The organism is Cupriavidus basilensis (genome assembly GCF_000832305.1).
GTDB lineage: Bacteria > Pseudomonadota > Gammaproteobacteria > Burkholderiales > Burkholderiaceae > Cupriavidus > Cupriavidus basilensis_F.
The window spans coordinates 1-57,671 of record NZ_CP010537.1; the positions used below are offsets into that span (position 1 = coordinate 1).

The 57,671-nt window shown below is 66.6% G+C and carries 47 protein-coding genes and 1 pseudogene; 28 read left to right on the top strand and 20 right to left on the bottom strand.

The genetic code is table 11. From position 1 onward, the window contains the following. Positions 1-1,408: 1,408 nt before the first annotated feature. Positions 1,409-2,503 carry a replication protein RepA gene (locus tag RR42_RS20850; RefSeq protein WP_043352635.1) on the top strand — a complete coding sequence of 365 codons (1,095 nt, stop codon included), beginning with the start codon at positions 1,409-1,411 and terminating at the stop codon, positions 2,501-2,503. Between the two features lie 220 nt (positions 2,504-2,723). Here RR42_RS20850 and RR42_RS20855 read toward each other — a convergent pair whose 3' ends face one another. Further along, positions 2,724-2,927 (bottom strand): cold-shock protein, encoded by a 204-nt coding sequence (locus RR42_RS20855; RefSeq protein ID WP_043352637.1) that lies wholly within the window; start codon positions 2,925-2,927, stop codon positions 2,724-2,726. A gap of 365 nt (positions 2,928-3,292) precedes the next feature. Between RR42_RS20855 and RR42_RS20860 the strand changes: the two genes are divergently transcribed. Further along, positions 3,293-3,952 carry an AAA family ATPase gene (locus tag RR42_RS20860; RefSeq protein WP_043357505.1) on the top strand — a complete coding sequence of 220 codons (660 nt, stop codon included), beginning with the start codon at positions 3,293-3,295 and terminating at the stop codon, positions 3,950-3,952. A 2-nt stretch (positions 3,953-3,954) separates the two neighbouring features. Continuing rightward, a complete protein-coding gene (locus RR42_RS20865) occupies positions 3,955-4,968 on the top strand; it encodes a ParB/RepB/Spo0J family partition protein (RefSeq protein ID WP_043352638.1) in 1,014 nt (337 codons plus the stop codon). A gap of 61 nt (positions 4,969-5,029) precedes the next feature. Here the strand turns inward: RR42_RS20865 and RR42_RS20870 are convergent, their stop codons facing one another. Then, positions 5,030-6,730, bottom strand: coding sequence for a phage integrase family protein (locus tag RR42_RS20870; protein WP_052494829.1), 1,701 nt, complete (start codon positions 6,728-6,730; stop codon positions 5,030-5,032). 499 nt (positions 6,731-7,229) lie between these two features. On the opposite strand from RR42_RS20870, the gene RR42_RS20875 reads away from it, so the two are divergent. From RR42_RS20875 to RR42_RS20935, 13 genes are all read left to right on the top strand, one after another. Beyond that, on the top strand, positions 7,230-8,090 hold the full coding sequence (locus RR42_RS20875) for a helix-turn-helix transcriptional regulator (protein WP_043352640.1): 861 nt from the start codon (positions 7,230-7,232) through the stop codon (positions 8,088-8,090). 337 nt (positions 8,091-8,427) lie between these two features. Then, positions 8,428-8,877, top strand: a complete 450-nt coding sequence (locus RR42_RS20880) for a response regulator transcription factor (RefSeq protein WP_043352642.1) — start codon at positions 8,428-8,430, stop codon at positions 8,875-8,877. A gap of 99 nt (positions 8,878-8,976) precedes the next feature. Then, on the top strand, positions 8,977-9,288 hold the full coding sequence (locus RR42_RS20885) for a hypothetical protein (protein ID WP_052494830.1): 312 nt from the start codon (positions 8,977-8,979) through the stop codon (positions 9,286-9,288). Positions 9,289-9,931: 643 nt separating this feature from the next. After that, on the top strand, positions 9,932-10,600 hold the full coding sequence (locus RR42_RS20890; RefSeq protein ID WP_043357511.1) for a phosphatase PAP2 family protein: 669 nt from the start codon (positions 9,932-9,934) through the stop codon (positions 10,598-10,600). 126 nt (positions 10,601-10,726) lie between these two features. Then, positions 10,727-12,136, top strand: a complete 1,410-nt coding sequence (locus RR42_RS20895; protein ID WP_043352645.1) for an undecaprenyl-phosphate glucose phosphotransferase — start codon at positions 10,727-10,729, stop codon at positions 12,134-12,136. Between the two features lie 127 nt (positions 12,137-12,263). Then, entirely contained in the window at positions 12,264-12,515 is a 252-nt protein-coding gene (locus RR42_RS20900) for an acyl carrier protein (RefSeq protein WP_043352647.1), read from the top strand. Further along, entirely contained in the window at positions 12,512-13,711 is a 1,200-nt protein-coding gene (locus tag RR42_RS20905; RefSeq protein WP_043352649.1) for an acyl-CoA dehydrogenase family protein, read from the top strand. The genes RR42_RS20900 and RR42_RS20905 overlap by 4 nt, the downstream gene beginning before the upstream one ends. Positions 13,712-13,721: 10 nt before the next feature. Further along, the gene (locus tag RR42_RS20910; RefSeq protein ID WP_043352650.1) at positions 13,722-14,726 is read left to right on the top strand and encodes an amino acid--[acyl-carrier-protein] ligase; all 1,005 of its coding nucleotides are present in this window, start codon (positions 13,722-13,724) and stop codon (positions 14,724-14,726) included. A 32-nt stretch (positions 14,727-14,758) separates the two neighbouring features. Then, a complete protein-coding gene (locus RR42_RS20915) occupies positions 14,759-15,718 on the top strand; it encodes a DUF1839 family protein (RefSeq protein ID WP_236702141.1) in 960 nt (319 codons plus the stop codon). A 54-nt stretch (positions 15,719-15,772) separates the two neighbouring features. Beyond that, positions 15,773-18,355, top strand: a complete 2,583-nt coding sequence (locus RR42_RS20920) for a glycosyl hydrolase 2 galactose-binding domain-containing protein (protein WP_330218536.1) — start codon at positions 15,773-15,775, stop codon at positions 18,353-18,355. A 278-nt stretch (positions 18,356-18,633) separates the two neighbouring features. Further along, on the top strand, positions 18,634-19,356 hold the full coding sequence (locus RR42_RS20925; RefSeq protein ID WP_043352657.1) for a Crp/Fnr family transcriptional regulator: 723 nt from the start codon (positions 18,634-18,636) through the stop codon (positions 19,354-19,356). Positions 19,357-19,397: 41 nt separating this feature from the next. Continuing rightward, on the top strand, positions 19,398-21,806 hold the full coding sequence (locus RR42_RS20930) for a polysaccharide biosynthesis tyrosine autokinase (RefSeq protein ID WP_043352659.1): 2,409 nt from the start codon (positions 19,398-19,400) through the stop codon (positions 21,804-21,806). 315 nt (positions 21,807-22,121) lie between these two features. Next, positions 22,122-23,990 carry an alpha/beta fold hydrolase gene (locus RR42_RS20935; protein ID WP_043352662.1) on the top strand — a complete coding sequence of 623 codons (1,869 nt, stop codon included), beginning with the start codon at positions 22,122-22,124 and terminating at the stop codon, positions 23,988-23,990. Positions 23,991-24,077: 87 nt separating this feature from the next. On the opposite strand, the gene RR42_RS20940 is transcribed toward RR42_RS20935, so the two are convergent. From RR42_RS20940 to RR42_RS20955, 4 genes are all read right to left on the bottom strand, one after another. After that, positions 24,078-26,321: a polysaccharide biosynthesis tyrosine autokinase gene (locus RR42_RS20940; protein ID WP_043352664.1), complete on the bottom strand. Its 2,244-nt coding sequence runs from the start codon at positions 26,319-26,321 to the stop codon at positions 24,078-24,080. Next, positions 26,318-26,782, bottom strand: a complete 465-nt coding sequence (locus RR42_RS20945) for a low molecular weight protein arginine phosphatase (RefSeq protein WP_043352665.1) — start codon at positions 26,780-26,782, stop codon at positions 26,318-26,320. Before RR42_RS20945 ends, RR42_RS20940 begins: the two co-directional genes overlap by 4 nt. An 11-nt stretch (positions 26,783-26,793) precedes the next feature. Continuing rightward, positions 26,794-27,888, bottom strand: coding sequence for a polysaccharide biosynthesis/export family protein (locus tag RR42_RS20950; RefSeq protein WP_043357513.1), 1,095 nt, complete (start codon positions 27,886-27,888; stop codon positions 26,794-26,796). Between the two features lie 359 nt (positions 27,889-28,247). Continuing rightward, positions 28,248-29,189, bottom strand: coding sequence for a response regulator transcription factor (locus RR42_RS20955; RefSeq protein WP_043352667.1), 942 nt, complete (start codon positions 29,187-29,189; stop codon positions 28,248-28,250). Positions 29,190-30,078: 889 nt separating this feature from the next. Between RR42_RS20955 and RR42_RS20960 the strand changes: the two genes are divergently transcribed. The 7 genes from RR42_RS20960 (at position 30,079) to RR42_RS20990 (ending at position 38,300) form a co-directional block, all read left to right on the top strand. Next, a complete protein-coding gene (locus RR42_RS20960; protein ID WP_052494833.1) occupies positions 30,079-30,939 on the top strand; it encodes a class I SAM-dependent methyltransferase in 861 nt (286 codons plus the stop codon). Then, on the top strand, positions 30,936-32,123 hold the full coding sequence (locus tag RR42_RS20965) for a glycosyltransferase (RefSeq protein WP_043352668.1): 1,188 nt from the start codon (positions 30,936-30,938) through the stop codon (positions 32,121-32,123). The genes RR42_RS20960 and RR42_RS20965 overlap by 4 nt, the downstream gene beginning before the upstream one ends. Before the next feature lie 63 nt (positions 32,124-32,186). After that, positions 32,187-33,467: a hypothetical protein gene (locus RR42_RS20970; protein WP_043352671.1), complete on the top strand. Its 1,281-nt coding sequence runs from the start codon at positions 32,187-32,189 to the stop codon at positions 33,465-33,467. Further along, the gene (locus RR42_RS20975) at positions 33,464-34,507 is read left to right on the top strand and encodes a glycosyltransferase family 2 protein (RefSeq protein ID WP_052494834.1); all 1,044 of its coding nucleotides are present in this window, start codon (positions 33,464-33,466) and stop codon (positions 34,505-34,507) included. Before RR42_RS20970 ends, RR42_RS20975 begins: the two co-directional genes overlap by 4 nt. Beyond that, positions 34,504-35,676: a glycosyltransferase family 4 protein gene (locus RR42_RS20980; protein ID WP_043352673.1), complete on the top strand. Its 1,173-nt coding sequence runs from the start codon at positions 34,504-34,506 to the stop codon at positions 35,674-35,676. The genes RR42_RS20975 and RR42_RS20980 overlap by 4 nt, the downstream gene beginning before the upstream one ends. Further along, positions 35,670-37,010: a hypothetical protein gene (locus RR42_RS20985; RefSeq protein WP_043352675.1), complete on the top strand. Its 1,341-nt coding sequence runs from the start codon at positions 35,670-35,672 to the stop codon at positions 37,008-37,010. The genes RR42_RS20980 and RR42_RS20985 overlap by 7 nt, the downstream gene beginning before the upstream one ends. A gap of 144 nt (positions 37,011-37,154) precedes the next feature. Beyond that, positions 37,155-38,300, top strand: coding sequence for a glycosyltransferase (locus RR42_RS20990; RefSeq protein WP_082055270.1), 1,146 nt, complete (start codon positions 37,155-37,157; stop codon positions 38,298-38,300). A 37-nt stretch (positions 38,301-38,337) separates the two neighbouring features. Here RR42_RS20990 and RR42_RS20995 read toward each other — a convergent pair whose 3' ends face one another. The 9 genes and pseudogenes from RR42_RS20995 to RR42_RS21040 all read right to left on the bottom strand — a co-directional run bounded on the left by RR42_RS20995 (position 38,338) and on the right by RR42_RS21040 (position 46,667). Beyond that, positions 38,338-39,600: a glycosyltransferase WbuB gene (locus RR42_RS20995; RefSeq protein ID WP_043352679.1), complete on the bottom strand. Its 1,263-nt coding sequence runs from the start codon at positions 39,598-39,600 to the stop codon at positions 38,338-38,340. A gap of 120 nt (positions 39,601-39,720) precedes the next feature. After that, a complete protein-coding gene (locus RR42_RS21000; RefSeq protein WP_043352681.1) occupies positions 39,721-40,803 on the bottom strand; it encodes a glycosyltransferase in 1,083 nt (360 codons plus the stop codon). Between the two features lies 1 nt (position 40,804). Continuing rightward, complete coding sequence (locus RR42_RS21005; protein WP_052494835.1) at positions 40,805-41,851, bottom strand: GDP-L-fucose synthase family protein; 1,047 nt, start codon at positions 41,849-41,851, stop codon at positions 40,805-40,807. Further along, a complete protein-coding gene (gene gmd, locus RR42_RS21010; RefSeq protein WP_173430723.1) occupies positions 41,844-43,064 on the bottom strand; it encodes a GDP-mannose 4,6-dehydratase in 1,221 nt (406 codons plus the stop codon). Before gmd ends, RR42_RS21005 begins: the two co-directional genes overlap by 8 nt. Beyond that, on the bottom strand, positions 43,051-44,475 hold the full coding sequence (locus tag RR42_RS21015) for a mannose-1-phosphate guanylyltransferase/mannose-6-phosphate isomerase (protein WP_043352683.1): 1,425 nt from the start codon (positions 44,473-44,475) through the stop codon (positions 43,051-43,053). The genes gmd and RR42_RS21015 overlap by 14 nt, the downstream gene beginning before the upstream one ends. A 230-nt stretch (positions 44,476-44,705) precedes the next feature. Then, positions 44,706-45,038, bottom strand: a complete 333-nt coding sequence (locus tag RR42_RS21020; RefSeq protein WP_043352686.1) for a YXWGXW repeat-containing protein — start codon at positions 45,036-45,038, stop codon at positions 44,706-44,708. Positions 45,039-45,550: 512 nt separating this feature from the next. Then, positions 45,551-45,661 (bottom strand): annotated as a pseudogene (locus RR42_RS41165) (ABC transporter permease); the annotation flags it as partial. Positions 45,662-45,691: 30 nt separating this feature from the next. Then, positions 45,692-46,447: a GntR family transcriptional regulator gene (locus RR42_RS21035; protein WP_330218537.1), complete on the bottom strand. Its 756-nt coding sequence runs from the start codon at positions 46,445-46,447 to the stop codon at positions 45,692-45,694. A gap of 28 nt (positions 46,448-46,475) precedes the next feature. Continuing rightward, entirely contained in the window at positions 46,476-46,667 is a 192-nt protein-coding gene (locus RR42_RS21040; RefSeq protein ID WP_043352692.1) for an AtzG-like protein, read from the bottom strand. 455 nt (positions 46,668-47,122) lie between these two features. Between RR42_RS21040 and RR42_RS41505 the strand changes: the two genes are divergently transcribed. Together RR42_RS41505 and cynS are read left to right on the top strand one after the other, a co-directional pair. Next, positions 47,123-47,248: a hypothetical protein gene (locus RR42_RS41505; protein WP_269083428.1), complete on the top strand. Its 126-nt coding sequence runs from the start codon at positions 47,123-47,125 to the stop codon at positions 47,246-47,248. 71 nt (positions 47,249-47,319) lie between these two features. Continuing rightward, positions 47,320-47,763: a cyanase gene (cynS, locus tag RR42_RS21045; protein ID WP_043352693.1), complete on the top strand. Its 444-nt coding sequence runs from the start codon at positions 47,320-47,322 to the stop codon at positions 47,761-47,763. Between the two features lie 467 nt (positions 47,764-48,230). On the opposite strand, the gene RR42_RS21055 is transcribed toward cynS, so the two are convergent. Next, positions 48,231-48,836 (bottom strand): response regulator, encoded by a 606-nt coding sequence (locus RR42_RS21055; protein ID WP_043352697.1) that lies wholly within the window; start codon positions 48,834-48,836, stop codon positions 48,231-48,233. A gap of 381 nt (positions 48,837-49,217) precedes the next feature. Here RR42_RS21055 and RR42_RS21060 point away from each other — a divergent pair, with 381 nt between their 5' ends. Together RR42_RS21060 and RR42_RS21065 are read left to right on the top strand one after the other, a co-directional pair. After that, positions 49,218-51,272: an ATP-binding protein gene (locus RR42_RS21060; RefSeq protein ID WP_236702142.1), complete on the top strand. Its 2,055-nt coding sequence runs from the start codon at positions 49,218-49,220 to the stop codon at positions 51,270-51,272. After that, the gene (locus tag RR42_RS21065) at positions 51,269-52,942 is read left to right on the top strand and encodes an EAL domain-containing protein (protein WP_052494836.1); all 1,674 of its coding nucleotides are present in this window, start codon (positions 51,269-51,271) and stop codon (positions 52,940-52,942) included. The genes RR42_RS21060 and RR42_RS21065 overlap by 4 nt, the downstream gene beginning before the upstream one ends. A gap of 526 nt (positions 52,943-53,468) precedes the next feature. On the opposite strand, the gene RR42_RS21070 is transcribed toward RR42_RS21065, so the two are convergent. Next, a complete protein-coding gene (locus RR42_RS21070) occupies positions 53,469-53,651 on the bottom strand; it encodes a hypothetical protein (RefSeq protein ID WP_043352698.1) in 183 nt (60 codons plus the stop codon). Positions 53,652-54,060: 409 nt separating this feature from the next. On the opposite strand from RR42_RS21070, the gene RR42_RS21075 reads away from it, so the two are divergent. Further along, positions 54,061-54,768: a phosphoribosyltransferase gene (locus RR42_RS21075; protein WP_043352700.1), complete on the top strand. Its 708-nt coding sequence runs from the start codon at positions 54,061-54,063 to the stop codon at positions 54,766-54,768. Between the two features lie 40 nt (positions 54,769-54,808). Here RR42_RS21075 and RR42_RS21080 read toward each other — a convergent pair whose 3' ends face one another. The 3 genes from RR42_RS21080 to RR42_RS21090 are packed head-to-tail and all read right to left on the bottom strand — an operon-like array spanning position 54,809 to position 57,650. Then, on the bottom strand, positions 54,809-55,321 hold the full coding sequence (locus RR42_RS21080) for a 3-isopropylmalate dehydratase (RefSeq protein ID WP_043352702.1): 513 nt from the start codon (positions 55,319-55,321) through the stop codon (positions 54,809-54,811). Further along, positions 55,318-56,625, bottom strand: a complete 1,308-nt coding sequence (locus RR42_RS21085; RefSeq protein ID WP_043352703.1) for a 3-isopropylmalate dehydratase large subunit — start codon at positions 56,623-56,625, stop codon at positions 55,318-55,320. Before RR42_RS21085 ends, RR42_RS21080 begins: the two co-directional genes overlap by 4 nt. After that, positions 56,622-57,650 carry a tripartite tricarboxylate transporter substrate binding protein gene (locus RR42_RS21090; protein WP_043352706.1) on the bottom strand — a complete coding sequence of 343 codons (1,029 nt, stop codon included), beginning with the start codon at positions 57,648-57,650 and terminating at the stop codon, positions 56,622-56,624. Before RR42_RS21090 ends, RR42_RS21085 begins: the two co-directional genes overlap by 4 nt. Positions 57,651-57,671 lie beyond the last annotated feature (21 nt).

Here is a 57,671-nt window from a genome sequence, read left to right on the forward strand (position 1 = left end):
CCTCGGGACCGCGATTTCCTAGCCCGTGTCCGCCTCTCCTGAAGCCAGGCGGTGACCCAGGCACGCAGAAATGGGTACGCAAGGCATGAAATTCCACCGCGCGCCGGCATCCGAGCACCGAGAGCATCTCCGCGGGCATCGCGCAAGGGGCTGACTGACGCAATATCGCAACGCAGAAACGGGTACGCCCCGTTTTTTTTCTTCCCGCTGCCCCAACAGCTCAAACGCCTGAAATTGCGCAGAAACGGGTACGCCCAAAGGCCCATGCCGAGTTTCCCAGCGCTCGGCAGGCGCCTTCATGCGGTCCCTCGACCGCATTCCACTTCTCCTCCCCTCCAAAAATCCTTGTCCAAGGACGACTTGGCTCCTTTTCCGCAGAAACGGGTACGCACAGCACCCTTTCCAGTCGCGTTGTGGCCGCAGAAACGGGTACGCACAACTGACCGGTGCCTGCGGCATACGACCGCGCCGGCGCCAGTCTCATCGGGGACATGCGCAGAAACGGGTACGCCCGCAAAGATCCTTTTACTCATTCACTCTTTTTGAGTGCAAGCACTCGCTTTCTGTACAAGGCTTGTGTATAATAGAAAGAAGGGAGTTTTGCGCTCGACAAAACCGGATCCGATTACGCAGAAACGGGTACGCACCTTGAAAAACGAGGTCGCAGAAATGGGTACGCTTTTGGCGCCGCGCGACTCGAAACGAGGGTTCGCAGAATTGGGTACGCCGCAGAAACGGGTACGCTTCAAGTCAGCGAGCCCTGAAAAGCGGGTTTTCAAATGCCGTAGCGCAGAATTGGGTACGTAAACGGAACGACAGGGGTGCTCACGACGCAGAATTGGGTACGCAAAGCGGTGAGGGCGGTCTTGGTAAACTGGGATGCGTACCCAATTCTGCGGGGATAACTACTCCGGAATGCCGGTTTACGCGGTATACGTGACGAAAAGCGCTCTGCGCCCGCAGAAACAGGTACGGTTTTGGCGCCTCCGGCTGTGGAAAAGCCTGTGGGAACAGGGACTTATCCACGCAGAAACCGGTTCGGGCTTTGCGCTGAAACGGGTTCGGTATACCGCAGAATCTGGTACAGCACTTCGCAGAATCGAGTACGGTTTCACGCAGAATCGGGTTCGCCCGGGGTGTTTTTCCTCATAAGAATCAAGGATCTGGGTCTCCCGTATACGGTTTACAAGTAGTTAACCCATACTCTTAACGTTTACCGGTAGCTGATGGCTGGCCTTCCGTGGACAACCCTTCGGGATTGCCCACCGTAGTCCACCATGCAACCAGCCATGAGACCCAGCACACCCAAAACACGCGGCATTGCAGGAAATTCATCTACCGAACCCGTTTCTGCGTGACAAGGCGGATTGCTTCGCGTAAAAAGTCGTGTATTCCGAAGCACGCCAATATGCCCATTAAACGCAACCAGACCATCCTTGGGTCCCGCGGTCCAGCAGATATGGACAGTGAGCCGTCCCGCATCATCGTTCCCGGCGACGAGAACAGTCTGGTTCCGTCCGAGAAATTCCAGCGCCTGTTCGACGAAGCCCAGGCCATGGAGCGCGAAGATGCATGGCAAAGCGGCGAAGTCGGCTTCTTGAGCCGTGCCAGTGTGCAGGTCACCTTGCCTTACCGGGCGCCAAAGGGCGCTCCGCCCGTGTGGACGCGCACCAGTGGAAACATTTCACTGATGATCCAGCCTGGATACTTCACCCAGCAGCGTTCAGAAAAAGCCAGCAACGGACGCCAGAAACTGGTGTCCGAAACGGTCTCGCTTGGCTATCCCTATGGCTCCTATCCGCGCCTGATGCTTGCCTGGATCGGCAAGGAGATCATGGCCAAGAAAAAGCGCGGCGAGTTTACCGGGACGGTCGAGGACCGCCGCATCTCGCTGGGCAATTCGCTGTCCGAGTTCATGTACAACCTGGGCATTCCGATGGCCACGGGTGGCAAGCGTGGCACCATGACCCTTGTGCGGCAGCAGATGATCCGCCTGTTCTCCGCCACCATTGCGATTGTCCAGAACAAGTCCACGCCGAGCCAGAATCAAAACCCGAACCACGAGCCGCTTTCGATCGATCGCGTCGGCTATCTGCTGGCAGACCAACTGTCGACCTGGTGGGATCCCATGCAGCCGGGGCAGGGCTCGATGTTCGAGAGCTTCGTGGTGCTGTCCGAGCCTTTTTTCAATGAGCTGGTTAACCGGCCTGTTCCGGTTGACATGCGCGCGCTGAAGGCACTCAAGCAGTCGCCGTTTGCGCTGGACGTATACTCTTGGCTGACCTATCGCTTCTTCACGATCCAGCGGCGTACCGAGATTCCCTGGGAAGCCTTGCAGATGCAGTTTGGCACTGAAACTGAAAGTGAGCGGAAATTCCGCGCGCTGTTCCGTAAGGCGCTCAAGGATGTGCTGGTTGTCTATCCTGGCGCCAAGGTGGATGCGGATTCGTCCAAGGCGCTGATCCTGCAGCCTTCCCGTACGAGCGTTCGCAAGCTCGCCTGAGCCTGGGTGCATGCATTGCCGAACCCGCCTGCCCAATGAGCTGGCGGGTTTTTCGTTGGGCCCCCGAGATATTGCGTGAAGGTGCCTGGATGCCGAGCGAGCATCGTCGGCCCTGCAAGAAGCACAAAAGGCAAGCGTTATACGCTTGCCTTTTGCTTTGCCTACCGCGTCAAGCCCGAGAGCCAGGCGCAGTCTGCGATTTCGGGCTTGATTCGTGAGATCAGGCCGGCTTGATGGCGGATGCCTGCAAGCCCTTCGGGCCCTGCTTTACTTCAAACGTGACGCGCTGACCATCCTTGAGCGTCTTGAAGCCCGAACCCTGGATTTCGGAGAAGTGCGCGAACAGATCCGCACCGCCGTCGTCCGGGGTAATGAAGCCAAAGCCCTTGGTCTCATTGAACCATTTGACCGTACCGGTTGTCATGTGAATTTCCTTTCGAAGCAAGTTCTTGTACGCAACGCAAACAACGCTAACAACCGTTCAAGCACGCTAAGTTCTCGTAGTTACCGAACGGACGCCGACGAGGTGACACGACTTGACTCGACTGTTGCGGGCATCATAACCAGTTTGTCTAGTTGTGTCATGTGCGTCGAAAGACGCACTGCCGCTACTTTAGGCGTATTCCGTGCCGCATTTCAAGTGGAAATCTTTCATTTCCATAACGCGAAATATTTTCGCCAATATTATATTTAAAATATAAATTCAAAAAACAGTTGAGCCAGCACGTCACTTTGACTAAAGTTGCGGCTAGCGATAATCGCGCTTTCAGCGCTGAAAGAGAGGTCGTAGTGCCAGCTAAAATCATCACGGTCTTCAACCAAAAGGGCGGATGCGGAAAGACCACGGTCAGCATGCATCTCGCAGGGACGCTCGGATTGCGCGGCGCGCGATCGATGCTTGTCGATATGGACGAGCAGGGCACGGCAACTCGCTGGGCCGCGCAGGCAAGCGATGAGCGGCCTTTTCCTGCTTCGGTGATCGGCCTGGCGCCGTCCGGCGGTGCAATGCACCGCGAAGTCAGGAAATTCATCCAGGACTACGATTACATCGTGGTCGATTGCCCCCCGGCGGTACATTCGGCGGCACCCTCAAGCGCCCTGCTGATTTCCGATCTGGCAATCATTCCGGTCGTCCCATCACCTCCCGACCTTTGGGCGGCCGTGGCAGCGAAGACCCTGGCCCAACACGCTCAGGTCCAGAACGAAACGCTGCGTATCCGCGTCATGGCAAACATGGTGCAACGGCGCGTCTCCATTGCGCGCCAGGCGATTGAGATTCTGGGGGACGATCTGGAAATCCCGTTGATGCAATCGATGATCGGTTCGCGCTCGCCGTTTCGCGAATGCCAGGCGATTGGATGCACCGTGCACGGCGTGGCAGGCGCGCGTGAGTCCGTGCAGGAAGTCGACATGATGGTCGACGAAGTATTGTCTTTGATTGAGCAATAGGTATGGCGACAAAATTGAAAAGCCTCAAGGCAGGCATGTTGGCGGGAATGGCGGCAGAAAAAACCCGAGGGGACGCGATCGATCGCTTTGCCCGCGCCGAAGCGGCAATTTCGCAACACCCCAACGGCTTGCTTCAGGCGCGCGGCCGAGAGCCGAGCCCCATTTTCAGCGCTGAAAGTGAGCCGGAGGAAGAGGGCGGCCGAATCCTGATGAAGGTGCCGCTGGCGCAACTCCACGACAATCCTTTCAATGCCCGCCGCATCTACGACCCCGTGGTGGTGCAGGAACGCGCGGCTTCGATCGCCACCCATGGCCAGAAGACACCGGGCCTGGCGACGCCGGACCCAGCGCGGCCGGGGCACTACATCCTGATCGATGGCCACTACCGCAAGCGGGCGCTGGCCTCCGCGGGCAAGCTCGAGATGGAATGCTTCATCGAGAGCAACCTGAATGACCTGGATTTCTACCGGTTGTCGTTCCTGCTCAATGAGCAACGGTCCGACCAGTCGGCGCTGGACAACGCGATTGCCTGGCGACAACTGCTGGATGAAGGCAAGGTCCAGAAAGAGGAAGACATCTGCGAACTGACAGGCATGTCAGCCGGCACGGTTAACAAGACACTGGCGCTGCTCAGACTGCCCGAGTCGGTCCTGGGCGTCATGCGCGAGCGTCCCAGCGCAATCGGGATTGCCACCGGCTATGAACTGACACTCTATTGCAAGATCGTTGGAGAGGACCGCACGCGGGACCTGGCCACGCGCATCATGGCAGAGGGCTTGTCCAGCCGTGAAGTCGAGGCGATTCGCAAGCACGCGCAAGAAGGCAAGGCACGCAAGATCAAGGAGATCAGCCGGCAGTACAAGATCCGCAGCGATGCCGGACAGCTGCTGGGCACGATCAAGGAGTGGGATTCCGGGCGCGTGGTGCTGGACGTGCAAGTGAACGACCGAGGCGCGCGCGAAGCGCTGGTCGAAACTCTCAAGGCGCGTTTTGGCCTGGAGAAGACCGCTAGCTGATAGCTTGCACTTGCATAGTCATAGGCGGGGGAGAAGGGCAGCGATCACCCACCCCACCCGGTCACTCCGGGGCCGAAACGACATGAACATGATCCACTGTGCTGGTCCCGGAAGCCTCAGGGGCCATGACTCCCGCGCCGCCCGCCCCAACGCGCTTCACCCGCGTTCTTCGCCCCGCCAGGTCGCGCGGCGAGCGCACCGCAAACTCGGCATCCTCGGCCTCCCGATACCGCTCGATCACCTGGCTCAGCAAGGCATGCAATCCCCTTACCGAATAGCCTGAGCCCGGCGACATCTCGGCCTTACGCCTGGCACGGCCGGTAGGCGGAAGCCGGGGTGGCCCGACAAGCACGATCGGCTGGCCGGCCAGGCTGCCCCAATCCAGCCCGCGGTCTTGCCAGTGACGCTTCAGTGCGCCGCGAGCGGCTTCGCTAAGACCCTCATCCACTGCACTGGGCGTACCAACTTCTTCATGCGTACCAACTTCTTCGTGCACGCCAAGCTTGTCGCGCGTGAACGTCGCCAGGCTCGCAAATCCGATAGGCTGCTCCTGCAACAAGCGGACCGCGGCGTCGGCCGCGCGATACCGAATGCCTTCCGGTTCCCGGCCCTGGGCGGCTAGCCAGTCAAGGAATCTGGCCAGCGATTCGGGTTCGAGGGTGCTCCCCGCGGCCACCGGCACAGCCAAGCGCAATGCCGTCCTCCTCGACTGGCTCTCGGGCCGCCAGACGTGCTCCGCAATATGTCCCTGGCCTTGCAGCCATTCAAACAGCGCACCCAGGATACGCGAGGCATGAAGCACGCTGCTCTCGGACAGCGGACCAGTGAATGGCCGCCAGGCCGCCGACTCCCTTGGTGCGCGCGGCCCGACCCACAAACGTACGGGAGCGGGATGACGAAGGAACGCGAAATATTCCTCGCGATCCTGCCGATCCAGCATCGCCAGCGGTTTGCGTCGCTCCATTGCCGTCCAAAGCAAAAGCCGCTCGGCCTCCTTGCGGTAGGCTAGCCAGGTACTTTGCTGCGCCCGATTTGCTGCGAGCCAAGCCCGAACCGCGACGAGATCGCTTCCAAAAGCGCTCTTCAGATCACTATTGTCCGGAATCGCAGTTACCGTACCCGATTCTTCTTCGCGCATCAACTCAAGCGGCACCAGTTGGTGCAAGCGCGGGCCAAGCGCGGCTTCGGCCAGGCGCCCCCGCGCGAAAACGTGCTCCCGCAGCAGCGGCTCTCCCCGGTCATCCCGGACGACATCGCGATGATCGGCCAGCCACCGGTTGATCGCCGCCCCGGCGAGGGCGCCGATGCGCGGTACCGAGCGCCACCACGCATTGCCATGGCGGTTGGCCAGATTCACCAAAATATGAAGATTAGATATCTTCTGTGCCCGCAAGCGCCTGGCCAGGGCCGGGGAAAACCAAAGCTCGATGCCATGATCGGCTCGGGGCTGGGCGGTACCCAGCCGTTCCAGCTCGGCCAGGGCTTCGACCCGGCGGTCCATGCCCCGGTTGGAGCGGCCGGGACCACCTTCCAGCAGTTCAGCCAGATCCTGCCGGCTATGCAGGTGCGCCAACTGAACCATGCGGTCGCGCAGCCCAAGCAACACCCGCAAGGCGGATTCGCCACCTGCGTCGTCGTCGTCGCTGTCATCACTGAGATAGCGCCCAGCTACCATGGCAGCCGGCATGCCCTGCACGTAAGCCCGAACAGCGGCAAATTCGCTGCGGGTGAGACTCAGGTTAGGGGCCTTACCGGGTTGCATGACAACGTTCGATTTGGTCGCTAAGATCTTGATTCATAAGGCACTTAATCAATCGCTAAATGCATCCGGGTATAAATGCATAGTGAAATTCAATGCCGATAATTATACTGGCAAAATGCCCCGCTTTCTTCCGCTAACCGCCCGGGACAGCGCGATACGGCAGTTCCGCCCTGCGCCGTTGGTATTGCACGACACGCTTTGCCGGGTGTAACCCTGACTTGCATTCACCACCTTCAGTGCATATCCTGAGACCCAGAGTTAGATTTTTTAAACTCTGAGTTGAGAAACATCTACAGCGTAAAAAAGCGCAAACGGGGCGATTCGAAAACGACTCCACGGGATGGTCAGTCGGGCAGCCGGACCTGGATGGGTACGTTGCCACGGCCTGGAGACGAAACGGATCGTATGGAAATGCAACCGCAGCATAGTGGGCATTTCCGTTAGCATGTGCGGGTTGTCGCGGGGCTCGCCATGCCGTAACAAAAAAAAGAGAGCGGCCATGGCCACAATCCTCTTGATCGAGCCTCATCCCCTCCTGCGCCTGGGTCTGCGCCATTTGTTGACCCAGGCCGGCCTCCACGGCGAACTCGTCGATATCGATCCAGGCGCACTACCTTATCCAGCCGAGTGGCTCTGTCATGCCGACCTGATGATCTACGGATTGTCGGCGGATCCGGCGTTGAGCTGGCAGGAACTGGATCAGGCCTGCCAGACACTGATGCCGAAGCGGGTCCTGGTGCTATCCGAGCAGATCCTGTCGCCGCAGAACGGCGCCACCATGCCCGACAGCGTGCGCGGCCTGTTGTCCAAAGCCTGCAGCGCCGACATGCTGGACGCGGCGATTCGGCTTGTCCTTGCCGACGGCGAGTGCTTTCCCGCCCGGGCCCAGGCGGCGCGCGGCGACGCGAGTCCTGTGCCGTGGCCCTTGATTCCGGCCAGGCCGTCGCCGGCCCCGCTGCATATGCACGTCGGACCGACCCAGGTCGATGACGAACATGACGCCGCCGCCCACCCGGCACAGCACCTCCCGGGCGATGCCGCCTCCGAGCCGGAAACGCCTTCGGCCGGATCGCACCTGCTTAATATTACCGAGCGCCAGTACGAGGTGCTGGCGCTGCTGGCACGCGGCTATCCGATCAAGACTGTCAGCCGCCTGCTGAACATCTCGGTGGCTACCGCCAAGACGCATGCATGCACGCTTTACCAGCGGCTGCACGTGCGCAACAAGGGCGAGGCGGTTTACGTAGCGCTGCAGCGTGGCGCGAAGCTGAGCTGGCCGGGCCCGGCAACCGCTGCCGTGCCGATTCGCGGTGTGGGGCCGTCGCCGGTGGATCTGGCCGGTGTCTGCCAGGCAGCCTGATTGTTAGAGGCTGTTTCAAAATGAAGCGAAGCGGTTCTGGCTAGGCGCGCGGCCGCAGACAGTACAACTGGATCGGCCAAGGCCGCGCAACGACGCCAGAATCTTTTTGAAATGGCCTCTTAGTCCCGCCGGGCGCGCGCTGTGGCGCCCGGCGGCCCGAAGCACCAGCGACTCCATCCTCCGCACTACGGCGCCTCATCCGAATGCACGAGGCGGCGTAGTGCTGCACTTGCTACCCTGATCAACAAACAAGTGGCTCTAACGGGAAGCCGGGCCTGGCCCTTGCTGGCTTAGTGCAACCCGCGCAGCCAACGCAACCCGCTGTCACCCACAGCCGATGACAACGCTCCTGCTTGCCCACAACATGATGCTGCGCCGGGGTGTGCTGCGGCACCTGCGCGAGCTTGCCGCGCTCGCCCCCGTGCTTTCGCAGACCCCCGAGTGGCTGCTGGAGGCGACCCCGGCCGAATTACCCCCGGGTCCCGTCGATTTCGCGCTGCTTGACTGCAGCGGCACCGATACCGATGCTTTCCGCCTGCTCGATGCACTGCACTCCCGCCTGGCGCCCCGGCGCTGGCTGGTCATGTGCGAGACCCTCGACCCCGAGTTCGCACGCTACGCCGCCGGCCTTGGCGCTAGCGGCTGCCTGCCGGTGCCAGCCTCGCCCGAGCAAACGCGGGCTGCGGTGGCGCTGGTGCGCGCCGGGGGACAGTGTTTTCCGCGCCGGGCTTTTGCCATGCCACCGCCCTCCCCCATCGGTTCAGGTGGGTCTACGGCAAGGGGATGATGCGCGCGCCGGTGCGGCTGCCTATGCTGAAAGTGCGCGAATGACGAAGCCGGGACGCTCAATGTCAAGCTGGCCGCCGCGCGATGCACAGGGGGTCGTATGGAAAACGAGCTGGATATCCTGGTCGTGCGCGGCTTTGCCGTGCCGGAGGGCCGGGGCAAGTGGGCGTGCTGCTACGAAATCAGATTGACTACCGGGCGCGATGAACCGCTGTTGTATCGCGGAGAGTTGCATGGCAGGCGCTACGCCTGCGAGGCTGCCGCGATCGCGGCAGCTACCTTTGCCGGTGAGCAGGAAGCACGCAGGCAGATGGCATCCGTGTGGGCCGGACTGCTCGCGCGCCACGAGTACTGCGTGGTGGTGGCGAGCGAACCGGCACCGGAGCACGTGCATGCGCCGACGGCCGGCTAGGCCGCCAGCCAGGGCATCCCGGTAGCAGCGTGGGATGCAACCGGCTGTTCATCCGCCGCAAGACAGCAAGAGTAAGGCAAGAGGGGGCGACGACGAGCGCGTGTTCGGGGGACCGGAGCTTTTCCGGTGCGCATGCCGGCATGGATGCGCGCACGCGTGTTTCGGTCGCAGCGCATGCTGCGCCGGATCTTGATGGCCACGGTTTAGCCGGCCGGCAGAGGCGGCAAACCGTGGCCTGTTTCTTTTGCTGCCAGCGGCGCCTGCCCGCGAAATTGCCGAGATCCAAAGGTGCCGCACAAAAAAACGAAAAAAAAAGAGTCCGCCGACCGGGGGACCATGCGGACTCTAAAGTGGCCGGCTCGATTCCGCTCGGCGGGCCACTATCCGACGATAGCCAAACACCGGCGGTAGCTGTATCGACCAGAAGATGCATCTGCCACATGGCTGAAGGGCCGGCCAGCCAGTTCCCAGGGAAACCCGCCAGCCCAGCGCATGCTTCGCTCCGCCGCATGGCCTGCGGGTGGGACCCTGGCCGCCTCATGCTTCCGGCTGGGTTGAGGCCGACCCGAAAGCCCGCGTGGCAGGCAAGCCGGTTACGCAACTGTGTTACTTTGCTCGCGTGCTCGATCCCCAAACAGCCATCATGATTCCGTGGCACCTTATTTCCCGCTTCGGCGAAACCTCGCTGCTGCTGCCCTGCGCCGTGCTGATCGCCGCATGGCTGTTCCATGCCGGCGCCGTTGCCAGCGCACGCCGGTGGCTGTTGAGTTTCGGTGTGACCGCCGCGCTGGTGCTGGCCTCCAAGCTGGCCTTCATGGGCTGGGGCATTGGCTGCGCGGCGCTCAACTTCACGGGTTTTTCCGGGCATAGCATGATGTCGGCGTCGGTGTTGCCGGTGCTGCTCTACCTGATCGTGTCGGCGCGCCATCCTCGTCTGGCGGTTGGCGCCGGCGGGATCGGCCTGCTGCTTGCGTTGCTGGTGGGCCTCTCGCGGCTGAAGCTGCAGGCGCATTCAGGCTCGGAAGTGCTGAGCGGGCTTGCGCTCGGATTTGCCGTCAGCCTGAGCTTCATTTTCCGGGGCCGGCGTCCGGCGCGCTCCGCGCCGGCCCTGGCTGGCGCGCTGGTGATCGTCCTGATGCTGGGCGTGCCGGCGGTCGGCGTCGCCGCGCCCACGCATCACTGGCTCGAAATCCTTGCTGCCCGGCTGGCCGGGCGCGACAAGCCGTTCCAGCGCGGGCAATGGCGCGAATGGGCTGGCCAGCGCGAGGGATCCGCGGTGCTGGCCTGCCAGCCCCCCGCCTCACCGCGCTGAGCAGGAAGACCCGGCCCGCCGGCGCGCGTCCCGAACGCGTGTGTGCGCAAGCAAACAGACGGTACCGCTGCCGCGGCGCAACCATGATCTGCGTAACAAGTCCGGCTCGCCGGATGGAGGCAAATCATGTCAAGGGTCCGCGCATTCGTTGCCGAGAGGCAGGCCGCCCTGCAGATCCTGTATCGCTTTGCCGATGCGGCCATCGTCGCCGCCTGCGGCGCGGTGGTTGGCGAACTGCTGTTTCCCCACGGCCTGCGTAGCGCCGCCCCGGTCCATGGCTTCATCACCGTGTTGTGTTCGGTCAGCACCTTGCTGGTGTTCCCTGCCTGTGGCTTGTACAACTCCTGGCGCGGCCGCAGCCGCGCCGCGTTGGCGGTGCGCACGCTCGCGGCCTGGGGGGCGGTGTGCATGCTGGGCTTGGTCACCGCGTACCTGATGCACCAGTCGGCCGCGCTGTCCAGGCTTTGGTCGATGGGCTGGGTCCTGAGCGTGGCCGTCATGCTGCTGGCCTCCCGGGTGCTGCTCTACGGCATGCTGGGCAGCGTGCGCGTGCATGGCATCAACGCCAAGCGCGTGGTGATCCTGGGCTACGGATCGCTCGGCCACGAGATGTACCAGCGCGTACGGAACAATCGCGGCGCGGGCTACGACGTGGCCGGCATCTACGACGAAGGCACGGAGCAGCCGGTGCCCGCGGGCGTAACGCGGCTGGATTCGCTGCAGCAGGTCTGCACGTTCGTGCGCAACAACGGCGTGCGCGAAATCTGGCTGACGCTGCCGATGGCTGCGTGCCGTGATCTCTATGACGTGGTCTCCCACTTCCGCAACGACCTGATCGACATCCGCTGGGTGCCCGACGTCATGTCGGTCGAACTGCTCGGCCATCGCTTCAGCGACTTCCTCGGCCTGCCGGTCATCGACCTGAACAGCCCGCCGCAGTCGGGCATCACGGGTTTGCTCAAGGGCAGCTTCGACCGCGCTTTCGCGCTGGCGGCGTTGGTCGGGCTGTCGCCGCTGCTGCTGCTGATCGCTGTGCTGGTCAAGTGCTCGTCCCCCGGCACCGTCCTGTTCCGCCAGGCTCGCTTGGGCATGGATGGCCGGCCGTTCCACGTCTACAAGTTCCGCACCATGGTGCAGCACCAGGACGCGGGCAGCGTGACCCAGGCCGTGCGCGGCGATGCCCGCGTCACGCGCATCGGTGCCTTCCTGCGCCGCACCAGCCTGGATGAGCTGCCGCAGTTCGTCAACGTGCTGCGTGGCGAGATGTCGGTGGTGGGCCCGCGCCCGCACGCTATCGAGCACAACGAGATCTACAAGGAAGTGATCGATCGCTACATGCTGCGCCACCGGGTCAAGCCCGGCATCACCGGCTGGGCGCAGATCAACGGCTTTCGCGGCCAGACCGACACGGTAGAGAAGATGCGCAAGCGCATCGAGTTCGACATCTTCTACATCTGCAACTGGTCCTTCCGCCTGGACCTGCAAATCATCTTGCGCACCGCGTTGCATGGCTGGACGGGACGCGAGGCGTTCTGAGCAATTCGTCTCCCCAACACCCGTGCCGCCAACCCGGATGCGAAGTTGGTGGGCCAGCGCACCGAAGCCGGCCAGCAGCTGCGGCCCAATGATGAAACCCGACCATCCTCACCGAGGAGAACCAGAGATGAAGGCAACCATTCGACAAATCCTTGCCGATGTGGCGCGGCTCGACGTGTCGGTAGATGCGCTCGACGACCAGGCCGATCTTTACGAAGCCGGATTGTCATCGCTTGCGACCGTCCATGTGATGCTGGCCATCGAGAACGCATTCAATATCGAGATCCCGGACGCCATGCTGACCCGACAGCTCTTTCGCAGCGTCAACTCGCTGGCAGCGGCGGCCGAGCAGCTAAGACAGCAACAGGAGGCAGCATGAGCCCCCCCTTAGCCAGCGTGGACCTGGCACGCCCGATGGCTGCCCACGCCACCTCCGCCGAACTGATGGTGGCGGCGCAGCTTGCCGCGCTCGAAGCGGCCAAGCACGCCGATCAGGTCGACCGCGACGCGGCGTTTCCGCACGACGCGTTTGCCGCGATCCGGCAGCACCGGCTGCTCAGCGTCATGGTGCCTGCGGCGCACGGCGGTGCAGGCGCGTCGCTCGACACGGTCGCGGCCATCTGCCGCGTGCTGGGGGCAGCCTGCTCCTCGGCCGGCATGGTCTACGCCATGCACCAGATCCAGGTGGCCTGCATCGTCGAGCACGGCACGGGTAACCCCTGGCATGAGCAGTTGCTCCAACGCATTGCCTCGGAGCAGTTGCTGCTTGCCTCGGCCACCTCCGAGGAGGCGATCGGCGGTGCGCTGCGCAACAGTGGCTGCGCCGTCAATGTCGAGAACGACCGCTTCCATCTGCTCAAGATGGCGCCCACGATTTCCTACGGCGCGCATTCCGACGCCATCCTGGCTACCGCGCGGCGCCATGCCGATGCCTCGCCCTCGGACCAGGTCATGGTGTGCCTGCTCAAGGACGATTTCACGCTGCAGAGCCTCAGCACGTGGGACACCCTTGGCATGCGCGGTACCTGCAGCAACGGCTTTCGCCTGGAGGCGCGCGGCGCCTGCGAGCAGATCCTGCCGGTGGCGTTCGGCGAGATCGCGGACGGCACCATGACGCCGGTTTCGCACATCCTGTGGGCCGCCTTGTGGACCGGCATCGCCGGCGATGCCGTGCAGCGCGCCAAGGCCTTCTTCCAGGGCCAGGCGCGTGCGCGCCCGGGCTCGCTGCCGCCATCGGCCACGCGGGTGGCCGATGCGGTGGCGATGGTGCAGATGATGGAAGGGCGGATTGAGCTCGCATTGGCGCACCAGCGCCAGCGTCACGCGGGGCTGTCGGTGTCGGCGCTGTTCTCGCTCGCCGCGGAGATGAACGGCCTGAAGACCAGCGTGAGCACGATGGCGATTGAAGTGGTGCAGCAAGCGATGATGATCTGCGGCATGGCTGGCTACAAGCAAGGCACGCCCTACAGCCTCGGGCGTCACCTTCGCGATCTCTGGTCCGCGCCGCTGATGATCAACAACGACCGGATCCTGACCAATACCGCTAGCTTGCTGCTGGCCGAGCGTTCCAGCTAAGGAGCACGACATGGATGCCAACGTCAGCGTGGAAGATCGCGCCAATTCCGCGCCCGCGGACGCCGCCGGCGCGTCGACAGCTATGCCTTCGTACAGTGATCCGCAGGCAGGCCAGCGGCGCTACCAGCAAGCATTGATCGAGGCGGGCCTGCTGATCCCGAGCGGGGTCGATGGCGTCTATGGCCGCAGTGCGGTGTTCGAGGCCATTGCGGACGGCCTGAACGTGGCCGTCACCGCGCTTGGCGCCGACCAGCGTGCGGAAGTGATGCGCTTTCCGCCCGCCATGTCGCGCCAGGATTTCGAGGCTAGCGACTACCTGAAGAGCTTTCCGCAGCTAGCCGGCACCGTGCACAGCTTCTGCGGCAGCGATCGCGACCACCATCGCCTGCTTGCACGGATGGAGGCGGGCGAGGAATGGGCCGACGAGCAGCGGCCGACCCGCGTGGTGCTCACGCCGGCCGCGTGCTACCCGATCTATCCGGCGGTGGCGCGGCGCGGCCCGATGCCGCCGCAGGGGTTGGTGGTGGATGTGCTGTCGTATTGCTTCCGCCACGAACCTTCGATCGATCCGGCGCGCATGCAGATGTTCCGCCAGCGTGAGTATGTGCGCCTGGGCGATGCCGGGCAGATCATCGCCTTTCGCCAGTTGTGGATGGAGCGCGGCCAGCAGCTGGCCACCATGCTCGAGCTTCCGCACGAGGTGGATGTGGCCAATGACCCGTTCTTCGGGCGTGGCGGCAAGATCGTGGCGGACAGCCAGCGCGAACTGAAGCTCAAGTTCGAGTTGCTCATCCCGATCAACGAGGGCGCTCCGCCCACGGCGTGCATGAGCTTCAACTACCACATGGACCACTTCGGCCAGGTGTGGACGCTGCGCACCGCCGACGGCGAGCCGGCACATACCGGCTGCGTGGGATTTGGCATCGAGCGCCTGACGCTGGCGCTGCTGCGCCACCACGGCTTCGACCTGTCGCTGTGGCCCAAGGACGTACGCGCCACCCTGGGAGGGCTGTAATGCTCGTTGACCCGCGAACGCTAGAGCGCGGCATGCATGTGTCGCACGCCTTGCACAATGGCAATCCCGTCTGGCCGCAGACCAACTGCTATGTAGACTTGTGGATCGAACTGCTGCACGGCTGGGAGCTGGACCCGGTTGCGGCGCTCGGGTTCACCGTGTCGCAGGATTTCGAGGGTGATCAGTTCACCTTCTTCAAATACCCGCTGGACGATCTCGAACGTCTCTACGGCGTGGTGGTGCAGGAGCTGTCGCTGTATGAGTCGATGGAAGACCGCGTCGCCGGGCAGACCTGCCGCGGCCACGTGGTACTGCTCGAGGTGGATGGCTTTTACCTGCCGGATAACCGGGCTACGTCATACCGGCGCGAGCATACCAAGACCACCATCGGCATCGATGTGATGATGCCCGAGGCGCAGTCCGTGGGTTACTTCCATAACGAGGGCTATCACGTGGCCACCGGCGAGGACTACGCAGGGTTGTTCCGCCGCCTGCCCGCGCTGGCGGACGACGTGAACCTGCTGTTCCCGTACGCCGAGGTGGCGCGCCGCCGGTTTCCCGCGCTGGAAGGGACGATGCTGGTGCGCGCCTCGCTGGCGCTCTTGCGCAAGCACCTCGCGCGCCGTCCGCGCCAGAATCCCATCACGGCTTTCCGCACGGCGTTTCCCGCGCATCAGGAGGCACTGATGGCCGGAGGTGAGCAAACCTTCCATCCCTACGCCTTTAGCGTGCTGCGCCAGCTCGGCGCCAACTTCGAGCTGCTCGGGCAGTACCTGCGCTGGCTGGCGCAGCATGGCCAGCCGATGCCTGAGAGCATAGCGGGCGCGTGCCAGAAGCTCGCGTCCGAGGCCATGGTGATGCAGTTCCGGCTGGTGCGCTCCATTATCAGCCGCCGCGTGGATCGTTGCCAGGATTGCCTGGAACAGCTCGAGGCCTCCTACGAGGCGGCAGTGCCGGCGCTGGCGGGCTACGTGGGCGAAGCCGAGTACTGAGGGCCGAGCGCCATGCATGCGCCGCTTGGCTTGACACCCGTCCCCGGGCGACCAGTGCACCGGCAACCGCTCGCCGGCGACTGGGCTTTGCTGGAGACGCCCGCTGGCGCCGTGGCATCGCCCGCGGCGCTGGCCGGGCGCGGCCCATGGATGGCGGCCCAGGTGCCGGGGACCGTGGCGCAGGCGCTCCAGGCGGCGGGGCAATGGCAGGCGGCGGCACCGCGGCCGCTGCACGATCACGACTACTGGTACCGCGTGACGGTGTCCGGCGCCGGCGCGTACCGCCTGCGCTTGCACGGCCTGGCTACCGTGGCCGAGGTCTGGCTGGATGCGGTGCGCGTGCTCGATGCGCAGAACATGTTTACGGCGTTCGAGGCCGAGCTCCATCTCGATGGCGAGCATGTGCTCTGCCTGTGCTTTCGATCGCTGCACCGCTGGCTGCGCACGCAGCGCGGCCCGGTGCGCTGGAAGCCGCGCATGATCACGCCGCCCACGTTGCGCCTGGTCCGCACCACGCTGCTTGGCCACATGCCCGGCTGGTGCCCGAGCGTGCACACGATCGGGCCCTGGCGCGGCATCGACCTGCTGCCCCTTGCCACCGACGCGAGCCCGCTGATGACGGCGCGCCTGGACCTGCAGGCTAGCCTGGCCGCCGATGCGGCGCAGGGTGGCGTCATCCGGCTCCGCCTGCGTGACATGGCACTGCTGCCGCCAGCGATGACGATCATGCTGTGCGCCGATGGCCGCGAGGCACCCATGAAGGCAGTGGATGCTGGCACTGGCGGCATCGTCTACGAGGGCGAGCTGTCCGTGCCCGAGCCGCGCTTGTGGTGGCCGCACACGCATGGCGCGCCCGAGCGCTATGCGGTGCATCTGCGGCTGGGCGAAGAGCGCATCGTGTGCGGGCAGGTCGGCTTTCGCCGCATCGAGCTCGACCGAACCGTCCAGGGCGGCACCGACGGCGTGGCGGACCGCGAAGAGGACGCCCAGGGGTTTGCGCTGCGCGTCAACGGCGAGCGTATCTTTTGCCGCGGGGCCTGCTGGACCAGCCACGACCTTGCCAGCCACGCCGATGCGCCCGACGAAATACAGAAGTGGCTCGCGCTGGCGCACGGCGCGGGCATGAACATGGTGCGCGTGAGCGGCGTCACCTGCTACCAGGGGGAGGCCTTCTTCGACGCGTGCGATGCGCTCGGCCTGCTGGTCTGGCAGGATTTCATGTTTGCGAACTTCGATTATTCGGCCAGCGTCGAGGCCGCGCGCCCGCTGATGGCGCAGGCCACGCGCGAGGTCAGCGAGTGGCTGGCGGCGCATCGCCACCATCCCAGCGTGGCGGTGCTGTGTGGCGGCAGCGAAGTCGAGCAGCAGGCCGCAATGATGGGCACGCCCGCGGCCACCTGGCGCCAGCCTTTGTTCGACGAGATCATTCCGGCGTGTATTGCGGCCTGGCATCCCGACGCGGTGTATGTGCGCAACTCGCCGTGCGGCGGTGCGTGGCCCTTCCAGGCCGACAGCGGCGTGACGCACTACTACGGCGTGGGCGCCTACCAGCGCTCGCTTGGCGACGCACGCCGCGCCAATGTGCGGTTTACCTCGGAGTGCCTGGCGTTTTCCAACGTGCCATGCGCACGTACCATGGCGGACGCGCTTGCGGTGCCGCCCGTGCATGATCCGCGCTGGAAGGCCCGAGTGCCGCGAGATGCCGGCAGCGGCTGGGACTTCGAAGACGTGCGCGACTTCTATTTGCGTGAATTGTTCAAGGTGGACCCGCCGCGCCTGCGCTACGAGGACACGGCACGCTACCTGGCGTTGTCCCGCGCCGTGGTGGCGGAGCTGATGACCGACGTTTTCAGCGAATGGCGGCGAGCGGGCTCGACCTGCTCGGGCGCCCTGGTGTGGCAGTTGCAGGACCTGTTGCCCGGCGCGGGCTGGGGCATCGTCGATGCGCTGGCCCGGCCCAAGTCGGCCTGGCATGCCTTGCGCCAGGTGTGGCAGCCGCTGCAGGTGCTGATCACTGACGAAGGCCTCAATGGCATTCACCTGCATCTGATCAATGAGCGCGCCACGCCGCGCAATGTGCGCCTGCAGCTGCAATGCTGGCGCGACGGCGAGACCCCGGTGCTCGATGTCGCGCGCGATGTGTGCCTGGCTCCGCGCTCCACGCGGCGCATCAGCGGCGCTGCGCTGGCGGGGGCCTTTTTCGATTTCACATACGCCTATCGCTTCGGGCCGCGCCTGCATGACGTGGTGCGCGCCGCGCTGGTCGATCCTTGCGACGGCGCGCTGCTGAGCCAGGCCTGCTACCTGCCCGAGCGCAGCGCGGCCGCGCTCGAGCCGCCGGAGCTGACGGCCGGCGTGGCGCGCGAGGACGGCGATTGGTGGCTCACAGTGTCCACCCGGCGCTTTGCGCGGTGGGTGCACATCGACGATATCGCCTTTCGCGCGGAACACGACTGGTTCCATCTCGCGCCCGGCAGCCAGCGGCGCGTGAAACTCTTACCCGACAACGGCCCGAAAGTTGGAGGCCGCGAAGGCGCGCAGGGTGTAGGCCTTGCGCAGGCAGATCCCATCCCGATGGGGGAGGTCCATGCCCTCAACGCGCGCCGCGCCATTGCCTACAGCGCGCCAGGCGCCTGAAGAGGCGGAATGACGCCAGGCAATGGCGGTGCGAAGCGCCGCCCGGCCGTCATTGCCGCGCACCGGCCAAGCGGCCCGGCGGCGCTCTCACACCTACCGAAGGATGATCAGGTTTCAGCCGTGCGGCTACTGTTGGCAGGGCCACATATGGCCCTTAATACAAGCACAAATGCCGTGCGAACCAGTGACAAAGAAAAGGTGGTCGGCGCAGGTCCTCCGGATCACGGTGGGCCGGCTTCGGTCAAGGTGTTCGTACGGCTGGTCACGGGGAGAGAGAAATGATCAGTCAGCGTTCGGACCTGCACGTCAACCATGTGCTTGGCGCCTTGCCGCGCAAGGATTGGGACTCACTGTCGTCGCACCTTGAGCTGGTACGCATGCGCGCCGGGCAGTTGCTCACCGATTCAGGCCAACGCATCCATCATGTTTATTTTCCCACGACGGCCATCGTCTCGATGCTGTCGCTGCTGGAGGACGGCGCCACGGTCGAGATCGCTGCCATCGGCAATGAAGGCCTCGTCGGCATCCCGGTGCTGACCGGTGGCGACACCATGCCCTGCCGCGTCGAGGTACGCACGCCGGGCTTTGCCTACCGCCTCGCGGCCGCCACGCTCAAGCAGGAATTCACGCACTCCCCGGCCATCCAGCGCGTCACCTTGCTCTACGTGCAGGCCGTGCTCACCCAGATCGCGCAGACCGCCGTGTGCAATCGTCACCATTCGCTCAACAAGCAGCTTTGCCGCTGGCTGCTGCTGGCCCTCGATCGCATGGCGTCCAACGAGTTGGTGATCACCCAGCAGGTTATCGCCAACATGTTGGGGGTGCGCCGCGAAGGGGTGACGGAAGCCGCCGGCAAGCTGGAGGACCTGGGCCTGATCCAGCATAGCCGCGGGCACATCACGGTGCTCGACCGGCATGGGCTGGAGGCGCACTCCTGTGAATGCTACAAGCTCGTCAAGCGCGAGTTCGATCGTTTGCTGCCGGCGCTTGCCAGTGCTTGAGGCGGGAGCGGGGTTGGGTCAGGGAGATTGCCGTGAACAGGTTGTCCTTCGCCGGTGCGTCGCCGGCTGCAAATGAGCCGGAGCAGCCGCGCGCGCGCGGCTCGCGCGCACTTGTCGATCACCTTGGCTGGATCGTTGCGCTGACGCTCGCTGGCGGCGCCATCGGTGCGCTGGTCGCGTTGTCCATGCCGCAGCACTATCGCGTCGAGGCGCTGGTGCAGGTGGAGCCACGCGACGCAGGCCAGAATGCCGGTGCGCGCGGTGGGGCGCAGGGCGGCCCCGCTGCCCCGTTCGACGCTGGCATGCTGACCAGCCGCGCGGTGGTCGGGCCCGTGGTGGAGCGGCTGCGCCTGGACGTCTCGGCGGCGCCGTTGCGCGCGCCGCTGGTGGGTGCGCTGGTGGCGCGCTTTGCCGAGCCCGGGCAAGCCATGGCGGCTTGGCCGGAAAGCCTGGGCTATGCCTGGGGCGGCGAGCGCATCCAGATCGACAGCCTGGCGGTGCCCGAGCGCCTGCTTAACGTGCCGCTGATGCTGGAGGTCCAGCCGCAGGGCCACTATCGCCTGTATGCCGGCAATGCGCTGCTGTTCGAGGGCGTGGCGGGCGAGCCGGCCGCGGGCAACGAGGTGGAGCTGCAGGTGGCCAAGCTCGATGCCCTGCCGGGCACGCGCTTCGCACTGGTGCGCCATGATCCGCTTTCCACCATGGATGCCATCTCGCGCGAACTGGTGGTGGACGAACACACGCGCGACGCCGGCACGGTGCGCATTTCCTGGCGCTATCCCGACCGCAAGCTGGCCGCCGCGCTGGTCAATGGCGTGGCGCAAGCGTATATCGACAGCCAGACCACCCAGCGCCGCGACGATGCGGCCGGCAGCCTTGCCTTTGTCACTGGCGAGCTGCCGCGCGTGCAGGGCGAGCTCGAGCGCGCCGAGGCCGCGCTCACGCGCTACCGCACCCGTAGCGGCACCATGGCGCCGACCCAGGACGCACAGTCATACCTGAACGGCAGCATGGACTACCAGCGCCAGATCGCCGCGCTGCGGCTGGAGCGTACCCGCCTGCTGCAACGCTTTACCACCGACAGCAATGAAGTGCGCACGGTGGACACCCAGATCCAGGAGCTCAGCAAGGTGCGCCGCGACATGGATTCGCGCATGCAGAACCTGTCGGAGACGGAGCGCGAGTCTGTGGCGCTCACGCGCGACGTGAAGGTGGCCGAGGACATGTACATGACGTTGCGCAACCGGGTGCAGCAGCTCTCGCTGGTGCGGTCGGATCGCTCCAACAACATGCGCATCGTCGATGCGGCGCTTGCGCCCGCCCGGCCCGACGGAGTTGGCCCGTGGCCGCTCACCGGCGGCGGCGCGCTGCTCGGTCTGTGCCTCGGGCTGGCCGGCGTGGCCGCGCGGCAGCGCTACAGGCCCTCGGTGGGGGATGCCGCCGATGCCGAGGCGCGGCTGGGCATGCCCATGCTCGGCGAGATCGCGTTCAGCAGCGAGCAGACCGAGCTTGAGCACCAGTCCGAGGTGCATCGCCGCCTGGGCATGATGATGGGCTTCGCCGCCCAGCCCAGCCCGCGCCTGTACGCGCCTGCTCCTGGCAGCGCCCTGGCCGAACCCGGCGGGTTCTCCACCGGCGAGGCCGAGCGGCTGCTGCGGTGCGGGCTGCATGACCGCTTCCTGCTGGCGCGGCGCTCGCCGCACGCGCTCGCGGTGGAGGGCCTGCGCAGCGTGCGCGCGGCCCTGCATTTCGCCGTGCGCAATGCGCCCGACGCGGTGCTGGCCGTGACCAGCCCGGCGCCCGGCACCGGCAAGACCTTTGCCTGCGTCAACCTGGCCGTGCTGTTCGCCGAGGCTGGCCAGCGCGTGCTGCTGATCGACGCCGACCTGCGCCGTGGCAAGGTCGCCAACTGGTTCGACCAGGCCGCCGAGCCGGGGCTGGCCGAACTGCTCGCGGGCCAGGCAGAACTCGCGGCCGTGGTGCGGCCCACCGTGGTGTCGGGGCTCTCGGTGATCACCGCCGGATCCATGCCGCCCAATCCCTCCGAGCTGCTGATGATGCCGGCGCTGGCCGAGACGCTGCAAGCCTGCAAGGCCCGCTTCGACCTGATCATCATCGACACGCCGCCGGTGCTGGCCGTGGCCGATGCCACCCTGGTCGCCAACCTGGCCGGCTCGACGTTGCTGGTGGTGCGCGCCGATGTCACGCCCGCCGCGCAAGTGGACGAGACGCTAAAGCGCCTGGCGCGTGCCAGTGCGCGGCTTGCCGGCGGCATGCTCAATGGCGTCACGCGCCGGCGCAGCAACCGCGCGGACTTCGCCGCGATGAGCCCGTACCTGGGGCTGCCGCTGCCGGCCGCGCGTCCCGAAGCGCTGGCGCTGGAGTCGCGCCCGGCCCGGCACGGCACGGCAGAGCAGCAGGCGGGCCAGGGCTCCATGCCAGCCTCCTGATGTCCGGGGACGCCAGGGAAATCTCCATGAGCGTACCCATTTCTGCGTGCGGCAGGACCTTGTGAAACGCCGCCTCGCAACCAGCGCGCAACGTGCCCCGCACGTTGCGCGTTGTCGCGAAAACCGCAGACTGTCGTGGCCAATTGGGGCCGTTGGGCGGGCCGCGACACGGCATTTTTTGGGTTGTGCCAGGCCGGGAGCCGCCGGCGGGCATGGCGCAAGGGCACATACAAGCAACAACAGAAGACAAAGCGTACCCGTTTCTGCGTGCGCCAATGCCTGGGGCCAACGCCTCGTTTTTCCTTGGGAGAGCGCATGAAACCGGTCTTGTTCGAGGGCTGTGCCGGCTGGCTGCACGAGGCTGCAGGCACCACGGGTGTGGTGCTGTGCAACCCCCACGGCCACGAGGCGATGTGGTCGCATCGTGCGTTTCGCCACCTGGCGGCAGACCTCGCCGCCGGGGGCTTGCCGGTGCTGCGCTTCGACTATCCCGGCACCGGGGACTCCGCCGGCTCCGACGCCGATGGCGAGCATATTGCCTGGTGCGTGCACGGCATCCTGGGCGCGGTAGCCGTGCTGCGCGAGCAGGCCGGAGTGAGCCGGGTCGTGCTGTGCGGCCTGCGCCTGGGGGCCACGTTGGCCGTGCTCGCCGCCGAGGCACTGGCCGCGCGAGAGCCCGATGTCGTGGCCGGCCTGGTGCTGCTGGCGCCGGTGGTGAGCGGGCGCGCCTATCTGCGCGAGCTGCGTGCGTTGCACACCAGTTGGGTCAACAACGTCATCCCCGACATCGAGCTCACGCCGCCCACCGACGGATCGCTCGAAGTGCTCGCCTACCGCTTTCAGCCCGACACCGTGACAACGCTCGAAGGCCTGCGTCTGACCCGCCGCAGGGGCTGCCCCGCGCCGCGCGTGCTGCTGCTTGACGCCTGGCCGGGGGCCGCTTCCCCCGTCGCAGAAATGGGTACGCTTTATCGCGGATCGGGGGCCGAGGTCACCCTGGGCACCTTTGGCGAGTATCCCGGCATGATGCAAGCCGCCGAGTACGCGCAGGTGCCTGAGAGCGCCTGGCAAGCGGTGCTGGCCTGGGTGCGCCCGGCCGTTGCCGCCGGGCGCCGCGGCGCCGCACCCGGCCTGCCTGCGCCAGGCAACGAGAGCCCCGCGCTGGAATGCGAGGTGGACGGCGTGCGCGAGCAACGGGTATGGCTGGACCGCGGCCGCCAGTTCGGCATCCTTTGCCATCCCGCGCGGCGTGGCGCGAGCGATGTCGCGGTGCTCTTTCCCAATACCGGCGGCAACCACCATGTGGGCGACGGGCGGGTCTTTGTGAGCTTGTCGCGCGAATTGGCCCGGCACGGCGTGACCGCATTGCGCCTCGACCTCTCCACGCTGGGCGATAGCCCGGCCCCGGCACGCCAGATGAGCATTCCGGCGGTCTACGCGCAGAGCGCATGCGACGATGCCAGTGCCGCCGTCGACTGGCTGCGCGCGCAGGGGTACAAGCGCATCGTCATGTCCGGGGTCTGCTCGGGCGCGTTCATCAGCCTGCACGTGGCGTTGCGCAATCCGGGGGTCAATGGCCTGGTCCTGGCCAACCTGGCGAAATTCCGCTGGGACGATGCCGACACCGCCGCCGTGAACGAACGGGTGCAGTCCATGCGGGGCTACGTCGCTGCCGTGCGCCGCGTGCAGAACTGGCAGCGGCTGTGGCGCGGCCAGGTCAAGGTCTGGCCGATCCTGTCCGGCTTCGCACGCCGATGCACGCGGCGCGTGGCGCAACGCTGCGCCGCCGCCGTGGTGCGCTGGCGCGGCGGCGACGACACCACCACCGTGACCGGTTTCGCGCGGGCCGCCATGCGGGAGCTCGACCGGCGCGGCGTGCAGACGGACTTCCTCTACGGCATGAGCGATATCGGGCTGGAAGAAGCCAAGGACCGCTTCGGCAGCAACCTTGAAGCGCTGCAGGGCCTGGGCAACATCCGCGTGCGCACCCTGCCCACGTTCGATCATTCGCTGTTTCTTGCTGACAGCCGCGCCGCGCTGGGGGCGCATCTGGTGCGCTACATCGAGGTGCAGCTGGCGCGCGGCGAGCCGGTCGAGCCCGTCGAGGTGAGCGAGGTGAGCGAGGTGAGCGAGGGCAGCGCCGGCGCGTTGGCGGATGCGGTATCAGGCACGGCGAGCGCCTGAGCGCGGCCGGCTTGCCGGCCGCGCACCAAGAAAAAAAGGAGGCGCCGGAATCCCGGCGCCTTCCATTGCGCGCTGCGCGGGGCAGCCCTACCGGCTCTGCACCGTATCCACGTCCTGATACCGATAGTTCAGATACCGGTACTTGCCGAAGTTGTAATGCGCCCGATACCACCGCCCTTGCACATTCAACCCGTTGAACAGCACGCCCTTCACTTCCCCACCCACCTGCCTGATCGCCCTGCCCGCGGCTTCCAGTTCATCCACGGTAGTCGAGTCCGCACGGGCCACCATGAAGACCGCATCGGCCTTGGTTGCGAGGATTCCGGTATCCGAGGCGGCGAGCACTGGCGGCGTGTCGATCAGCACGATGTCGTAATTCGCCTTTAGCGCAGTGAGCAGTGCGTCCATCGCGGGACTCAGCAGCAGGTCCGCGGGATGCTCGGGCAGCGTGCCGGTGGGAATGAAATCCAGCCCGGGCACAACCTGCCTGCGCACGGCGGGTTCCACCGGCGCGCCCTGCAGCAGCTCGGTCAGGCCGGGGCCGCGGTCGGTGTCGAAGCGCCGGTTCAGGCTACCCCGCCGCAGGTCGGCGTCGATCAGCACCACGCGCTTGCCGCCGGCGGCGAGCACCGCGGCGAAGTTGGCGCAGACGAAGGACTTTCCGACACCCGGCGCCGGGCCCGTCACCAGCACCACCGGATGGCGGTTGCCAAGCAGCGAGAACTGCAAGGCGGTGCGGAAGCTGCGCAAGCTCTCCATGGCGGGATCGTCAGGCATCCGGCAGGCCAGCAGCGCGGCTTTCGGGTCGCCTTGCGCGGCCAGGCGCGACTGTTCCGGGCTGAACGGGATGGTGGAGTACACCGTGAACCCTGTCAGGTTTTCGATATCGTCGGCCTCGGCAACGCCGCCGTCCAGCATGTGGCGCAGGCACACCACGATCAGCGCGCCCACGGTGCCAAGCATGGCCGCGAATATCACCAGCATAGACCGGTTGGGCCGCACGGGCTGCAAGGGCACTTCGGCCGGGTCGACCATGCGCGCGGTCCCCACCTTGCTGGCCTTGGTCAGCTTGAGTTGCTGGGCGTCGTTGAGCAGCGACTGGTAAAGCTCGGTGCTGACCTTGACATCGCGCAGCAGCCGCAGCACGTTTTGCTCCACTTCGGGCAGTTTCTGGATACGCGTGGTCACGCCAGCGAGCGCGGCATTCAGGCTGCCGATCTGCTCATCGATGATGCCGATGCTGGGATGGTTGCCGGTAAAACGCGTCACCAGTTCCTGGCGTTTCGAGCGCAGCTCCTGCAGGCGCGTCTGGATCTGCACGGACTGCGAGAGGATCAGCTTCGACTCTTCGCCCAGGTCGATCGTGCCGCGCTGGTTGCGCAGCGCGTTGTAGCGCGTCTCTGCGGTTTCCACCTGCTGCTTGACCTGCGGCAGCTGCTGGTCGAGGAAGGCCAGGGATTTCTCGGCCTCCTCCGCCCTGCGGCGCACGTTCTGGCCGACATACTCGCTGCCGATCTCGTTGAGCGTTGCCGCGATCAGGTCCGGGTCCGGGCCTTCAAGGGTGATGCCGATCACCCCGCTCGACTTGCCGCGCTCGGCAATCTGCAGCGATTGCTGCAGCTGCGCGATGGCGATGGCCCGAGGCAGCCGCGTCACGTTGAAGTTGGCGCCAGGGTTGCCTTCCAGTTCCGTAATGAGGATCTCGACGTTGCCGCGTGAGGTTGGCACGAGCAGCGGCTGGCCGACGGTGCCTGTTGCCATGGTCTGCTCGCCCTTGACGTTCAGCCGGTACCGGTTGCCGTCAAGGGCCGTCACCGTCATCCTGGTGCCTTCCAGCCGCGTCGGCATGTCGAGGCGGCCTACCGTAATGCGCTCGTCGCCCCAGACGAAGCCGCCCCAGCCGAAGATGCCAGGTTCCGACAGGCCAGGGTTGTAGCGTGCCAGCGCCTGGCCGATCACCGGAAAGTAGCTCGGCCTGGCGTCGATGAACAGCTTCAGGCTTTCCACGGCCTTGCCCACCACCATGCGCGAGTGCAGCAGCTCGATCTCCGCGGCGGCGGCCGGCTTGACGTCGAAGACCGGCGCGACGCTGCCCGCGAGCTTGGTGTTGGCGCTGCTCCCCGTGTCCTCCACCTGCACCACGATATCGGTACGGTAGACGGATTTGGTGAAGAACGCGTAGGCCGCGCCCAGCGCGAAGACCGTGCCCGCGATCAGGATGAAGGTCCAGCGGTAGCGCATCAGCACGTCGAGATAGCCGGTCAGGTCGATCGACTTCTCCCGCTGAACGTGCCCCCCCGGCAAGGCCTCGTGTGGATTGAACGTGTTCATGCTACCTCCCCGTGACAATGATCCCGTGCAATGGCGCGAATGCGCACCGACCATGAATCGACCCCTTGCCTGATCAGCCCCAGCACGATCCGGAACATATTCTGCGAACAGCCATAGGGATCGGGCACGTCAGCGTGCATGAACTCGCAAAGGCGGTAGACTTTGCCGCGTGCCTGCGGATACTGGCGCTCAAGCGCTTCTCTTTGTTCTGTGTCCATCACCAGCACCAGGTCGGCGCCGTTGATCATGTCTTCGTCCACGGTGCGCGCGCGGTGCCCTGAGAGATCGAGGCCGTCCTCCTTGAGCAGGCGCACCGTATGCGGATCGGCGGCGGCGCCCTCCAGCGGGGCCAGCCCGGCGGAACTCACCGTGCAGCCGGGCAGCGCGTGGCGCAGCAGGCCCTGTGCCATGGGGCTGCGGCAGGTATTGCCGATGCACACAACCAGGATCGAGCGGATCATCGCGGTCTCGCTTACTTGACCACGCTGGCGGCGCTGAACGCACCGCTCGTCGATGGCAGCAGCAGGTTGACCACGCGGCTCCAGCGCACCAGCTCGCGCGCGTCGACATACACCACGTCTTTTGCCTCGAGCTCGAAGCCTTCGGCGATGGCCAGTGCCACCGGCGATGTGCCGTCCAGGTGATACACCTTGGGCTCGCCGTCCGCCGCCTTGCGGATCACGAAGATCTGCTCCGCATTGGCGGAGTTCGGGTTCACGCCGCCAGCGTCGCCAATGGCCTCGTTAAGCGTCATGCGGCCATTGCGCATCAGCAACGTGGTGGGACGTACCACCTCGCCAGTGACGAAAATCTTGCTGTCCTCGCGCTGTTCCACGCGCACGATGTCGCCGTTCTTGAGCATGATGCGCGAGGGATCGATGCCGCGCGCGAGCAGTGCCGGGATGTTGACATGCCAGCTGCGCTCGCCGCGCGTGATGCGGATGCGGCTATTGTCGCCTGTCAGGTTGAGCACGCCGCCCGCGCGGTTAAGCGCCTCGATGAGCGTCATCGGCGCGTCGTCGATCGGTTGCATGCCAGGCGTGCGCACTTCGCCATCCACATAGATGCGCTGGCTGCGAAAGGCGAGCACGCGCACCGTCATCTGGGGATCGCGCACCACGCGCGAAAGCACCTTGGCGATCTGGTCGCGCACGTCGTTCGCGGTCCTGCCCGCGACCTTCATCACGCCAGCGTAGGGAAACTGGATATCGCCCTGCGCGCTCACCACATAGCCGGGCACATTGGAGCCGCCGCCCACCGCGGGGATTTCATACGCGGCGCCGATGCTGTAGGTCTGGTTGGGGAAGACCAGTTCCGGGTGATCCCACACCACCACCGAGACGATATCGCCCGGGCCGATGAGATAGGGCTGCGGCTTGCCATAGAGTTCGTCCAGCTTCTCGACCTCGCGTTGCGCCATGGTGCGCTGGTTGCGCACCACCTCCAACGTGATCGGCGTGATGTTGGGCATGGCATTGGGCCCGACCGCGCTGACGGGTGCCTTGGGGTCGAAGTGCATGCCCGGCGAGCTTGCACAGGCGCTGAGCAACAGGGTCGCGCAGAGCATGGCAAGGCATGCTAGCGGCCGGCATTGGCGTTGTGCGTTCCCGTGTTGCCTGTCATGGTCGGTGATCTCGTTCACGGCAGCCTCCGGCATTTGGCGACGGGGACATCGCAACGGCTGCGACAGTCCCCCGATGCTGCCATCCTAGGAGGCGGGGGAGGGGCAATCGGTGCGCTGTCACACATTGCACTGCGACGGCGGAACTGGCGCGCGCGACGCGCCAGGGCGAACGAAGGGGCCTGCCCTGGGCAGGAGCAAGGCACAAGACGGATGCCGGAAAGCGCGCCCCGGGGACTCGGACAAAAGACAACGGCGGCAGGCTTACACCTGCCGCCGCCGGTTGGCTGCGCCGCAAGCGCGCCTCAGCGCATCGCGGCGGAAACGCCCGTGCCGTACTCCGCGACCGCGCGTACCGGCCTGGTGCCGGCAGACGACGCGTTGCGCACCGCCGCGCGCGGCGAGGCCTCGTCGCCGCTGACCCATTCCAGCGACGCGCCGCGCTGGAGCGCCGCGTAGACCGCCTCGCCCTTGTTGCGTACCTTGAGCCGCTGGTACAGGGTGCAAGCATGGCTCTTGACCGTTGCCACCGAGATATTGAGCATACGGCTCACGGTCTTGATGGGATGTCCGCGCGCCAGCAGCACCAGCACCTCATATTGCCTCGGGGTAATCTGCAGCATCTCGGCTTCGCCGTACGCGGTCTCGCCGTGCCCGCCGGTGCCACCGGCATCGGCCGCCGCAGCGCTCTGGCGAGACACCGCGGCCAGGGACTCGCGCGAGGATGGCGTGGCCTGGATGCGCATGCCGGCGGGGTTGCACTGCCCGCTGTCAGTCAGTGGCGCCAGCACGGGAACGCGCCCAACTACGGGATAGTTGCCGGCCGAGAGGCTCGGCGATCCGCTGCTTGACGCACCGGCCTGGCGATTGTTCTGGCCGCACACGTATTGCCCGCCAACCATGGCCAGGCGGATGCCGGCTTCCAGCACCGCGAGCGAAGCGGATTTCGGCAGGCAGCCGCAGATCCCTTGCGCCATGGCGAGCGCCGGAATCTGCAGCGGGATCATATCGGCGAGCAGCAGCAAGCGCTCGGCCGAGAGCACGGAGCGCACCTTGTTGAGCAGTTGCCATCCGGCGTCGGTGTCGGCCGGCATGCCGAACACGAGCAGGTCGCAATGGTTGCCTTCCAGCAGGGCGACGTCGGCCGGGTCGACAGTGATGACGTGGTCGACGCCGTGAATGCGCTCGAGCATTTGCAGCAACCCGAGACGCAGCAGTGGGTGACCCTCGATGAGCAGTGCGTTCATGTTGTTATTCCCCCCGTAGGATTGCGGTAGGAAACAGGTTGAACGCAGCGGAATAATGACCTGCGCGACCCTCGTGGTGCTCCACGCGCGCCGCCCTTATTTATCCCCGTACCACCGCCAAGCCGGACTGCCCGTTTTTATTGCCGGGAACTGACCGCAAGCCGGAAGGCTGACCCCCTGAACCCACCCCAAAATGCCATTCGTCTTAAAACGAATTAAGGTCATATTATGGTCTGATCTGCACGAAATCAAGTTGCTTTGGCGGCGCTCCAATTGGGTTGGAGAGAATTGTTCTCATCATCCGGAAAGCCTTGGTGGTGGCCGCATGGCGGGTTACCCGAACGGGTGATGGATAATTGCCGGGATTAAGTTTCAGGACTGAAACAGTTATCGGACAATCATGTTTCACCGCTGTAACCGAAAGAGGTGTTGATAGCGCATTTATGGCTTTTTCGGGTAGCGCGTCCGCGTGGCGAATCAATCTTGAAACTCGCGCCGAGGTGGAGCCCGCGACCCACTTGCGCCGTCGGCATGAGCCTTGGGCGAGCGCCGCGGGACAAACGGATGAGAGCCATCTCAGCCATCAGGATGAGGGGAGATAGCCAGCCGGCACGCGAGGATGCCCGCGGTGCCGGATGTCCCCCTTGCGCTGCAGGAAAGCGATGCTGGCGGTACCCCGCCGCTACGCCTGAAGCAGGTCCCGCGCATACCTTGCGGCGCACGCCGATCTTGCCTGTTCCCGGCCTGCCGACCCGTGTGTGGCAACGTACAGAAACCCGAATCCCGCCCCGGCATCCTCACCGCATGCAGACCGGTCATCTGCCCGGCAAAGCATGCCGGCGGCACGGCTGCGCTTTGGTCCAACGTTGCTCATCTTCACGAGGTGGTCATGGCTTCAGGCACGGCGCAGGATCGCATCAATCAACACGCATGGCGTAGCTGGGGAGCGCGCCGTTGGTTCGGCACCGCCAGCGACTGGACCGACCCTGGCGAGGCCGCGGCGATCGCCAGCGTGGCGGACGAAGTGCGGGGCCAGCCCATCCTCGACGTTGGCGTGGGCGGCGGGCGCACCGTGGCGCTGCTGCGCGCGCTGAGCGACGACTACACGGCGGTCGACTACATGCCCGAGATGGTCGAGATCTGCCAGCGCAATCATCCCGGCGTACGGGTGATGCAGATGGATGCGCGCAACATGTCGCGCTTTGCGGATAACAGCTTCGCGCTGGTGATGTTCAGCTTCAACGGCATCGATGCGGTCGACTACGCGGGGCGCGTCGCCATCCTGCGCGAGTTCGCGCGCGTGCTGCGGCCCGGCGGCCTGATGCTGTTCTCCACGCACAACATGCGTGGGCCGAGCTATCGCGAGAATCTCTCGCGCTTCGTGCGGCTTCCGCATCTGTCGGCCAACCCTGTCGCGGTTGGCATCGATACCGCGCGGGTGATCTGCAACCTGCCGATTGCCACCTTCAACTACCTGCGGCACTCGCGGCTGAACCGCGAGTTCGATGGCTATGCCATCCGGGTTTGCGCCGCCCACAAGTTCGGCATCGTGATCGTCTATACCGAGTTCGCTGCGCAGAAGCGCGCGCTCGCGGAGCTGGGGCTGCACACCGATGTGGTGTTCGGCAACCTGAATGGCGAGCCGGTGCGCGAAGGCCAGGACCTGCACGACGTGTACTGGTTTCATTTCATCGCGCGCAAGGCCGCGGCGGGCGACTCGTCACCGGTGGCTCCCGGAACCCGGCCATGAAGATCCTGCACGTGATCTCGTCGATCGATCCGGGTGGCGGCGGCCCGATCGAGGGCGTGCGCCAGCTGCGCGCGCCCTTGCGTGAGCGCGGCGTACAGGTGCAGGTGTGCTGCGGCGATGCGCCCGATGCGCCCTGCGTGCGCGACAGCGAGCTCGACGTCATCGCGCTGGGGCCGTCATCGCTCAAGTACGGTTTTAACCGGCGCATGGTGCCCTGGCTGCGCGCGCATTGCGAAGCGTACGATGCGGTCATTGTCGAAGGCCTGTGGCAGTACCACGCGCTGGCCGTGTGGCTGGCGCTGCGTGGCAAGCGGGTGCCGTATTTTGTGTTTACGCACGGCATGCTGGACCCCTGGTTTCGCGACCACTATCCGCTCAAGCATCTGAAGAAGAGCCTCTACTGGCTGGTGGGGGACTACTGGGTCCTGCGTCATGCGCGCGGCGTGCTGTTCACGTGCGGCGAGGAGAAGCTGCGCTCCAGCGGCGCGTTCTGGCCGTATCGCTGCCGGGAGGTGGTGGCAAGCTACGGCACGGCGCAGCCGCCGCAGGACAGCGCGCCGTTGCGCGAGGTCTTCCTTAGCGCCTTCCCGGCGGTGCGCGGCAAGCGCATCGTGCTGTTCCTCGGCCGGATCCACGAGAAGAAGGGCTGCGACCTGCTGGTCGAAGCCTTCGCCGGCGTGGCCGCCGCGCATCCCGCGCTGCATCTGGTGCTGGCCGGCCCCTACGACACAGCGCTGCGTGCGATGCTGGAGCAACGCATTGCCGCGCATGGGCTGTCCACGCGCGTGAGCTGGACCGGCATGCTCAAAGGCGATCTCAAGTGGGGCGCGTTTCACGCGGCCGAGGTGTTCTGCCTGCCTTCGCACCAGGAGAACTTCGGCGTGGCGGTGGCCGAGGCGCTTGGCTGCGGCGTGCCGGTGCTGATCTCCGACAAGGTCAATATCTGGCGCGAGATCGTCGCCGACGGCGCCGGGCTGGTGGGCCCCGACACGGCGCAGGGCGCAACCGCCTGCCTGCAGCAGTGGCTGCAGGCGGAGCCCGCCGCGCAAGCGCGCATGCGCATTGCCGCGCGGCAGTCCTTTGCCCGGCGCTTCCATGCCGGACAGGCCGCACAGCGGCTGCTCGACATCATCCATGGCGCGGCCGAAGCCACGCAGCCTGTCCACCACGCGGCGGCGGGATAAAGGAGACAAGGCCATGGTCGCGCCGTCATGCCACAGCGTCATCGAGCGGGGAGCGGGACCGCCGTGAAGCTGCTCAGGTTCCTCGTCTATGCGGTGCTTTCACAGGGGATCGGCGCGGTCACTGGCCTGCTGCTGGCCCGTTGGCTCGATGTGGGCGACTACGCCGTCTACACGGTGGTCGGCCTCATCATGGGCGCCATCGCCATTGTCACCAAGGGTGGCATCCAGCTTGGACTGAACGCGCTGCTGGGCAAGACCTGGCCAGACCGGGAGCGTGCCGCGGAACTGGCCTGCGCGGCCATGGGCCAGCGCTGGAAGCTCTCCGCCTGGCTGTTGCCGGTGGTGCTGGCGATTGCCGCGTGGCTGCTGTATCGCAACCATGCCGGCGCGGTCCTGATCGTGTTGCTGCTGGCGCTGCTGCTGGCGACCTGGTACTTCGACATGCAATCGCGCGTCGTGGACCAGGTGCTGCTGTTTGCCAACCGCGCGCCCGCGCTGCAGGCGCTGGATACCGGCTTGTCCATGGGGCGCCTGGTGCTGTCGTGCGCGCTCTACGCGCTGGGCCTGCTCGGCGTGCTGGGAGCGACCCTCGTCAACGTGCTGTTCGCGGGGCTGCGCGTGCCGTTTGTGCAGCGCTGGATCGCGCGGGAGATACCACTGACGGCGCATGCCGGGTGCGCCGGCAAGTTGGAAGACAGCCAGTACATCGGCCGCATCATGCGGCGGCAATTGCCGCTGGAGGCGTTTTACTGCGTCCAGGGGCAACTGGTGTTCGCCATCGTCGCCTATCACGGCGCGGTCGGGCAAACGGCCTCGCTGGGCGCGCTGTCGCGCATCGGGCAATTGCTGATGCCGGTGGGTGCAGTGGTGGCCGCGTACGTGATTCCGCGCTTCGCGCAAGCGCGCGACGGCGTGCTGCGGCGCTTTGCCGGCTGGGTGGCGCTGGCTTGCCTGCCTGCCGCCGCGCTGGTGCTTCTGGCCGTGACCTGGCCGGGGTTACTGCTGTGGCTGGTGGGGCCGAACTACGCTTCGCTGGGCGCCGAACTGGTGATCGCCTGCCTTGGCGCGGGCTTTGCCAGCGTGGTCGGCATCGCCTGGCAGTTGCTGGCCAATCGCGGCCTGAATCATTTTGCCTTCGTGCAGGTGCCGGTGGTGCTGGCCTGGTGCGCGGTTGCGCCGCGCTTTTTCGATCTCACCACGCTCGATGGCGTGCTGTGGTTCCAGCTCGGGCTGTCGTCCGGGCTGGCCGCGGCGATCGTCTGCGAGCTCGCCGCGGCCGTGCGTGCCGGGCGCTTGCTGCCAGGCGACGAGCGCCTTGCGCCCCATGGAGGAAGCACACAATGAGCGATGCGCCCAGCGTTACGCTGATGGTCCCGACCTACCGGCGCCCGGACATGCTCCAGCGCTGCCTGCAGGCGGCCGCCGCGCTCGTGCCGGCGCCGGCTCAGCTGATCGTGGTCTGCCGCGGCGCTGATGATCCCGCCACGGCTGCGTGGCTGGCAGATACGGCGCCGGCTCGCTATCCGGCGTTGCTGGTAGTCAAGGTGACCGAGCCTGGCGTCGTAGCTGCCATGAATGCCGGCCTGCCGCACGCAACCGGCGAGCTGCTAGCGATCCTGGACGACGACGCGCTGCCGCGCGCGGACTGGCTGGCCCGCTTGCTGCCCCACTTTGCCGATGCCACGGTGGGCGGCGCCGGCGGCCGGGATGTCGTGCGCGGCGCCGACGGCGCGCCACTGGCGGTGCCGGATGTTGCGCTGGCCGGCTATCGCGACGGCTGGGGCCGGATCATCGGCGAGACCCATCGGGTGTGCGGCGCGCCGCGCGCGGTGGAAACGCTCAAGGGCTGCAACTGGATCCTGCGCCGCGCGGCACTGGGCACCGCGCGCTTTGACGAGCGGCTGCAGGGGCAGGGCGCGCAGCCGGGCAACGAGACGTGGATGTGCCAGATGCTGCGCCACGCAGGATGGCGCCTGGTGCTCGATCCCGGCGCCATCGTCGATCACTATCCGGCCGCGCGCTACAACTACGAGCGCCAGAGCTATGCGCGCAAGCGCTGCTTCGAGGAGACCTGCAACATGACGGCGATCTCGATGGCATACGCCCCGCCGGCGATGCGCCTGCGGCTGGTGCTGTTCCAGCTGCTGGTCGGATCGCGCAGTTGCCCGGGCGCTTACTTCCTGGCGCACAGCCTGCTCAAGCGCCCACGCAGCCTGCCCGGGCAATTGCTGGGTGGCTGGGGTGGCTTCGTGCAGGGCGTGCGCCTGGCGGGCACGCTGCGCATGCAGCCGCCCGGCCGGCCCACGCGTTGCGCCGGGCCGCATGCGCAAGCCGTGCCCGCGGGAGCGAGGCTCGATGGCACCCCACGGGGGAGCGAAGCATGAAAGCTCTCGTCACGCATCCCGGCCTGCAGCATTCGCACCAGATGGCACAGGCGCTTTATGAGCACGACATGCTCAAGCAATACTGGTCCGGTGTGCCGGTGCGTGCCCCGGGCGAGGCGCCGCCCTGGTGGCTGCCGGCCGGATATCACGCCAAGGTGCGCGAGGTCGCCATCCCCAGGGCGCTGCGGCGGCACCCGGTGTTTTTTCCGGGTGTGCTCAAGCTTGGCCTCAATCGCTATGTCGGCCGCTCCGGGTCAGCCTACGCGCACAGGATCTTCCATCTGTTCGACCAATGGGTGGCCGCCCGGGTGGAGGCGGTGCGCCCGGATATCGTGGTGGCCTATGAGAACTCCGCGCTGCGGACCTTCCAGGCGGCGCGGCGCATCGGCGCGCGCTGTGTGCTGGAGGCGCCCGCCGTGCATCATCGTGCGGCCGAAGCCATGATGCCGGTCGAGGACCGCACCTACCTTGCGCAGATCAATGCGCAAAAAGATGCGGAGATTGCGCTGGCGGACATCATCATCACCTGCTCGGAGTTTGCCGCGCGTACCTACATCGACGCCGGCGTGCCCCCCGCCAAGCTCAAGCCGATCCTGCTTGGCGCAACGCTGCCGGATGACGTCCGCCGCCACCGGCTCGCTGGCGGCCCGCGCTTTGTATTTGCCGGGGCGGTGCGCGTGGGCAAAGGCATCGACCTGCTGCTCGACGCGTTCGCGCGGCTGCGGGAGCGGATGCCGGAGGCGGAGCTGGTGCTTGCCGGCGCGCTCGTCGAGCCGGAGCTGGGCGGGCGCATTGCAGCCATGCCGGGCGTGCTCCAGCTTGGCGCGTTGCCGCAGCCGGCGCTGTTCCAGGTGTTTGCCGATGCCGATTGCTTCGTGCTGCCGTCGCGCTTCGATTCCTTCGGCATGGTGGTGGCCGAGGCCCTGGCAACCGGCACGCCGGTGCTGCTCTCGGATCGGGTCGGCGCGAAAGAAATCATCGATGAATTCCCGCAGGCCGGGTGGGTGGTGCCGCTTTGCGCGGACGCACTGTACCAACGCATGCTGGCCCTGGCGACAGATCGCGCGCAGCTGGAGCGCGCGCGCGCCCCTGCCCGTGTCGCCGGGCAGAAGTACACCTGGGCGAGGTACCGCCTGAGTGCAGCCGAAACGGTAGCCGCGCTATGCTGAGCCATTCCCTTGCCTACGCGAAGCCCGCCGTGCCAGCCCGCCGGGCGCGCGTCACCGTGTTCGGGCGGATCTTCATCACGGTCTTCGTGATTGCCGTGTTCGAGGGCGCCGCGCGCAAGTGGGTCTCGGATTCGCTCACCATGCCGCTGATCCTGCTGCGCGACCTGATGGTGGTGTACGCGCTGTACCACGCGGTGCGCTATTCAGGCTTTACCCCGGCTCGGCGCACCGTGCGCATGCTGCTGTGGTGGTCGGCCATTGTCTGCTTCTGGGGCTTGCTGCAACTTGTTGCGGGCATCAACTCGCTGCCCATTTTCCTGATCGGCGTGCGCTTCTGGCTGCTGTACCTGTGGTTTGCCTACGCCGCGGCCGAGCTGCTCGAGGAGCAGGACCTGGAAGCCATCTACAAGGCCGCGCTTGCCATGCTGCTGTTCATGGCGCCGCTGGCACTGGTGCAGCATTTTCAGCCGCCGGAGAGTTTCCTCAATCGCCAGATCGAGGGCGATCCGGATACGGTCTTCCGCGTGACGGCCGACGTGGTGCGCACCACGGGCACCTTCTCGTTCACGCTGGGCTACACCCTGTTCCTGGCGATCGTCAGCCCCTTCGCGCTGGAGGCGGTGCTGGGCGAGCAGAAGCCGGGGCTCTTGGGCAAGCTGTATTCGCTGGCGGTCATCGGCAGTCTGTTCATTGCCTCGCTGGTCAGCGGGTCGCGTTCGGCCATCCTGTTGTTGCCGATCGTGTTTGGCATCGCGCTGCTGGCAAGCTTGCGCTACGGCAAGGGAAAACGGCGCAGGACGGCGTTGTCGTGGGGCATTGTTTCCATCCTCATGAGCGTGGTCATCGTGCTGTTCGTCAGCTCGGCGGTGGACGCGACCTTGGAGCGTTTCAGTTCCGCGGCGCAGATGGAGAGCTTCAGCGACCGGGTGGAGTCGATGTTCTTCGGTGTCAACGATGTCTCGGCCGAGCAGAGCCTGCTTGGCAGCGGGCTGGGGCTTGGCAGCAACCTTGCCAACTACTTCCTGCAGACCGGCCTGCTGTTCGTGATCAGCGAAACCGAGACCGGCCGCGTCATTGGCGAGATGGGCCTGGTCGGCTATCTGAGCATCTTGCTCAAGGCGCTGATCTTCGTCAACGGCATGTGGCGCGCATTGCGCGTGGCCAGGCGCACCGGCAACTCTTTTCTCATCCTGATGTGGACCATCGCCATCTTCGGGCTGACCTCCTGGCCGGTAGTGGGGCAACTGACCGCCAACGCGCTTGGCTTCGTGTTTGCCGGCATTACGCTGGCCGCCACGCGCCAAGCGAGCCAGCGCTTGTATCACCCGGGTTAAGCCCTGTCCCGGATCGGCAGGGCGAAGTCACGACCTGAAAGACGACCTGAAAAACGACACGGCAACGCCCGGCTATCCGCACACTTTTCCATCACCATGAAAATCATCTTGTTGGGTCACCCCGCCTTTTTTGGCAGCCATAGCATGGATCGCTTCGCCGCGATGATCATCGACGGCATGCGCGCACGCGGCCACCAGGCCGATCTATGGACCCCCGCCGCCGTGATGTGCCGCCTGCCGGCGCGCGGCGGGCTGCGGAAATGGCTGGGCTACATCGATCAGTACATCCTGTTCCCGATGCTCGCGCTGTGGCGCTTGCGCAAGGTCGACAAGGACACCTTGCTGGTGCTGGCCGATCATGCGCTGGGCATCTGGATGCCGCTGCTGCGCCATCGTCCGCACGTGGTGCACTGCCATGATTTCATCGCCCTGCGCACGCTCGCCGGGGAGTTCCCCGAGCAAGGGCTCTCGGCCAGCGGGCACACCTACCAGTCGCTGATCCGTTGGGGCCTGTTGCAGGGAAAGGCGTTTATCGCCGTCTCCAACAAGACCATGCGCGACCTGCGGCGGCTGCATCCGTGCGCGCCCGAGGCGGCATGGGTGGTCTACAACGGCATGAACTATCCGTTCCGCAGGATGGGCACCACCGAGGCGCTGGCCTGCCTGCAGCGCGCTGGCGTGCCTGCCGATCCGCAAGGCATGCTGGTGCATATCGGCGGCAACCAGTGGTACAAGAACCGTGAAGGCGTGCTGGCGCTCTACCTAGCCTATTGCCGGCAGTGCCGCGAGCCGCGGGCGCTGTGGATGGTCGGCGGCGATCCCACCGCGCAAATGCGCGAGCAGGGCGAACGGGCGATCGCCCTTGGCGGCAGCGTGCGCTTTCTGACGGGGCTGCCTACCGAGGCGGTGCAGGCAGCCTATTCGCTGGCCGCTGTGATGCTGTTTCCGAGCCTGGAAGAAGGTTTTGGCTGGCCCATCATCGAAGCCATGGCATGCGGCGCGCCGGTGCTGACCACCAATCGCGCGCCGATGACCGAGATCGGTGGCGACCAGGTGCAGCTGCTCGAGCCGTTGGCTAGCGGTGACATGGATGCCTGGGCGCAACGCGGCGCGGACGTGCTGGCCGGGATGCTCGCATGGCCGCAAGCGCGGCGCGCCGAGGTGGCCGCGCGCTCGATCGCGTGGGCGGGAAATTTCTCCGCCGAGAAGGCCATCGACCAGTACGAGAGCATTTATCTCACGGTGCTGGCGGCGGCTTCGGTGGAAGACCGCGTGTCAGTGGACGCATGAGCGCCTGAGCGGTTGAACACCTGAGCGGTGGCGTGTGCTAGTCGCTGCCGACCCCGGCGGTGCTGGGCGCGCCGGCGGGCTGGTGCCTGATCAGCGCGAACAGCGTTTTTTCCAGTTCGCCCAGCACCATGTCGCGGTCCAGGTGCTGCTCGGCCCAGCGGCGCGCAGCGCCGCCCAGGTGCGCGCGCAGCGCAGGCTGCGCCGCCAGCGTGTCGATGGCGGCGGCCAGCGCGGCTGCGTCGCCCGGCGGCACCAGCACGCCGCATTGCGCAACCACGCGGCCAAGTTCCGTGTCCGGCTCCGCGGTGGCGACCACCGGGCGAGCGCTGGCCAGCATGCCGGTCAGCTTCGAGGGCATGACCAGGTCGGCGGCGCCGGCGCGTTGAGGCAGCAGGTGAATGTCGGCGGCGGCCAGCAGCGAGGCAAACATGCCGGCGGGCTGCAAGGGCAGGAAGCGCACCTGTGGCAGCCCCGCGCAGGCGGCCTCCAGCGCCGGGCGCCCGGCGCCATCGCCGCAGAAGATGAAGTGCAGGCGTTCACGGCCGTCGAGCAGGCGTGCGGCGTCGGCCATGACATCCAGCCCCTGCTTGGCGCCCATATTGCCCGAGTACAGCGCCACCACGGCATCCGCCGGAATGCCCAGCGTGCGGCGCGCCAGCGCGGCGCTGCCGGCGCTGATTTCCCTCAGGTTGACCCAGTTGGGCAGCAAGGCCGTGCGCTCGGGCTCCGTGCCCTTGCCGCGCGCCAGCGAGACCATGGCCTGTGAGATCGACGTGACCCGGTCAAAGCGCATCATCAACTGACGCTCCACGCGCTGGGCCAGGCGGCGCAGCCAGGGCCGGCGGAGCAGCCCTAGCGCAAAGGCCGCGTCGACCTCGTAGTCCTGCACATGCAGCCAGGTCTTGCAGCCGCTCCAGTGCGAGAACAGCAAGGCGGCCGGCGCGCACATCAGGGGAGGCTCCACCACGAACAGCACATCCGGGCGCCAGCGCAACTGGGCCATCAGGCTGGGCAGGCTGGATACGGCAAAGCTCGCCAGGTGCAGCAGCCGCGTGATGCCGCCTGGCCTGCGCGGTACCCACAGCGGCGCGCGATACACCTCCACCCAGCGCCGCCGCTCGCGGCTGTATTGCCACGCGCGATAGCCCTCGCCCACGCGCCACGCCGGATAGTACGGCGGTGCGGTGACCACCCGCACCTCATGGCCGCGCGCGGCCAGCCACTCGGCCTGCTCGCAGGTGTACTTGCCGATACCGGTCAGCTCGGGCGCATAGTTCAGGCAGTACATGAGTATCTTCATGGCAAGGGTAGCGTCAGTGGCATCGATGCGCTGTATGGGTTACGCCGCCGTCACGCCCGCTGCGGCGCGCGGGGTGCGTGGCGGCCATGTCGACATGTGTCGGCATATGCCGGCGCGGGCCTAGTCCGCGGCCATGATCCGCACGCAGCCAGCCGCCATGGCCCGGCCCGCGGAGGCGGGGGAGTCCTCCAGCGCGGCGGCCTGGCAGCGCGTGGCGGTGGCGGCGGCATCCGCAAAGCGCGTGGGCACTTGCACCAGGCACCTGGCCAGCGCGACGGCGTCGCCTGCCTTGAAATACAGGCCGGTGACGCCGTCGCGTATCAGTTCGCCGGCGTCGTCGTTGTTCACGCTCACCACCACCGGGCAGCCGTAGCTCAATGCCTCGCGCACCAGCGGATGCCAGCGCTGCGCGGCATCGGGCAGCACCAGGCAGTTCGCCTTGCGGTACTCCACGGGGAGGTCCGCCGGCGCCATCGCGCCCAGGAAGCGTACCGAGGGCCCCAGCCCGAGCGCGTCGGCCATGGCGCGCAGCCGGCCATAGGCGCGGCCTGTGCCCACCAGCGATAACGTGGCCGCCGGCCACGCCTGCCGCGCGCCGGCAAAGGCATAGAGCAGCAGCACCAGGGCCGGATCGTGCGTGAGGGGGCCAACATGCAGGAAATGCGGCGCATGTGCCGGCGCAGCGTGCTCGATCCGCTTGCGCTGTTCGGCGGCAGCATCGAAGCCGTCCGGCAGCACGGCCGGCGGGCGGCAGGCAAAGATCCTGCGCGGGGGAACGTCGGCGGCAATGGCGCGCGCGCAGCCGCGCTCGCTACCCACGAAGACGCCCTGGCAATGGCGCAGCAATACCGCGTCCGCCAGCGCGCCAAAGCGCCCGGGCACGCTGGCAAAGGCGGCCCCATGGAAGAAGGCCGCGCGCCGCCGCCCCAGCGCCATGCTGGCCAGCAGCATGGCCCAGTTCTCCAGCCGGCTCTGTCCCGCCAGCACCACCAGCGCGCCGGGACTGAGCGAGATGGCGCGCATTTGCTGCAGGCAGCGCCGCCACAGGCCGGCATCCGCGCTGCCCGTGGGAAAGATGACCTGCCCGGGCCAGAGCGCGCCGGGACTCGCTGCCCCGCTGCCGGCGGCCGAGGTGGCCGACGTCGCGCACGCCTCGGCCTGAGGCCGCGCACGCTCGTCGGGATGGCGGAGCAGGGGTTTCATGTCAGGCCTCCACGTGTTGTGCCGGTGCTGTGCCATGCGCCAGCCTTGCGCTCTGCAGTGCATCCAGGTAGGCCAGCCGCAGGCCGTCGCGCAGCGTCACGGCCGGTTGCCAGCCTGTGGCGGCAAGGGCCGTGCAGTCGAGCCGCTTGCGCGGTGTGCCGTCGGGCTTGCTGCTGTCGAAGACGATGTCGCCGCGAAAGCCCACGGTCTGCGCCACCAGCCCCGCCAGTTCGCGGATGCTGACTTCCTCGTTGCTGCCCACGTTCAGGAATCCGGCCGGCGCGGTCTGGCGGTACACGGCTTCGGGCAGCGCCATCACGTGCAGGCATGCCGCGGCCAGGTCGTCCGCGTAGAGGAACTCGCGCAGCGGCGTGCCGCTGCCCCACACCGGCACCTGCTGGGCGTGCGCCATGCTGGCTTCGTGCAAGCGCCGCAGCAGGCCCGGTATCACGTGGCTGTTGTCGGGGTGATAGTTGTCGCCCGGGCCGTAGAGGTTGGTCGGCATCACGCAGCGGTAGTCGGTGCCGTACTGGCGGTTGTAGCTCTCGCACAGCGCGATGCCGGCGATCTTGGCCAAGGCGTAGGGGGCGTTGGTGGGCTCCAGCGGCCCGGTAAGCAGCGCGGCTTCGCTGATGGGCTGGGGCGCGAACTTCGGGTAGATGCAGCTCGATCCTAGGAATAGCGCGCGCTTCACGCCCGCACGCCAGGCTTCGTGGATGACGACGGCCGCGATCATCAGGTTCTGCTGGATGAACTCGGCGGGAAAGGTGTGGTTGGCGTGGATGCCGCCTACGCGCGCGGCTGCCAGGTAGACCGTGTCGATGCCCCCGGTGGCGAAGAACGCGCGCACCTGCTGCTGGTCGGTGAGGTCGAGCTCGGCGTGGCCGCGGGTGATGATGTCGGCCTGGCCACGCGCGTCCAGCGCGCGCACGATGGCGGAGCCAACCAGGCCGCGGTGGCCTGCCACGAACACACGCGATCGCCGCGCTGGCAGGGTTGCGGATGACGGCGTGGGGCCGCCTGACACCGCGGTGCCGGCTTCACTCATGATGGTCGTAGGCCCGGAACCCGGCCAGCTTGACGAACGCATCGCGCCGCGCCGCGGCAAAGTCCGCTTCCATCATTTCCCGCACCAGGGCTCCGAAGCTCGTGCGTGGCGACCAGCCCAGCCGTTCGCGCGCCTTGCTGGCGTCGCCCAGCAACGTCTCGACTTCGGTCGGGCGGAAGTAGCGCGGGTCCACGCGCACAATCGTGTCGCCTGGCTTGCAGCGCGCTGTCACCGGGCAGGCGGCGGCATCGACGCGCACCACCACGCCCACCTCATCGGCGCCTTCGCCTTCGAAGCGCACCGTGATGCCGAGCTCCAGGGCGGCCAGCTGCACGAACTCGCGCACACTGTGCTGCTCGCCGCTGGCAATCACATAGTCCTCGGGCTTGTCCTGCTGCAGCATCAGCCACTGCATTTCCACGTAGTCGCGCGCGTGGCCCCAGTCGCGCAGGGCCGACAGGTTGCCGAGATAGAGCGTGTCCTGCAGCCCCAGCACGATGCGCGCCATCGCCCGCGTGATCTTGCGCGTGACAAAGGTCTCGCCGCGCACCGGGCTCTCATGGTTGAACAGGATGCCGTTGCAGGCATACATGCCGTAGGCCTCGCGATAGTTCACCGTGATCCAGTAGGCGTACAACTTGGCGGCTGCATAGGGGCTACGCGGGTAGAACGGCGTGGTTTCCTTCTGTGGTGTCGCCTGCACCAGGCCGTACAGCTCGGATGTGGACGCCTGGTAGAAGCGGGTTTGCTTTTCCAGGCCAAGGATGCGCACGGCCTCGAGCAGGCGCAGCGTGCCCAGCGCGTCCGTGTTGGCGGTGTATTCGGGTTCCTCGAACGACACCTGCACGTGGCTTTGCGCCGCCAGGTTGTAGATTTCGTCAGGTTGCGATTGCTGCACCACCCGCACCAGGCTGGCGGTGTCGGTCATGTCGCCGTGATGCAGGATCAGGCTGCGCCTGGGCGCTTGCGGATCCTGGTACAGGTGGTCAATGCGCTCGGTGTTGAACAGCGAACTGCGGCGCTTGATGCCGTGCACCTCGTAGCCTTTGGCGATGAGCAGCTCACACAGGTAGGCGCCGTCCTGGCCCGTAATGCCGGTGATCAGCGCGCGGCGCGGGCGTTGCGCCCCGCCGCTGCCGGTGTCGCCGCTGGCCTCGGGCTGCAGCTCGGTGGCCGCGAGCCGGCCGAAGGGTTCGAGGTCATGTGCGCCCATAGATATCTGCCATCCGGATGATGTCGTCTTCGCCAAGGTAGGAGCCGGACTGGATCTCGATCAGTTCGAGCGGGATCCGGCCGGGGTTTTCAAGGCTGTGCGCCTCGCCGATCGGGATATAGGTGGATTGGTCTTCGGTCAGCAGGTACTCGACGTCTCCGCGGCGCACACGCGCCGTGCCGGAAACCACCACCCAGTGCTCGGCACGGTGGTGATGCAGTTGCAGCGAGAGCTTGGCGCCGGGTTTGACCGTGATGCGCTTGACCTGGTAGCGCGTGCCGTGGTCCACGGCGTCGTAGGCACCCCAGGGCCGGTATACCTTGCGATGCTGGGTGGCCTCGGGGCGGCCCTGGGCGCGCACCGCTTCCACCAGTTGCTTCACGTCCTGGCAGTGATCCTTGTGGACCACCAGCACCACGTCCGGCGTTTCCACCACCATCACGTCGTCCAGGCCGGCGACCGCCACCATCCGGTGCGAGGCGTGGACGAGGCAGCCCTGCGCGTGGTGCGTGACCACGTCGCCGATGGCCACGTTGCCATCGGTGGTCTTTTCGGCGGCCTTCCAGACCGCATCCCAGGAGCCCACGTCGCTCCAGTCGGCGGACAGCGGCGCCATTTGCGCGTCACGCAGGTGCTCCATCACGGCGTAGTCGATCGAGTCAGAGCGGCAGGCGGCAAAGGCGTCCGTGTCGAGCCGGAAGAAGTCCAGGTCGCGGTGGCCGCGCACCATCGCCTCCTGCGCGGCCAGCAGGATGTCGGGGGCAAACCGCTCCAGCGCGGCGAGATAAACGGAGGCGCGGAACAGGAAAATGCCGCTGTTCCAGAAGCAGTTGCCTTCCTGCAGGTAGCCGGTAGCCATTTCCAGCGAGGGCTTCTCGACAAAGCGCGTGACCGACAGCAAGTCAGCCGTATTGCTGGGCACTGCCTTGATATAGCCGTAGCCGGTGGCGGCAAACGTGGGCACCACGCCCAGCGTCACCACCACGCCGGTTGCGGCCACGGCGCTGGCCTGGCACACGGTCCGGGCGAAGGCGGCGCGGTCGCGGATCAGGTGATCGGAGGGCAGCACCAGCAGCACCGGGTCCGAGCCGCCGCTGCGCGCTTGCAGCGCAGCCACCGCCGCGGCGGGCGCGGTATTGCGCGGATGCGGCTCAAGCACGATGGCGCAAAGCGCGCAGCCTGCCTCCCGCGCCTGCTCGGCCACCACGAAACGGTGCGCTTCGTTGCTGACCAGGATCGGGGCTTGCGCGCCGGGAATCTCCCGCACCCGCAACAGGGTGTCCTGCAGCAGCGAGTCCTGTCCGAGCAGGCGCAGGAACTGCTTGGGATAGCCGTCGCGCGACAATGGCCACAGCCGCGAGCCGGCGCCGCCACACAGGATGACCGGTACGATCTGCTTGTCGTCTGCCATGGCATGTCTCCTTCACGCAGCACGAAGCCTGGCTCGCGTTCGCGGCGAGCCGGGTGACGGGTAGTGAGGTGACTGTAATGCCGGGCTGCGGGGGGGACTGTTGGCTAGCACACACTCGATGGCGCGCTGGCGCCGCGTGCCGGGTGTGCTTTGCAAGCACGAAAAAAAAGACGCCGTCCACGCGCAAGGCAGGGACGGCGCACTTGGTTGCCTGGCCGGGAAGGATCGGCTTAGCGGGTCCAGTAGCCGGGCCGCATCACCCAGCCGCCGCGCGGGCTTTGCACCCAGCGCTCGGGCACATAGCGGTGACCCGGGCGTTCGCGCTGCCAGTAGCCGCCGCGCCAGGCATAGCTGCCGCCGTTGGCGCTCCAGTGTCCCGGCACCCATGCCTGGCCAGGACGGCCCGGCGGGCGGGGCTCATAGCGCGGCGGGGGCGGCGCCGGGCGCATATGCGGGCTGCCGTGGTAGCCCGGGGGATAGGCCTGGGCCTGGGCCGGCGAGATCAGGCCAAGCGCGGCGCCGGCGGCAAGGGTAGTGAGGGCGAGCAGCAGTTGGCGTTTCATGGTTCAACTCCAGGGGTGCGAGCGATGCGTTGGATTTCGGGGGCGGCGCGTGCGTGTTACCCGCAGCCGCTCAATAGCGGTCGTGGTAACGGTACGGCGGCGGGCCGCCACGCGGGGGCACCACGATGCAGGCGGACAGCAGGGACGCTGCGGAGCAGAGCAGGACAACCAGGGCGATGGCGCGTTTCATGTTGGGGACTCCGTGACTGGCTTCGCGTTGAACATGGCCTCACTGTAGCGATCGGGCCCGAGCCGGTGTGCTCGCACTTGTAAGGCGCAATCACACTTTCAAGGGCCTCGGCTTCACCTTTGGCGAGGCTTTCCGGACCCCTGCACGTCACCCGCCAGGCCTTGCCGGCATTGGGCGCACGGGTGGTGGCGCGGGGCCGGCTGCAGCCTCGAAAAGAAAACGGGACCGTGGCCGGTCCCGTAATGTGGCGTTACATCGGAAATAACTCTCGCAAAGATTTGCCCCCGCAGCGGCCCGTTTGCGCGCGTCTCATCGGGCCCGAAGATCGAGAGTTGAAGACCTGCTGCGCATCGATGATGCGGTGGCCAGGGCAGGTGTCCGAGCCGACGAACATCTCCGCCACGATCACGATCACGCTCGCCGTCGACATCGACACGCCGGGGCGCGCTGCGCCTACGTGGTGCTATCGCGGTGCATGTTGGGTGCGCGTGCCGTCGGTGCGTATCGTCTGCAAGCGGTGCAGCGTGATCTTGCGCACTTCAGCGCGACTTTCTTCAATATGGCTGGACAGCAGCAGCACGGCCTGCTCCGCGCGCTGGCGCTGGATCTCGCGCAGGATGGCGGCGTGCTCGTCGTAGGTGGCGGTCACGCGCGCGGCGTAGGTGAAATCGAGCCGGCGGATGATGCGGATGCGCTCGGTCACCTGCCGGTGCACGCTGGCGATTTCGCGATTGCCCGCCGCCGCTACCAGTGCCGCGTGAAAGGCCTCATCGTGCTGCGCCACCAGGCGGCCGTCGTCCAGGCGCGCGTCCTGCGGCACCTGCCAGAACTGCGCAAGCTGGGCCAGCGCGCCGTGATCCACCGTGGGCGTGGCGTGCGTGCACAGCATGCGCACGGCGTTGACCTCGATCAGCTTGCGCAGCTCGTAGAGCTCGTCGAAACGTGTGAAATCCAGTGGCACCACCTCCCAGCCGCTGCGGAAATACACCTGCACCAGCGCGTCGGATTGCAGCCGTAGCAGCGCCTCGCGCACCGGCGTGCGCGACACGCCCAGGCGCTGGGCGATCTCGCCTTCGGTGAAGCGGTCGCCGGGCAGCATCCGGAACTCGAAGATGTCGTCGCGTAGCTGCGCGTATACCGTTTCGGCGCGCGAGACCACACGGACCTCGGCGCCGCTCATGCCGCGGCCCGCGCGAGCCATGCGGATGGCCTCGGGCACGCCGCCACGCCCACGGCATCGCGCGTGTTCATGGCCGGTTCACCGGAGCCGGCTCTTCATGCGCATCCAGCGGGTGCGCCAGCATGGGCACCGCTACCGCGGCCACGTGCAGGAATTGTTCGATCACGCGCGCCTCGGCGTCCTTGGGCAGCTCCAGCCCGTGCAGCTTGAGCGCGCTGCGGGCGTAGTGCGCCAGCGTCTGGTCGCAAAGTTGAGTCATGGCGTTTTCTCCGGGAATTCGCGGGTCTCAGGCTGCGGCCGTTGTGCCCTGCTTGTATGCGATCTTGTATGCAAGCAACGGCTGTGCCACGTGCGGCGCGACGTGATGCACGGCGTGCGGCAGGATTCCACCCGCCGCGCTGCACCGCTTGGGGGCGAGGCTGCAATGACAGGTGCGCACGCGCGGCGTGATTCACCGCGGCAGTGCGTGCACGGCGTCGGCCTTGGTGCGCCCGTGCGTAACACCCGCGCTTGCATGCACCGTCTGGCGAAGCGTCCGGTGCCCGGTGCAGTGGCATGAACCTTGCGCGGAGCGCCTTGCCACGAGGGTGCGCCCGTGGTCATTCTGGTGATGCGCGCATCGATCCACACTGGCGCGCGGTGACATTGCCTGATGTGTGCCTGAGGCGTGCCGGGCGCGTCACCATCTTGTGCGCACGAACCTGCGGAGGTGCGATGCCGATCCTTCTTGTCGTGTTGGCGCTGCAGGCCCTCGTGCCGGGTGCTACGTCTTTTGCCGCGCTGGCGCGATACGACAACGCGCGCACCGCGGCTTGCACGCGGCTGGACGGGCTTCCCTGACATCGTCCGGCGCTAGCGCCGCCCCGTCCCAAAGTCCCCCCAAAACCAATCCAGAATCCAAAGGAGCGCAAATGAATCGCAGCGATATCACCGACCTGATCATTGAGGCCAAGGTCACCAAAGGCATCAGGTGGTCCGATGTGGCCGAGAAGGTCGGCAAGAGCAAGGAGTGGACGACCGCCGCGTGCCTGGGCCAGATGGCCTTCGACGCGCCCGGCGCGCAGGCCATCATGGAGATCTTCGGCTTGCCGCCGGAGGCCGAGCCGTGGCTGCGCACCGTGCCTTACAAGGGCTCGCTGCCCACTCCCGTGCCGACCGATCCGCTGATCTACCGCTTCTATGAACTGGTCAGCATCTACGGGACGACCTTCAAGGCGCTGATCCACGAAGAGTTTGGCGATGGCATCATGAGCGCGATCGATTTCCGCATGGACCTGCGGCGCGATGCCGATCCGAATGGCGATCGCGTGAAGATCGAGATGTCGGGCAAGTTCCTGCCCTACAAAACCTACTGACCAGGGCCGGCGCCCAGGCGCCTTGCGCCGCGCAGAAACGGGTACGCCCCTGCTCTGGTCTGTCGGAAATCACGCAGAAACGGGTACGGAACGGGTTCTATTGACCACGCAGAAACGGGTACGCTTTGCACTTGCGGCCCGTTTTTGCGCATGGTTTTCGCTCTATCGTCGAAGACGTAGCGCACCGCCCGCACGCCGGTCGCCACCTGTTCGCCATCGAGCCCAAGCACCGCGCCAAAGGGGCGGCCGCCGCGCGCGCGATTGGCGTGCGCCAGGCGTACAGCTTCCCGCAGGTGTCATTCATGGATAGACATCGGGATCTTTGCGAAGGGGAGCGTGGCTAGAGCAGGCAGTCCTTTACCGCACGCGGTTCGCGTAAATATGAAACTTGACGCATCGATGTATTTGAAAAAAATAATATACAATGGCGGCGCCGAATCTCGCCATTGCGCCTGCGCGGACCGACCCTAGGCTGGCGTGCCAGGGCTGACCTGCAAGGTCACCACCAGCGACTGCAGCACGGACATCGGGATTGGCTTGGAAAAGACACGGATATGCCCGGGAATGCCGCCGCGGTCCGCAATGGCATGCTTGTCCAGCGAAGTCACCACGACGATGCGTGTGGCGGCGAACTCTTGCTGCGCGTCGATGGTCCTGCACAGGCGGAAGCCATCGATGCCAGGCATGATCAGATCCAGGAGGACAAGGTCGGGTTTGCTGCTGCCAATGAGCAGCAAGCCATCGTATCCGTTCGTGGCCTCGAGGATTTCGACCGACGGGTTGAGGGTTTCCAGCGCCATGCGGTAAATCTGCAGCAGGTGCTCGTCGTCCTCCACCAGCAGTACGCGAAATGCCCTTCCCGCCGGGGCGGCTGCGGCCGTCGTGGGCGCGGCGGTCTGGCTGCGCTGGTCGGCCACCATGCGGTCGACCGAATCGGCGGGGATCCTGCGATGTCCGCCGTCGGTCTTCCACGCGGGCAGCCGGCCATTTTCGACCCAGAGCTGGACCGTGCGCAGGGAGACGCCCAGCATCTCGGCAGCGGTCCTGGTGGAATAAAAGCGCAGATCGGTCATATGGCCTCTTCAACTGACGCAACGCGCGCCGGGCGGGGCTGCGGCGTTACGTATCGTATTGTTTTCATTATTCTTCGAAAAGCTGCCTAAGCGCAACTTAATGCCAGGAAAACACGCAATTATGATAAAGCATCGCTGAGTCGTTGAAGTTAACGCTTCGCGATGCACCTGGCCGGCTACGCCGGATGTCCCGGGGCGATGGGCCATGCGAGCGGACTGGCGCAGCTGAATAGATCATACTGTGAAGCTTTGCCGCAACCAGGCTGTCTTCAGGCAGCGGCACCCGGAGGGTGCGCGGGGCGCACGCACGCGCGGACAAGTATCGAAGGCTGCGATTCACGGCTGTGATGAACAATATATTCGTTTTTTGGTAGCTTTCCCATGAGGCTGGAAATCTACCGGCAGGCATTGGCAGGTGCGCATCGCTTTGCGAGACGCCCGTTCTGGTCAGGCATTGTCATCGTGGTCTGCATCTGGTGCGCGCTCGCCGGCCTGGGGCTATGGGACCGTGCGGCCGAATTGCGGCACGTGCATGCCGGCCTGGCCCGCGTGGCCGGGCTGCTCGCCGAGCATGCCGAGCGTACGCTGGCCGAGGCCGACCAGATCGCGTCGCTCGTTGGTGGCGCCGTAACGGAGCGCGGGCCCGCGCTGCCGCTGGCGCAATGGAAGCGCGGCGGCTACCTTGCCATCGCCCCCTTTCTCGAGGTGTCCGTGCTCGACCGCGGCGGCAGGCTGCGCGCATCCACTCGCGCGGACTTCGTGTCGCTGGACCTGAGCGAGCGCCAGTATTTCCGCGTGCACGAGAGCCGTGCGCTGCCGTCGCTGTATGTCGGCCTGCCCCTTGCCGGGCGTGTCAGCGGCCACTGGTCCATGCCATTGTCCCGAGGCATCGTGGGCGCCAAGGATGGCCGTTTCGCGGGCGTGGTGGTGGTGTCGCTCGATCCCGGCTACCTGTCGCAGGTCTACGCCAAGGCGGGCCTGGGGGATTCCGGCACCGTGCTGCTGGCCGGCACCGACGACTTCGTGGTACGCGCGCGCTGGAGCCAGGAAAGCTGCCAGCCAGGCCAGGTGCTGTTGCCCGGCTCCGCGTTGCGCGGGGCGCTGGCCGGCACGCAGGACAGCCTTGTCACGGCCGCCGGCGGGTTGGATGGCGCCCGCCGCATCTACGCCATCCAGCGCTTGCCCGGGCGCAATCTCGCGGTGCTGGCCGGCATCAGCAGCGATGCGGCCCTTGCCAGCTATCACGACCGCTTGCGCGCGGGCATTGCGATCGCCGGCGTGGTCACCTTGCTGGTGATGTTCTTCCAGGTCAGGCAGTTCATCGCGGTCGGCCAGCTTGCCGCGCTGGCCGACCGCGAGACCGTGGTGCGCGATATCCTGGCCGAGAAGAAGCAGCATTTGCGCGGGCTGTTTCTGGCCATGCCCGACGGTGTGGCGGTGTTTGGCCGTGACCGTGTGATCGACGAGACCAATACCGCGCTATGCGAACTGCTGGGCGTGTCGTTGTCGCGGCTGCGCGGCGCCACGCAGCGCGAGTTTGTCCATTGGCTCTACCGCGGCCGGCGTGCGGCGCGGCAGGCCTGCTGCGCCGAGCAGCTCCTGGCGGAACTGGACCGGGCCGAGCCGGCCGGGGAATTCGCCGGCATCGTCGAGTTCGACATGGCGGTGTCGCCGGCCTACGAGGTGCGCATCGTGCATGCGGCCAGCGGCGGCGGCCTGGTGCTGGTGCTGCGCGACGTGACGACGCAACTGCGCCATGACCGCATGAAATCCCATTTTGTCTCCGCGGCTGCGCATGAGCTCAAGGCGCCTGTTGCGGGCATTGCCGGCTATGCCGAACTGTTGAGTGCCGATGTGGTGCCGGTGGAGCGGCGCGGCGGCATTTATCACGCCATCCACGCCCGTGCCGGCCAGATCAATGCGCTGTTGTCCGACTTGCTCGACCTGGCCCGCATCGAAGCCCGCAGCAGCGGCATGCTCGAGCGTGAACGCGTGGAGGTAGCCACGCTCGTGCGCGAGACGGTGACGGGCGAGTTCGCCGAAGCGGGCAGGGTGCGCGTGATCGATGCCGGCGTGCCGCTGCACGTTCTGGCGGACCGCGCGCAATTGTCACAGGCGGTACGCAACCTGATAGAAAATGCGCTGAAGTATTCTGACGGGAAAGACGAAGTTACCGTCACGGTCGAGCCGCTGCCGCTAGAGCAGGAAAAGGTCTCGGTCAGGGTCGAGGATCGGGGTATCGGCATGACGAAGGAAGAAGCGGGCATGGCGTTCGAGAATTTTTACCGGGCCAACCGGCGGGGCAATATAAGGGGAAACGGCCTGGGCCTGGCGATCGTGCGTGAGATCGTGGCGGTGCATCAGGGGCAGATCACGCTTGCCAGTGAGATCGGCAAGGGCACCGTCGTCACTCTCAGCCTGCCAGCGGCAACATGAAGCGCTGGCTGCGGGGAGAGGCGGGCAACGCGGGGGCGCGGCGGCTCGCCTTGCTGGCGGCGTTGCTTGCCGCCGGCCTGGCGCTATGGCTGATCGCGATGCTGGCCGCGCACGATGCGCGCGAGCGCGTGGAGCGCATGTCGTCGGCGGTGCGTGACAACCTCGAACTCGCGCTGGCCGATACGCTTGACATTGCCTACCAGGACCGCGAGCTGGTGGGCGCACCCTGCCGCGGCGTGGCGCGCCAGTTGCAGGAGCAGGGTGCCTACACCGCCTATATCCGCGATGTGGTGCTGGTGGCGCGCGGCATGCGCTATTGCTCGGCGGTGCGCGGTGAGATAGCGGCTCCCCTGGGCGAACTACTGAACTGGCGGCCCGGGTTGCAGTACCTCTTTGCCAAACCCCCTCACGGCGCCAGCATGGCGCTTGCCGTGTTCTCAGGCACCGCCCCGGGCAGCGGCGTACTGGTCTGGGTGGAGGGGCGCTATCTGGCCGACATGGTGCAGTCGGCGGGCAAGCTGGGGTTTCCTGGTATCGAGATCGAGGTGGCGGGCACACGCTTCATGCTCAACGGCGGCGCCGGCGGCGCCGGCGGCGCTGGTGGCGCTGGTGGCGCAGTGAGCGATGCGGGCGAGCATGCCGGTGCCCCAGCCCTGGTGCGGCGTGATGACGCCGGGCAGGGCGCGCATGGCATTGTCGATATCCGGCCACTGACGGGACACCCGATCACCGTCATCGCGAGCGCGCCGCACAGCCTGATACTGCATGAGAGCCTCAAGTACATGGTGCTGCCACCGCTGGCCGCGGGCATCGCTGCGCTGATGGTGCTGGGGCTGCATTCGCGCCGGGCGGCGCGCCGCTCCTTTGCCGCGGAGCTGCAGCGCGGGCTGCGCAACGGCGAGTTCGTGCCTTACTACCAACCGGTGGTCGATCTGGAAAGCGGGCTGTGCACGGGGGTGGAAGTGCTGGCACGCTGGGCGCACCCGAGGCGCGGCTTGCTCGAGCCCGAGCATTTCATTCCGGCTATCGAGCAACAGCATCTGGCGGTCGCGCTGACGCTGCACCTGATCCCCCGTGTGCTGCGCGACATCGAGCCGCTGGCGTTGCCGCCCGCGTTCCATCTTGCCTTCAACGTCACCAGCGAGCACTTTGACGATGCGGGCTTCTGGGCCGAAGACTCGCCGCTATTCGCACTGCTGCTGGCCAACGTGACCCCGGTGCTGGAAATCACGGAGCGCGATGCCGTCTCGCTGGTGGAGCACCAGCGCAGTGCGATCCAGCGCGCCAAGGCGCGCGGCATCAAGCTGGCGGTGGACGACTTTGGCACCGGCTACTGCGGGCTGGCCTACTTCAAGCAGTTCGAGGTGGACTTCCTCAAGCTCGATCGCATCTTTGTGCAGGCCGACCCTGGCGATAAGGTGAGCGGCCAGATTGTCGACGTCACCATCAGCTTTGCCCACGCCCTGGATCTGGCGGTGGTGGCCGAGGGCATCGAATGCGAGGCGCAGCGCGCGTGGCTGGCGGGCAAGGGCGTGCGCCTGGGGCAGGGCTATCACTTTGCGCGCCCGCTGACGCGGGACGGGCTATGCGGGTGGCTGCCCTCGCATCTCGAGCGCGGCGTGCCGGCTGCGTTGCCTGGCGATGGCCTGGCCGTGCCGGAGCGCGTCTGAGCCTGCCCCGATGGAGCGGTTTATGCGCAAATATGAAACGCTTTGCCTATTTTTAATTGATAAAAATGATATAGAATCCGCGTGTAGCCTTACTTTCCCCGTCGGGCTATGCGCCTCCCTGCTGGATTCTCCTTGCCGGCCAGCGCCTCGTGTTCCTACGCGAGGCGCTCTTTTGATTTCCCTGTTGATTTTCCTGTCTCCCCCAGACGCCGGGCCTCATTCGCTCCGCTATCCCGGACGCGTGGGCATTCGTCCTACTGGGCTTACAGCCGCCGCCTGACAAGCAGCAAAGCCGCCGCGACTGCCTAAGCTGATCTCGGCGCCCCCCTGTTCAAGCATGTGGGCACGGCGCGGACACGGCGAGATCGCCGGCAAGACGCAGGCCGCTTATGGTGACGCCAGGGAAGACGCCAAGCGTACCCGCTAACGCGTGAGCGCAATGACGCAATGACACAATGGAGAACGCCGCCGGTGCCCCGGGGTCATGCGACCCAAGGGCACCGACGGCGTTGCTGCGTTCAGCGGCTTAACTGAAGCACTCGTTGTAGAAGCGAGTGGCGGTGCCGACGGGACGAAACGTATACGGCAGCTCGGCGAGTGCCGCTGCGTCGAGCGAGCCGTATGGGATATCGAGGCCTAGGCCGCTGGCGTCAGTGACCGCCCGGTCTTTGCGCTGGGTGTCGTGCGTGGATTTGTGATGCGTACTCATGTGCGTTCTCGCTGCGTCTGACTGGCGCGCCACGGGGTTATGCCGCGTAGCTGGCGCTGGTGAAATGGCGATCCGTGTGGCTGCCATCGGTACAGGCCATGTTAGCCAAACGCGCCGGAAAGATAATCCGGCCCGGGCAAAATACACTGTTGCGCAATCACGTCCAATCGCGCGCTGGCCGAGGCGCCGCCAGCACGTGGCACGGTGATCGGGCATGCACGGTGCCTTAGCCGTCCCATCCCGCCTTGCTTTCCGGATTCCCTTTCCCCACCTCGATTCGCCAGCCTTATCGGTCTATATTTGGCTAGTGCGCGCGCATGCCGCGCTGCCTCGCTGCCGTGAGCGGTGCGAGCACGCGCTCACGGCACTGGCCTGCCCCGGCCCGACCGACCCACTGCAGGAGCCAGCCATGTCCCGCTTCCCGCCATTGCCGCCGTGCTTTGCCGATCGCCGCGAAGCCGGGATCTTTCTTGGACGGCACCTGGCGGAACGCGGCTTTGGCGCCGCCGCGGCTGGCGAGGCGCCACTGGTGCTGGCGCTGCCGCGCGGCGGTGTGCCGGTTGCCTTTGAGGTGGCGCGGATCCTCGAAGGACGGCTCGATATCCTGCTGGTCCGCAAGATCGGGGCTCCCGGCTATCCGGAGCTGGCGCTGGGCGCGGTCGTGGAGGGCGACGCCGCCGGCAGTGCGCCGCTGACTGTGGCAAACGACGATCCCTGGACGCGCCGCGCACGTGACAGCGGTGCGTTCGATGCCGAGCGCGGCCGCCAGCTCGACGAGATCGGGCGCCGGCAGCAGCGCTATCGCGGGGGAGCGTCAGTGCCGGCGATGGCCGGGCGCACCGTGATCGTGGTGGACGACGGCGTGGCAACCGGCGCCACCATGCGCGCCGCGCTGGAAGGCGTGCGCCAGGCGCAGGCAAAGCGGGTGGTGGCGGCCGTGCCGGTTGCATCCATCGAGGGTGAGGCCAGCCTGCGCGCGTCGGCGCACGAGGTGATCTGCCTGAACGTGCCAGCCAGCTTTGGCGCCGTGGGCGCGTTCTACCTGGATTTCAGGCAGACCACCGATGAGGAAGTGATGGCCTTGCTGCGCCAGCGTGCCTGCGGGCGCCCGGCTTGAGGTTGCGCGGCTGGTTGCGCTGCCGCCTGCGCGGGCGCCTTTAGCGCTGCGCTGCCAGCCTGGCCTTCAGGTGCGGCACCAGGCCACCGGCCTGCAGCAGGGCGTGCAGGAATTCGGGGATCGGCTCGCAAGCCACGCGGCTGCCATCGGGCAGCACCAGGCAAGCCTGCCCGAGTTCCAGCCGCGCCGCCGCGCCATCCACCAGGCGCGTGGCGTCGTGACAGACCAGCACCGGCAGGCCCAGATTGATCGCGTTGCGGTAGAAAAGGCCAGCGAAAGACGGCGCGATCACCGCGGCCAGGCCGAGATGGCGCAGTGCCTGTGGCGCCTGCTCGCGCGAGGAACCCACGCCAAAGTTACGCCCGGCCACCAGCAGGTCGCCGGGGCGCACCGCGGCTGGAAACTCGGGACGCAGCCCGGCCAGGCAGTGGCGGGCAATCTCTTCGACACCGCCCTTCATATGGGTGCCGGGCGCCATCTGGTCGGTATCCACGTTGTCGCCAAAGCGCCAGATCCGGCCGCCAGGAAGGGGGGGGATGGGGGCTGGGCTCATGGCAGCAACCCGCGCGGGTCGGTGATGCTTCCGGTGACGGCGCACGCCGCCACGGTCAGCGGCGAAGCCAGCCAGACCGCGCTGCCGCTTTCGCCCATGCGGCCGGCAAAGTTGCGCGCGGTCGAGGCGATGGCGCGGCTGTTGGCAGGAAAGCGGGAAGGGCCATAGCCCGCGCACGCGTTGCACGCATTGGGCAGCAATTGTGCTCCGGCGTCCAGCAGGATGGCCAGCGTGCCCTCGCTCTCGGCCTGGCGCTGGTCGCGCAGCGAGGCGGGCGCCACCTGTAATGTGACCCCCGGCGCCACGCGCCGGCCACGCAGCACGCTGGCAGCCATGCGCAGGTCTTCCAGCTTGGCGCCGGTGCAGGCGCCCAGGTAGGCGATGTCCACGCGCTGGCCGGCGGCCTGGTCGACCGGGCCGGTGTTGGCTGGCGAATGCGGCGCGGCCACCTGTGGCGCCAGCGCGGCTGCGTCGAAGCGGTGGCTTGCCAGCACTGGCGCACCGGGCTCGCTGCGCCAGTGCGAGAGCGCGATGGCGTCGAGCTTCGCGGCGGGCACGCCGGCCTGCGCCAGCCAGGCCCGCGTGGTGGCGTCGGGCGCGATCAAGCCGGTCTGTGCGCCAAGCTCGGCGCTCATGTTGGTCAGCGTCATGCGTTCCTGCATGGGCAGGGCCGTCACGGCCTCGCCGGTGTACTCGATGGCTTCATAGCGGCCGCCATCCAGTCCCAGCCGGCCGCACAGGAACAGCATGATGTCCTTGGCGCAAACGCCGGCCGAGAGCTTGCCGTCCCATTGCAGGCGGATGGTATGCGGCACGCGCAACCAGATCTCGCCGGTGGCCAGCACGCCGGCCATCTCGGTCGCGCCGATGCCGAACATATAGGCCCCGAACGCGCCGCCGGTGGGGCTGTGGCTGTCGCCGCCCACGATGAAGCGTCCCGGCAGCACGTGGCCGTGTTCGGGCAATACCAGGTGGCAGATGCCTTCGCCGTCGATGAAGTGAGGCAGGCGTGCCTCGCGGACCCAGTCGCGGGTGAAGCGCACGATGGCCTGCGCCTCGGGATCGGCCGCGGGCAGGTAGTGGTCGGTCACCACCACATAGCGCTCCGGGTCCCACACCTTGGCGCCCAGTTCGCGCAGCAGCGGCGCCACCCGGCGCGGGCCACTGGAATCGTGCGACATGGCCAGGTCCACCCGGCACGTCACGATGGTGCCCGGCGTGACCCTCTCGAGGCCGGCCGCCCGCGCAACCAGCTTTTGCGCCAACGTGGCCGGCGTGTGGGCGGGCCCGGCGAGCGGCCTCATTCCGGCGTGGCTCCCGAATACTTGACCACCTTGGCCCAGCGCTTGATGTCATTGCGCACGAAGGCGGCAAAGGCCTCTGGCGAATTGCCGACCGGCTGCGCGCCGTCGAGCTCCAGGCGCTTGCGCACCGCGGGCGCCTCAAGGCCCCTGCGGGCAGCCTGGTAAAGCGCCTGCAAGACGTCCGGTGGCAGGCCAGCGGGGCCGAACAGGCCGAACCAGGCGCTGGACTCGAACCCCTTGACGGTGGCGCCGATCGGCGCGACGCCAGGGAACTGCGGCAGCGGCGCCGGGCTGGTGACGCCAAGCACCTTGAGTTTCCCGCTCCTGACGTGCGGGAGCACGTTGAAGGTACTGGCGAACATCAGGTCGACCTGGCCCGAGAGCACGTCCGTAATGGCCGGCGCGGTGCCCTTGTAGGGGATGTTGACGATGTAGGTGCCCGTCATCATCTTGAACATGTCGCCGGCCAGATGCACGGACGAACCCACCGAGCCGATCGCAAAATTCAGCTTGCCGGGCTTGCTCTTGGCCAGCTGGATCAATTCCGGGATGTTATTCGCGGGCAGGCTCGGCGTGGCAACCAGCACGCTGGGGACGGTCGCCACCAGCGTGATCGGCGTGAAATCCTGGACCGGGTCGAAGGGCAGCTTCTTGTACAGCGTGGCGTTGATGGTGTGGCTGGTGAAGCTCATCAGCAAGGTAGTGCCGTCCGGCGCGCTCTTGGCGACAAGGTCGGCGGCGATATTGCCGCCGGCACCCGGGCGGTTTTCCACCAGCACGGGCTGGTCCAGCTCCCGGGACATCTCCTGGGCGATGGTGCGCGCCAGCGTGTCCGTGGTGCCCCCGGCGGGCGCCCCCACCAGGATGCGGATGGGTTTGCGCCCGGCCACCTGGGCGCGCGCCGACGGCGCCTGCGCAAGCAAGCCAAGGCTGGCGGCGGCGCCGAGCAGCCCGCGCATTGCCTTGCGGCGCGAGGGGCGCGTGAGCGCTTGGGAGAGTGGTCGGCCCATGCGGGGAGCAGGCATCGCGGTTTCCTTCCGGGAAGA

Bases quoted from the DNA above. Each gene is read 5' to 3' on its own strand.
- RR42_RS21020 (WP_043352686.1), bottom strand. From the start codon at position 45,038: ATGAAACGCCAACTGCTGCTCGCCCTCACTACCCTTGCCGCCGGCGCC.
- RR42_RS20955 (WP_043352667.1), bottom strand. From the start codon at position 29,189: ATGAACGCACTGCTCATCGAGGGTCACCCACTGCTGCGTCTCGGGTTG.
- RR42_RS20870 (WP_052494829.1), bottom strand. From the start codon at position 6,730: ATGCAACCCGGTAAGGCCCCTAACCTGAGTCTCACCCGCAGCGAATTT.
- RR42_RS20935 (WP_043352662.1), top strand. From the start codon at position 22,122: ATGAAACCGGTCTTGTTCGAGGGCTGTGCCGGCTGGCTGCACGAGGCT.
- RR42_RS20875 (WP_043352640.1), top strand. From the start codon at position 7,230: ATGGCCACAATCCTCTTGATCGAGCCTCATCCCCTCCTGCGCCTGGGT.
- RR42_RS20850 (WP_043352635.1), top strand. From the start codon at position 1,409: ATGCCCATTAAACGCAACCAGACCATCCTTGGGTCCCGCGGTCCAGCA.
- RR42_RS21090 (WP_043352706.1), bottom strand. From the start codon at position 57,650: ATGCCTGCTCCCCGCATGGGCCGACCACTCTCCCAAGCGCTCACGCGC.
- RR42_RS20865 (WP_043352638.1), top strand. From the start codon at position 3,955: ATGGCGACAAAATTGAAAAGCCTCAAGGCAGGCATGTTGGCGGGAATG.
- RR42_RS20910 (WP_043352650.1), top strand. From the start codon at position 13,722: ATGGATGCCAACGTCAGCGTGGAAGATCGCGCCAATTCCGCGCCCGCG.
- RR42_RS20950 (WP_043357513.1), bottom strand. From the start codon at position 27,888: ATGCTCTGCGCGACCCTGTTGCTCAGCGCCTGTGCAAGCTCGCCGGGC.
- RR42_RS20895 (WP_043352645.1), top strand. From the start codon at position 10,727: ATGTCAAGGGTCCGCGCATTCGTTGCCGAGAGGCAGGCCGCCCTGCAG.
- RR42_RS20915 (WP_236702141.1), top strand. From the start codon at position 14,759: ATGCATGTGTCGCACGCCTTGCACAATGGCAATCCCGTCTGGCCGCAG.
- cynS (WP_043352693.1), top strand. From the start codon at position 47,320: ATGAATCGCAGCGATATCACCGACCTGATCATTGAGGCCAAGGTCACC.
- RR42_RS20980 (WP_043352673.1), top strand. From the start codon at position 34,504: ATGAAAGCTCTCGTCACGCATCCCGGCCTGCAGCATTCGCACCAGATG.
- RR42_RS20880 (WP_043352642.1), top strand. From the start codon at position 8,428: ATGACAACGCTCCTGCTTGCCCACAACATGATGCTGCGCCGGGGTGTG.
- RR42_RS20890 (WP_043357511.1), top strand. From the start codon at position 9,932: ATGATTCCGTGGCACCTTATTTCCCGCTTCGGCGAAACCTCGCTGCTG.
- gmd (WP_173430723.1), bottom strand. From the start codon at position 43,064: ATGGGCGCACATGACCTCGAACCCTTCGGCCGGCTCGCGGCCACCGAG.
- RR42_RS21015 (WP_043352683.1), bottom strand. From the start codon at position 44,475: ATGGCAGACGACAAGCAGATCGTACCGGTCATCCTGTGTGGCGGCGCC.
- RR42_RS20965 (WP_043352668.1), top strand. From the start codon at position 30,936: ATGAAGATCCTGCACGTGATCTCGTCGATCGATCCGGGTGGCGGCGGC.
- RR42_RS21055 (WP_043352697.1), bottom strand. From the start codon at position 48,836: ATGACCGATCTGCGCTTTTATTCCACCAGGACCGCTGCCGAGATGCTG.
- RR42_RS20885 (WP_052494830.1), top strand. From the start codon at position 8,977: ATGGAAAACGAGCTGGATATCCTGGTCGTGCGCGGCTTTGCCGTGCCG.
- RR42_RS21080 (WP_043352702.1), bottom strand. From the start codon at position 55,321: ATGAGCCCAGCCCCCATCCCCCCCCTTCCTGGCGGCCGGATCTGGCGC.
- RR42_RS20855 (WP_043352637.1), bottom strand. From the start codon at position 2,927: ATGACAACCGGTACGGTCAAATGGTTCAATGAGACCAAGGGCTTTGGC.
- RR42_RS21005 (WP_052494835.1), bottom strand. From the start codon at position 41,851: ATGAGTGAAGCCGGCACCGCGGTGTCAGGCGGCCCCACGCCGTCATCC.
- RR42_RS21075 (WP_043352700.1), top strand. From the start codon at position 54,061: ATGTCCCGCTTCCCGCCATTGCCGCCGTGCTTTGCCGATCGCCGCGAA.
- RR42_RS21040 (WP_043352692.1), bottom strand. From the start codon at position 46,667: ATGACTCAACTTTGCGACCAGACGCTGGCGCACTACGCCCGCAGCGCG.
- RR42_RS20985 (WP_043352675.1), top strand. From the start codon at position 35,670: ATGCTGAGCCATTCCCTTGCCTACGCGAAGCCCGCCGTGCCAGCCCGC.
- RR42_RS20995 (WP_043352679.1), bottom strand. From the start codon at position 39,600: ATGAAGATACTCATGTACTGCCTGAACTATGCGCCCGAGCTGACCGGT.
- RR42_RS20905 (WP_043352649.1), top strand. From the start codon at position 12,512: ATGAGCCCCCCCTTAGCCAGCGTGGACCTGGCACGCCCGATGGCTGCC.
- RR42_RS21065 (WP_052494836.1), top strand. From the start codon at position 51,269: ATGAAGCGCTGGCTGCGGGGAGAGGCGGGCAACGCGGGGGCGCGGCGG.
- RR42_RS41505 (WP_269083428.1), top strand. From the start codon at position 47,123: ATGCCGATCCTTCTTGTCGTGTTGGCGCTGCAGGCCCTCGTGCCGGGT.
- RR42_RS20975 (WP_052494834.1), top strand. From the start codon at position 33,464: ATGAGCGATGCGCCCAGCGTTACGCTGATGGTCCCGACCTACCGGCGC.
- RR42_RS20990 (WP_082055270.1), top strand. From the start codon at position 37,155: ATGGATCGCTTCGCCGCGATGATCATCGACGGCATGCGCGCACGCGGC.
- RR42_RS20940 (WP_043352664.1), bottom strand. From the start codon at position 26,321: ATGAACACGTTCAATCCACACGAGGCCTTGCCGGGGGGGCACGTTCAG.
- RR42_RS20960 (WP_052494833.1), top strand. From the start codon at position 30,079: ATGGCTTCAGGCACGGCGCAGGATCGCATCAATCAACACGCATGGCGT.
- RR42_RS21085 (WP_043352703.1), bottom strand. From the start codon at position 56,625: ATGAGGCCGCTCGCCGGGCCCGCCCACACGCCGGCCACGTTGGCGCAA.
- RR42_RS20945 (WP_043352665.1), bottom strand. From the start codon at position 26,782: ATGATCCGCTCGATCCTGGTTGTGTGCATCGGCAATACCTGCCGCAGC.
- RR42_RS21060 (WP_236702142.1), top strand. From the start codon at position 49,218: ATGAGGCTGGAAATCTACCGGCAGGCATTGGCAGGTGCGCATCGCTTT.
- RR42_RS21000 (WP_043352681.1), bottom strand. From the start codon at position 40,803: ATGAAACCCCTGCTCCGCCATCCCGACGAGCGTGCGCGGCCTCAGGCC.
- RR42_RS21070 (WP_043352698.1), bottom strand. From the start codon at position 53,651: ATGAGTACGCATCACAAATCCACGCACGACACCCAGCGCAAAGACCGG.
- RR42_RS20925 (WP_043352657.1), top strand. From the start codon at position 18,634: ATGATCAGTCAGCGTTCGGACCTGCACGTCAACCATGTGCTTGGCGCC.
- RR42_RS20900 (WP_043352647.1), top strand. From the start codon at position 12,264: ATGAAGGCAACCATTCGACAAATCCTTGCCGATGTGGCGCGGCTCGAC.